Origin of the sequence: Pacificibacter marinus, assembly GCF_018860665.1 — a bacterium.
GTDB lineage: Bacteria > Pseudomonadota > Alphaproteobacteria > Rhodobacterales > Rhodobacteraceae > Celeribacter > Celeribacter marinus_A.
In genome coordinates this window covers 1-57,113 of sequence record NZ_JAHKPK010000028.1, presented here as the reverse complement: position 1 = coordinate 57,113, position 57,113 = coordinate 1, and the positions used below count along the sequence as shown (strand labels likewise).

Sequence of the window (57,113 nt, the reverse complement as noted above, 5' to 3'; positions counted from 1 at the left end):
GATCGGGGCATTCAAGCCATAGAAGTTCTATCGATCGAGCCACCTTTGGCATCCGTTGGACCGTCACTGGAAGACCTTGAACATCTGGAAGGCGCGGATCTGGACACGCCGCTTGAACCGGCACGGGTCAAGTGGTTCGATAAGGGTAAGGGATTCGGATTCGCCAATGTCTTTGGCAAATCTGATGATATTTTTGTTCACGTCGAAGTTTTACGTCGTTCTGGACTGGCCGATCTTATGCCAGGTGAAGCCGTAGCACTGCGTGTCATCGATGGGCGCAGAGGTCGCATGGCAGCACAGGTGATCGCCTGGGATGTGGCGGCGCGTGATGATTCTGGGGCAGGGTATGCCGAAGACGTCGCTTTGGAGCTACACGCGAATGCAGAGTAATTCTTTTAAATCTTTTAGGGCTGCACAATGTGTGGCCCTTTTTTCTGCGTGCTCGGTTCTGTCTGTGCGTGAGTGGTTTTATCGCCTGCCTGTGACGCAACGGTCTGCATCCAAGCCACAGAAAGCCAGCCTGTGCCTTGCTGCGGCTTTGGCGGTGTTCGCAGCCAGCACGGGGCGGGCCGAGGCTCTGTCATGCGATGCGGACCATGTTGTCATCGAAACTCAAAGCGGGTCTCATACCTTTTCCGTTGATGTGGCCGATGATGCAGCAGAACGCGCCCGTGGATTGATGTTTGTTGAGGCGATGGATGAGGATGCAGGGATGTTATTCGTCTATCCCAAACCGCGGCCTGTAAACTTTTGGATGAAGAACACATTGATTCCCCTCGATATGATTTTCACAGATCAGAGCGGCACCATCGTCTCGATCCATGAAAATGCCATTCCTCATGACGAAACTGCAATTTTTGGTGGAGAGGCTGTTTTTTCTGTTTTGGAGATAAATGCCGGTGTTTCTAAGGCCAAAAGCATCGCAATTGGCGACGTGCTTTTGCATCCGGCTTACGATTTTTACACTTCTTTGCCCTGTGATGCAAAATAGGGGTTTTCATCCCCAATCACTGCCCTTATAGAACCCTCAGTCGGGGCGTAGCGCAGCCTGGTAGCGCGACGGTTTTGGGTACCGTAGGCCGCAAGTTCGAATCTTGCCGTCCCGACCATTTACTAAATATACGATATGCAAAGCGCATTGGACCTCTAGAGGCTCAAGGCGCTTTTTGCGTTTCGGGCATCGGTTCCCACTAGATGCTGTGGTCATTGCCTGCGTTCGCACCTTTTTGGCCTTAGCAGAATCGTTACATTTCAATTCTTTGATTCGTCAAAATGAACGCAATTTAAGGTTGTGCTTGTCTGGTTTTGAAAATCTTAAGAATAGGTCTAATTTTTGATGGAGAATGTGTAGTTTTCCCTTAATTTTAAGAAATTCAGAGCCTTACAACGGCGACCTCACCATATATGGCTACTATATGTTGTGTGCTTATTGATTGTGCAGCATAGGGTTGTTTTGACCCCAATCATCCTTTTTTATCCCATGTACTTATCCACAAGCTTTCAGCCAATTGGTTAAACTGTGTCGGCAAAGCCCTAGAAATAAAAGAGATTTGTATTAACGCTGACGGATGCGAATCGATGTGCCCTGTGGGTGAAATCCGTCAATAAGAAAGAGGTTGCCTAAGTGCTAATTTTGGCGTTGACCGAACGGGGTATAACGCTGCACATTGTGCTGGTCGGTTGGCGAGATACTATATTTAGTGGCTCAATGGCGGTCAGGGACAAGAGGCGATCAACAAGAGACGATCAGATCAAAAAGAGACGATCAAATGTATCTTTGAAACAATAACTCTAGGCGGTGCCAAACACGATATGGCGTTACCGGAATTAGAGACTGTCAAAGATTTAGACCTGTTGGACGACACTCGCACATACTACCCAAGGGCTTGGCCTTTGACTGGATTTGTAATTCTCACAGGTCCAGCGTGGAATCGGTTTGCCGATTTTTGCGATGTTTCCCTGACGCTTTTGACCTGAGTGATCGCGATTGATGGCAAGGCGAGCTGCTTCATTCAGCTCAAAGGTATGAAATTCAGGGTCAAAAGGCCCGCCGCACCAGCGTCACAAGGCTCTGGTGACGCGTAAAACAGTAAGTTGAATACGGGGCAGTTATCCATGAAGATCGAACGCAAATTCACTAAGTCTGGGTCAGATGCATATGCCGATATGGCGTTTCAAAAGACGTCTTCGGAAATCCGAAATCCAGATGGCACTGTTGTGTTCAAACTTGATGAATGTGAAATCCCCGCCAATTGGAGCCAAGTGGCCTCAGATGTGATTGCGCAAAAATACTTTCGCAAAGCGGGTGTGCCCACCGCGTTGAAGCGGATCAAAGAAAAGGGCGTTCCGTCGTTCTTGTGGAAATCCGCGCCTGATGAAGCGGCTCTCGCGAAATTGCCCGAAGCTGAGCGCTTTGGAGGGGAGACCTCTGCCAAGCAGGTGTTCGACCGTTTGGCGGGTGCTTGGACGTATTGGGGCTGGAAGGGTGGCTATTTCACCTCTGAAGATGACGCACGCGCTTACTTTGACGAAATGCGTTTCATGTTGGCGGGCCAAATGGCTGCGCCGAATTCACCGCAGTGGTTTAACACGGGTCTGCATTGGGCTTATGGCATTGATGGACCGGGCCAAGGTCACCATTATGTGGACCATGAGACTGGCGTTTTGACGCGGTCCACGTCAGCCTATGAGCACCCACAACCACACGCCTGTTTCATCCAATCGGTATCCGACGATTTGGTTGGTGATGGCGGCATCATGGATCTTTGGGTGCGTGAAGCGCGCTTGTTTAAATACGGTTCTGGCACAGGCACCAACTTTTCGTCCCTGCGCGGCTCTGACGAGGCGCTCTCAGGCGGTGGCAAATCCTCTGGCCTTATGGGGTTCCTGAAAATCGGTGACCGTGCGGCTGGTGCGATCAAATCAGGCGGCACAACGCGCCGTGCGGCCAAGATGGTGATCTGTGATATGGATCACCCTGATGTGGAAGAGTTCATCAACTGGAAAGTCATCGAAGAGCAAAAAGTGGCCTCAATCGTCGCTGGCTCAAAAATGCATGAGCGCCAGTTGAACGAGATTTTCGACGCGATTGGCACATGGGATGGCGCCGAAGAAGATGCCTTTACCCCAGCGAAAAACCCGGCACTGAAAGCAGCGATCAAAGAAGCGAAAAAAGTTTGTATCCCAGAGACTTATGTCAAACGCGTTTTGGATTACGCCAAGCAGGGCTACGCCAAAATCGAATTCCCAACATATGATACTGATTGGGATTCCGAAGCCTACGCCTCTGTATCGGGTCAAAATTCGAACAACTCTGTGCGGGTCACGGACGCCTTCTTGAAAGCGGTGAAAGATGACGCGGATTGGGAATTGATCCGCCGTACTGATGGCTCGGTCGCCAAAACCGTGCGCGCCCGTGATTTATGGCAAGACGTCGGCCACGCCGCTTGGGCCTGTGCCGATCCTGGCATCCAGTTCCACGATACAGTCAACGCATGGCATACCTGCCCAGAAGACGGCGCGATCCGTGGATCAAACCCCTGTTCTGAGTACATGTTCTTGGATGACACGGCCTGTAACTTGGCCTCGATGAATTTGCTGACGTTCTTGAAAAGCGATGGGTTCGACGCCGAAAGCTACATGCATGCCACACGCCTTTGGACGCTGACGCTTGAGATTTCGGTGATGATGGCGCAGTTCCCGTCCAAAGAGATCGCGCAGCGGTCCTATGATTTCCGCACCTTGGGTCTTGGCTATGCCAATATCGGCGGGTTGTTGATGAACATGGGCCATGGTTACGATTCCGATGAGGGCCGTGCGCTGACGGGCGCTTTGACCGCGATCATGACGGGTGTGTCCTATGCGACCTCTGCTGAGATTGCGGGCGAACTGGGTGCCTTTTCCAAATTCGAGAAAAACCGCGCGCACATGCTGCGGGTCATTCGCAATCACCGTACGGCGGCTTACGGCAAATCCACTGGCTATGAGGGGTTGGATATCAAACCTGTGCCTCTGGATCACGCCAATTGCCCTGATGCGTCTTTGATTGAACTGTCCAAAACAGCTTGGGACGAGGCGCTGGAGTTGGGTGAGAAACACGGCTTCCGCAATGCGCAGGTGTCAGTGATTGCCCCAACAGGCACCATCGGCTTGGTGATGGACTGTGACACCACAGGCATCGAGCCAGATTTCGCCTTGGTGAAATTCAAAAAGCTTGCTGGGGGTGGCTACTTTAAAATCATCAACCGGTCTGTGCCTGCCGCGCTGGCCAAACAGGGCTATGCCTCCAGTCAAATCGAAGAAATCGTATCCTATGCTGTGGGGCATGGGTCTATCGGCAATGCGCCGGGCATCAATCACACGTCATTGATTGGTCACGGGTTTGGCAAAGAGCAGATCAAAAAGATCGAAGCTGCATTGCCGTCCGCTTTTGATATTCGTTTTGTGTTCAACCAATGGACTTTGGGTGAAGATTTCTGCACGGGCACGCTGGGCATCCCCGCAGAAAAACTTAATGATCCATCATTTGATTTGCTGCGCTCGCTCGGTTTCAGCAAGGCTGAGATTGAGGCGGCCAATGACCATGTCTGTGGGACGATGACCCTAGAGGGCGCGCCACATCTGAAAAAAGAACATTACAGCATCTTTGATTGTGCCAATGCCTGCGGAAAAAAAGGTCAGCGTTATCTGTCTGTTGAAAGCCACATCACAATGATGGCGGCAGCGCAGTCCTTTATCTCTGGCGCAATTTCCAAAACCATCAACATGGCCAATGACGGCACGATCGAAGATTGTCTGGCCGCATATGAGTTGTCATGGTCTTTGGGCATCAAAGCCAATGCGCTTTACCGTGACGGATCAAAGCTGTCGCAACCATTGGCCGCCGCTTTGATCGAAGACGACGAGGAAGCCGAAGAAATTCTGGCCTCAGGATCAACTCAAGAAAAAGCGCAGGTGCTGGCCGAAAAGATCATCGAAAAAGTGATCATCAAAGAGGTTGCTCGTGGCCGTGAAAAACTGCCATCGCGCCGCAAAGGCTACACACAGAAATCTATCGTTGGCGGGCATAAAGTGTACCTGCGCACCGGTGAATACCAAGACGGCAACTTGGGCGAAATCTTTATCGATATGCACAAAGAGGGCGCTGGATTCCGTGCGATGATGAACAACTTCGCTATCGCGGTCTCTGTTGGCCTGCAATATGGCGTGCCGCTCGAAGAGTTCGTTGATGCCTTTACTTTTACCAAATTCGAACCCGCTGGCATGGTGCAGGGCAACGACAGCATCAAAAATGCGACATCGATTTTGGATTACATCTTCCGTGAATTGGCTGTGTCCTACTTGGACCGCACCGATTTGGCCCATGTGAAACCCGAAGGTCATGCTTTCGACGATCTGGGCCGTGGCGAAGAAGAAGGCGTGTCCAATGTACGCTCTCCGTCTGAAAACGCTTCTGCCAAATCGATTGAGGTGCTCAAGCAGATTTCCTCAACGGGTTACTTGCGCAAGCGGATGCCACAAGAATTGGTCGTGCTGCAAGGCGGGGTAGGGGCCGCGGCGTTTGATGGCTCTATCGATCCGCAAGTGGCATTGAACACATTGGTGCCGGAAACGGCAATGTCGCCGGCAAGCACCACAGCAGTGTCGTCTGGCACAGTGGCCAGCAGCGCGACATCGCTTGATCTGCGCTCCAAAGCGAAAATGCAGGGCTATGAAGGCGATCCATGTGGCGAATGTGGCAACTACACGCTCGTGCGCAACGGAACCTGTATGAAATGTAATACGTGCGGCGGCACTTCGGGCTGTAGCTAAGGAATATGATGATGGAATTGGTTTTTGATATCGCTGGACAGCATTGTGTTGCAGATCATGTGCAAATGCGTGGCAACACCATCGAGGCAAATTTTGCCGCTGGTGTCGAGGCGACATTGGCGGATGCTTTTGCGGGCAGTCACACTGTGTCGATCATGGGCATCCCTGCGCTGTCAGTGACCTATTCCGTCCAAGACTTTCAGTCAGATGGCATTGATGGCTGTACGGCGGTTTTTTCTGTGAACAGCAGCGCAGGGCGCGTGCTGCACTGATTTGAAATTTGCGGTGCCCCTTAATCGGGGCGCAGCAAGGATGGGGGTGCAGTCTTTTTAAAGGACCGCCCTCGTTAAAGGGTCACATGACCCCAGTTTCCGGAGCGGATGCGTTCGCTCCCGGCGTTGATCAGGCCACAGGCAAAAACACTAGTGGGCAGTAATCAATGATGAGCCTGATCAGCGAACCTCAGGGGGGCCGAAAGGTCCCCCGCTTTTTTGATTTTATGTAAAAAAACGCTGGCTAGGCTGTGATAGCCTGTATTCGCGGTGATGCGCTGGCCTGCAACAAAGATCTAGAAATCTCAGGTGCGTTTTGGGCCTCGACAAGTCGAAGATTTGTACACCCGCGAAATTCGCCGAATGTCACCAGGCTAAAGGTGACCAAATCACCAACTTCAAGCGTTTCTGAATCATTTAGATTTATGTCTGCCGAAGACGCATATCCCAGTTTGTCGCTGTCGTCGCACCAGACTATGGCATTTTTCTTATCAGAATCGTACCACAGTATTAATCCGTACATAAATTTTGTTCCAATACGTTACTCTAAATCGGCCACCAATTAGTCTGCCAATTTTTGCACGCGCCACATCTATGCTAAATCCCTAAATATGTGTCTTGCCGCCACGACACTTGACGCTGATTAGCGTCAATTTTTGTCTCCTGTAAACGTCATTCTTGATTTTCACTTGGGTTGCCGTAAGGTGAACTTGTAGGGATAAGCGCTTTTATTAAAAAGACTCTGACCTGCATCAGCTTTACGGTTTGGTAAGTGTTTGAGCAGTGGGGGGCAAGTTTTGCCTGATAAGACAGATGGCAATCTAACGCAGCGCGCCGATCGAGTGCAGTTACGCGCGATCTTTGGTGCCAATCTGCGCACCTTAAGCGCCAGCGCTTTGTCCATCGCAGAGCTGTGTCGCGATCTCGGGATAAATCGCACCCAATTCAATAGGTATTTGTCGGGGGAAGCCTTCCCGCGTCCCGATGTTTTGGACCAAATTTGTCGATATTTTGGTGTTGATGCGCGCATATTGCTTGAACCTTTGGAGACACAATCCAACAAGGCAGGACAGGGCTATGCTCCGTTGATGCTTGATCGAAGTGGTCGAGATGACATGGATCGTGTCATGGCTGCGCCTGATATAGATTTCGCGCGGATGCCCCTTGGACCGTGCTTGCTGTATTGGCGTTCTTTTCTCAAGAAAGACTATCTGTCCGTCAATATGGGCTTAAGCGTGGTGCGACCCGATGGCAAAGTAGGTATGATATCGATCATGCCGCGTAAGATTGCGCATGCTATAGGTCTTTCAGTGCGTCTCAAAGACCGCCGTCGCATCGGCGAAATGTATCAACATCCTACGGGTGTTTCTTTTGCACTCAGGACGCAAGGTACGGGGCTTCGGCAATTCGCCTTCATGGAATACAGCTATATGGGCAATGCGGACATATATGCTGGCGAATGTATGAATACATTGCGATTTGGACACCTTGGGCGGATTTCAGATCTCATTTTGATGGAACGGCTCAAGCCAACACGTGCTGCGATGATCGCAGCGCGACGTCAAATTGGCTATAAATCCATCATGGATATGAAGCCCGTCATACAGGGGTATTTTACGCAAGCTGATACTTAAAGTTTACGCTTGAAGATCGGACAAAGGGCGCAACACCTGTGCGATGTGCGCCCTTTTTGTCTGCTTCTATGCCTTTAGAGGGGGCGTGACTTTATGCGTTGCTGCCGCGCCCGAGGGCTGCGACACCCGTGCGCGCGATCTCGATCAAGCCCAAAGGTCGCATCAAATCAGCGAAAGCATCGATTTTCTCAGAGGTGCCCGTCATTTCAAACACAAAGCTCGACAAAGTGCTATCGACCACATTGGCACGGAAAATCTCCGCCAAGCGCAGCGCTTCGATCCGCTTGTCGCCAGTGCCGCTAACTTTGAACAAAGCCAGTTCACGCTCGACAGATGCGCCTTCGACGGTCAAATCATGCACGTCATGCACGGGCACGATGCGGCCCAGCTGTGCTTTGATTTGCACGATCACGTTGGGCGTGCCTGTGGTGACGATGGTGATGCGCGACCGATGACCCGCTTGGTCCACTTCGGCCACAGTAAGGCTTTCGATATTGTATCCACGGCCCGAAAACAGACCGATCACACGCGCTAAAACACCCGGTTCGTTTTCGACCAAAACGGCCAGAGTGTGTTTCTCGATGATCTCGCCGTTGGGATCACGTAGGTCATAGGCGGAATGGCTTGTAGAGCCTTTTTTGATATGAAGTGCAGACATGTTGCGTCTCCCTTACCCAGCACAATTCAGTGTGGCGTCAAATGTGTTGATCTCACCGCGTTTGGTGAGGGTGCGGACGGCGCAGCCAGACGCGGATTCTATTGCCGCGCGCGCGCTCTCTTCGAGCACTGCAAAGTTGAGCCGTCCAGTGTGGTAATTGCGGGCAACGGCTGTTGTGCCGTCATGCGTGACCTGAAATGTAAATCCGCCACGCGTCACTTCGACGGCTTCCCCAGATGACATGCAGCCTGTTAGGGCGAGTGTCGCGAGGGCCGCTGCCAAAGTGATGCGAAGCTGGGCCATCATCAAACCAAAACCGCGCCGTCGGATTTGATCGCATCCGCAGTGGATGCATCGCCGAGCAGCATTTCATTGTGAGGCTTGCCTGATGGGATCATCGGGAAACAGTTTTCATGTTTCTCGACCAAACAATCCATAATCACCGGACCATCATATTTGATCATTTCCATCAACGCGTCGTCCAAATCTTTAACGTCAGACACTTGAATACCTTTCGCGCCAAAAGCTTCGGCCAATTTTACGAAATCAGGCAGGCTTTCAGACCAAGAGTTGGAATAACGCTCGCCGTGCAGCAGCTCTTGCCATTGGCGCACCATGCCCAGACGTTCATTGTTCATGATGAACTGTTTCACGGGCAGATTGTATTGCATCGCCGTGCCCATTTCTTGCATGTTCATCAACCATGACGCTTCGCCGGCGACGTTGATCACAAGGCTGTCAGGATGCGCCATTTGAACGCCGATGGAGGCAGGGAAGCCATAGCCCATCGTGCCCAAACCACCGGATGTCATCCAGCGATTGGGGTCTTCAAAGTTCAAATACTGCGCCGCCCACATTTGGTGTTGGCCCACTTCTGTGGTGATGTAGCGATCCATGCCTTTGGTCAGCTCTTCAAGACGTTGCAACGCATATTGCGGCTTAATGATGGAACCGGTTTGCGTGTAAGACAGGCAACGCACTTCGCGCCACTCATTAATCTGTTTGGTCCATTTGCCGATGTTTTGCGTTTTGCGTCCGCGTGATTTCCACACTTTAAGCACGTCTTCCAAAACATGGGCCACGTCGCCAACGATTGGCAGATCAACTTGGATCACCTTGTTCAAAGACGAAGGATCGATATCAACATGGATCTTTTTCGAATTCGGCGAAAAGGCATCTAGACGACCGGTGATGCGGTCATCAAAGCGCGCGCCGATGTTGATCATCAGATCGCAGTCGTGCATCGCCATGTTGGCTTCATACAATCCGTGCATGCCCAGCATACCCAGCCAATGCTTGCCAGAGGCAGGATAGCAGCCAAGTCCCATCAAGGTGGATGTGATCGGAAAGCCCGTCGCGTCAACCAGTTCGCGCAGCAATTGCGAGGCCGCGGGGCCAGAGTTGATAACGCCGCCACCGGTATAAAATACAGGGCGCTCGGCTTTTTCGATCATCGCAACCAGATCATTGATATCTTCGATGGGGGCCTTTTTCTTAGGCTGGTAATGGCTGACGCGGGCTTTGGTGGGGCTGACGTAAGCGCCATCCGCGAATTGCACGTCTTTTGGCAGGTCGATCAAAACCGGACCAGGGCGGCCGGACGTGGCCACATGAAACGCTTGGTGAATGGTGTCGGCCAAGGCGTCCGTGTCTTTCACCAACCAGTTGTGTTTGGTGCAAGGACGCGTGATGCCCACGGTGTCGGCCTCTTGGAAACCGTCGGTGCCGATCATAAAAGTAGGCACCTGACCTGAGAACACCACCAAAGGAATAGAGTCGAGCAAAGCATCCGTCAAACCGGTCACAGCATTTGTCGCACCGGGACCAGATGTCACCAGCGCAACGCCAACTTTACCAGTGGAGCGAGCATAGCCTTCGGCGGCATGAATCGCCGCTTGTTCGTGGCGTACAAGCACGTGTTTGATGTCGTTTTGCTGAAAAATAGCATCGTAAACCGGAAGCACAGCGCCCCCGGGGTAGCCAAAGATTGTGTCCACACCCTGATCTCTCAGGGCTTGAACTACCATTTCCGCTCCGGTCATTTGCCGTGTCATCGTATTCTCCGTATTCCGCGTCTTAACGTTGCTTGCGTCATTCTTAGTGTTTGTCGTCGTCAATGAAGTGTCTGGTCTGTGGGGCAGGGATCGCGCCCTTATATGCATGGGTTGAAAGCGGGTCTAAGGCATCAAGCGCCCAGAATAAACCCAGATAAACCCCAATGGCATCCCATAAAAAAACCCCCGAAATTCGGGGGCGCATGGGAACCATTATGGTCAACCGTTACCGGCCCATGCGCATACTTCCCACGACGACTAGAAGAAGATTATTCATCTTGCTCACTCCAAATTCACTTTAGCAGACATTAGGAGGCCTTTTCTAAGGCGTCAACCGCGAAATGCGCAGAAAAGGTGTATTTTGGGGTTAATTTTTGAAACAATATTGCGCAAATGGGTGGCTTTTAGGTTTTTTCGCAATTTTAAGCGCGGAAAGGTCAATGAGTGTTTGGTACGCCGCAGTGAATCTGCGGTCACTTGGGCGGATTTTCGCGCTCATCCCCTTCGTCTGGGTATTTCATACGTCTGTTTCACGGACGTCACAGGCGCGTCACGCAGGACAGGCAAGTGAACCGTGATGTTTGCGCGGGTGCGCAGACCTGTCTTGGATAGCAAAAGAGAATAAGCCATGAAAAAGACCGATATCACCGACCTGTCTTGGGATGAATTTGACGAGTTGCGCGATCCTCGTGCTGACAACAATGGATTTGACGCCGTCGTCGCGCGCGCCGTGTCGCGCCGCGGTTTCTTGGGCGGCGCTTTGGCGTTCGGTTCCGGCGCAGCTGTTTTCGGCTCTGGGCTTTTCTCAAGCACGACCTCCGCATCGGCGCATAACCACGCGAAATTCGCCTTCAAACCGATCGACATCGCAACTGACGACTTGGTGCATGTTCCGAGCGGGTATGAGACAAAGGTTCTTGTGCGATGGGGGGATGCCTTGTGGTCCGAGGCCAAAGGGGCATATTCCGCTCAAACGGGCGTTTCTGTTGAAATGTCCGATAAAGTGTTCGGCGAAAACACAGACGGTATGGAACTTTACGAGGTGGATGGCGCAACGCTGATCACTGTGAATTCTGAATACGTGAACCCGAAAATCAATTTGCCAGCTGAATCAGAAGGCACGCCGCGCAACGCCGAGGAAGTGACGCTGTTGAAAAACCTCCAAGGCGTGACCGTCATGGAAGTGGCTGACACTGGCAATGGTTTCGAAGTTGTTCTTGATTCCAAATATAACCGCCGCATCACCCATGAGACAGAAATGAAACTCGCGGGTCCGTTGGCGGGATCTGACTTGGTGAAAACCAATGCTGATCCTGAGGGCATGACAGTCAAAGGCACCATGAACAACTGTGGATCCGGCAAAACGCTTTGGAACACCTATTTGACCTGCGAAGAAAACTTTAACGGGTACTTTGGCGCGACTGGCGAACACGCCACGACCATGGGGGAATCGCGTTACGGTCTCGGTGGCAAAGGTCGTTATGCCTATGAGACATTCGATCCACGTTTCGATCTGACACAGGAGCCCAATGAGCCAAACCGCCACGGGTTTGTCACCGAAATCAATCCAGCCGACCCAACATCCATGCCGGTCAAACGCACCGCTTTGGGCCGTTTCAAGCATGAGAATGCTGCAATGGTTCACGCATCCGACGGTCGTGTGGTTGTCTATATGGGCGACGATGAGCGCGGCGAATTCCTATACAAATATGTGTCCACAAACACATGGATCGAGGGTACCTCACCAGAGGGTATCTTGGACGATGGTATGCTGTTTGCGGCCCGCTTTAACGATGACCAAACCGGCGAATGGGTGGCTTTGACACCTGAAGCCACAGGCATGTCAGCGGATGAAATCTTGTGTTTCACCCGTATGGCTGCTTCTGCTGCTCAGGCGACCACTATGGATCGCCCTGAATGGGTTGCCGTCAACCCGTTGAAAGTTGAAGCCTATTGCGCTTTGACCAACAACAAAGATCGCGGCGCAAAGCCAAACGCAGGTGGCGACGATATGTCTGCCAACGCAGCCAACCCACGCGACACCAACAACTACGGTCAAATCGTGCGCTGGACGCCAAGCGATGAAAACCACGCCTCAGACACGTTCACATGGGACCTTTATGTGATGGCGGGCAATCCTGACGTTTACGATAACGTCTACGCTGGGTCTGAGAACGTCACCTCTGGCAATATGTTCAACTCGCCAGATGGTATGGTGTTTTCGTCTGATGGGATGCTGTGGATCCAAACAGACGGCGATTACAGCAACGAAGGCGAATTTGAAGGCATGGGCAACAATCAGATGTTGGTTGGCGATCCTGAAACCGGCGACATCGCACGCTTTATGACGGTGCCTTATGGTGCAGAAGTCACGGGGCTTTGCTGGTCAGCTGACAAAAAGACCGGCTTTGTTGGCGTGCAGCATCCGGGTGGCACTTGGCCTGACATGGGCGAGGGCGATAAGCCACGCTCATCTGTTGTGGCCTTCTGGCGCACAGATGGTGCCACAATCGGTTAAAAGCAACGATCGTTTAAGACCAAAGACCTTTTTAGCATGATCAGGGTGCGGCTTTGGCTGCACCCTTTTTATCGAGTAACTTGTGCAGGCATGAAAAAGCCGCCCCTCTTTCGAGGTGACGGCGTTCATTTATGGGCGCTGCGGTATCGGCGCAGTGGGGTGATTATTTTGCTGTGCGGAAAAAACGCACCAAGATCACTGTGAAGACAATCAAGACGAGGGCAGGGACGCCTTCCGCTATAGGTGTATAGGCAACGTGGTAAGCGAAAGCCCCTACAGATGTGGCCAACAAGCCAAGTGCGGCCAGAAAGCGTACAGGTTTCACGAAAATTCCGATCGCTCCTGCAATTTCCAATGCCCCCACGATGTAGCCGGTGATGGCGGGTAGACCCATGGTCTTAAAGGACAGGTGTACCATTTCGACGCCCGCCAATTTGGCCAAGCCTGCACCTAAAAACATTAGGGCTGTGAGAATTGTAACAGCCCAAATCCAGATGGGTGATTTTGATATCGTGTTCATTTTTAATCTCCGTAAGGCACCCCATGCCTAGAAACCAAGGCTAGGCATGTGTGCAATTATGTATGTGCTTTAGATATTTTTGTGAGGTTGTGTTTGTCACAGCACACAGGATCATCCAAATGATTTTGTGTTCGAATTTAATGAGGGCTTTGTGCGAAATTATAACGGCGTTGTGAAAACCGCGTCAGAAGCGTCCAGAACCTTGCAGCACACCATGCTCCATCGCGTAGCGCGTGAGGCCTGCGGTCGATGAAATGCCAAGTTTGCGTTTGATATTCTTGCGATGGGTTTCAACCGTTCTGACCGAAATATCCAACGCGCAGGCCACGTCTTTGTTGGACTTGCCTTGTGCCAGTTCCAGTAGCACGGTTTGTTCGCGCTCTGTCAGCGGTTCGCGCCCGTCTTGGATTTTGGGATCAATCGCCCGCCGCGCGCCGCTGCACAGATAGGTTTTGCCTGCCATCACCGCGTCAATCGCGTCTTTTAAATCTTCTGTCGGCACGTCTTTAAGCACATAGCCAACAGCCCCATGATTGAGAGCTGCCGAGATATATTCAGGGCTGTCATGCATCGTGAGAATCAAAATGCGCGTGTCGGGGCGTTGTTCCAGCAAAATTTCTGTCGCCGTTAGCCCGCCCATTTTCGGCATGTTGAGGTCAAGTAAAATCACATCCGGCGACAGACTTTGGGCGCGTTCCACAGCCTCGACCCCATTGGTCAAAGTGCCAACAACCTCAATATCATCAAAGGTTTCCAGCAAGGCGCAGATGCCTTCGGCCACCATAGGATGATCGTCTACGATCAACACGCGGGTGGGGGTGCTACTTGTCATTTTAGTCCCCTTTTAGCTGGCTTTTGGACTGTGTTTCACTGGTTTTGCAGGGGGTAAGATATGCTTGAGTGGCACGGTGGCGTCAATCAATGTTCCGGGGGACAGTTGGGTGATGGTCAAAGTGCCGTCCAGATGTTCCATGCGTTCTTGCATATTGCGCAATCCGATACCAAGGCCCTTTTTGCCATTTCCAATGTCAATCCCGCTTCCGTTGTCGCGCACAATCATCGTCGCTCCCGTCCTGTGTCCGCGCACACTGATATGCACTTCGGTCGCTCCTGAATGACGTTCGATATTGGTAAGAGCTTCTTGGGCGATGCGAAAGAGAGCAGTTTTGGCCTCTTCATCCAGACGATTGCGAAACACCACGGTTTCCAATGAGGTCGCGATTCCTGTGCGGCTCTCGAATTCTTCGGCAACGGATTTGAGCGCCGAGCCAAGCCCCAGATCGTCCAGCACCCCAGGGCGTAAATCGCGCGAGATGCGACGCACCTCAGAAATAGCGCCGCCCAGCATATTGACGCTTTTTTCCAAACTTTCTTTGGCGCGCGTATCGCCTTTTTGCAGCCTGCGCCAAGCCAAATCCATAGCAAATCGCGCCCCGATCAAAATCTGCGAAATCCCGTCATGCAGCTCGCGTGCCACGCGAATGCGCTCTTCTTCTTGCGTGTCAAAAATACGCTGAGTCAGCTCTTTGAGCTTGGCATCAGCCAATCTGCGTTCGCGCACGGTGATGAAAATACCCGATAAAAACACCAACAAAACGGCCGTCAAAGCAATGGCGCCGATATATAAGAACGTCTTTTGCACGCGCTGTTCAACTTCGGCCCGCGCAGCCGCCACAGAATCAAGCACGTCATCGACAAAAACCCCCGTGCCAATCGCCCACTGCCAATCTTGCAAGCCGATCACATAAGCCATCATTTGCGCCTCTTCGCCCGTCGAGGGCTTGGTGAACATATAGGAATGATGGCCGCCGCCATTGCGCGCCAAATTGATCAGTTCATCGACGATTGGTGTGCCTTGGCTGTCGGTCAGCCCCGCCCAGTTGCGTGTGATCAGGTCCGTTCGCCGAGGGGCAACAAGATTAGTGCCATCATACTCAAAGACAAAGAAATATCCCTCGCGCCCAAAGGTCATCGCTGACAGGATCTGCGTCACCTTCAGTTTGGCCTCTGCGTCATTGGGACCAGCTGGGTTGTATTCGGCGGTAATCGAGGCGCGCGCCAGTTGCAGATAGTTTTGCAATTCTTCTTGTTTTGCCGAAACCAGTTGATTTTCTAACTCTGATATTTCGCGCTCGGCCATTTCACGCGCTTGATGTGCGACCAGTACAGAAATGGCCCCGACCGCGAGCAAAAGCGGTATCGTGGCCAGCAAAAACAGCTTTTGCGCATAGCTCAAAGGTAACAGGGACGTCAGTCTTTTTAACATCAGTGGGGCCTTATCTGGTCGAATCGCAGGATAGGCGCAAGCGCTTTGCCGTCAATGCATGCGAAGACGACGTTTGTCTATGACACAAAATATATGCGATTTGTCCGAAAAAGTCGCCAAAACCAGCAGGTCTACGTAGACTTGGGTATTTATCCATTTGGTAAGGAAAGGTATCGTTTTTGTGAGTTTGGCCTTTTATTGCGTGAGGTCGGTTTCAAATATCGGCGTCAATGGGCGCCGTGTTTGCAATTGTAGCGCCGTAAACAAGGCTATGAACTTGTCATAGATTTAACGGGAGGAAACTATTCTATGGATCGTCGTTCTTTTTTGAAAACATCCGCACTTGGTGGTGCATCCGCAGCCGCAGCAGCCACATTGGCAGCACCTGCTTACGCTCAAGGTAAACGTACTTTGACGATGGTCACAACTTGGCCTCGTGGCCTTGCTGGTGTTTGGGATTCTGTTGAGCGTTTTGCATCATCCGTCACAGAGATGACAGATGGCCAGTTGACCATCGAGCCAAAAGCCGCAGGCGAACTTGTTGGCGGTCTTGAAGTATTTGACGCTGTGACATCCGGCCAAGCCGATATGTATCACGGCGCTGATTACTACTTTACAGGTCAGCACCCTGCTTGGGCGTATTTCACAACCGTTCCTTTCGGCATGACTGCGCCTGAAATGATGGTGTGGTACTACGGTATGGGCGGCATGCAAATGCACCACGAACTTGGCGAAATTTTTGGCCTGAAATCTTTCATCGCCGGTCAAACTGGTGGTCAAGGTGGCGGTTGGTTCCGCAAAGAAATGAAATCAGCGGCTGATTTTCAGGGTCTGAAATTCCGTATGCCGGGTCTTGGCGGCGAAGCTTTGGCGAAACTCGGTGCATCTGTTGTGACCATGGCGGGTGGCGAAATCTACCAAGCATTGTCCACTGGCGCGCTTGACGGCACTGAGTGGATCGGTCCTTGGTCTGATGAAAAACTCGGCCTGCAAGAAGTCTGTGACTTCTACTACCCAGCGGGCTTCCACGAGCCAGGTGCAGCTTTGTCTGTTGCTACCAACTTGGAGCTTTTCAACGAGCTGACGCCAGCGCAGCAAAAAGCGATCGAGGTGGCGTCTGGTGATGCGCATCAGCACAACTACTCTTTGTTTATGGCGAATAACGGACCAGCGCTTGAGCGTTTGATCTCTGGCGGCACCCAAATCATGTCTTTCTCTGATGATGTTTGGGATGCTTACGGTGCAGGCTCTAAAGAGGTGCTTGACGGTTATATGGACGACACAATGTTTGCGGATATCCGTAATTCTGCCGAAGCTGCTATGGCGGCAACATCTGGTTGGGCTGGCCGGTCTGACGGTGTGTACACAGCGCAACGTGACCGCGTTTTGTCTAACCTTAAGTAAGCTAAATAACAGCTTGATATGATTGGAATGTGCGCTATTTTGCGCGCATTCCTTTTGACTGGCCCTTGTGGCTGGCTTTTTTTACTGGGATGACCTTTTTTGCACTGCGCTTGTTCTGCGCGTGATGCCAAAAAGGTCTGGGGATTCAGGAGACATCCAAACATGCAAGAAGACGCCGCAACATCGGCCCTAGGGGCTGTCATTGGCGGGATTTGGTGGTTGATCAGCAGTATTGGCATGGGCTTTTGGCACATGGCCTATGCGATCTCGCATCCAAGCCTTTGGCTGGATTGGTCGAACAAAGAAAGCCTTTTGCGCTTTGTCTATTACGGCGGTTCCACCGAACTGTTTTTCGTATTTTTTGATCTGTTCCTCATCGTCACAATCATCGGATTTTTCAAACGCGATTTTTTGTGGGGCGTGGTGCGCCTGTTCGAAGGCTTTACCAACGGCGTCGGGCGACTTGCTGCTTGGGCGGGTCTTCTGATGGTGCTGCAACAGATTATGATCGTGTTCTTGCAATCGATTTTCCGTATCGGTGAAATTTCGGTAGCGCCCTTCGGGACAGGCTTTACCCAATCAGTGACATGGTGGTCTGAAAGCATCAAATTCGAGAACGCCATCGTTGTGGCGCTCTGTGTGTCCTACGCTTTCGTGCAGGGCAGCCATGTGCGCGTGGATTTGATTTATGCGGGCGTATCTCACCGTGTGAAACGCGCGATCGATATGTTCGGGTCGCTGATGTTCATGATCCCTGTTGCGGTGCTGACATGGATGTACGCATGGTATTTCTTGTGGCGTCACTTGATCACGCCAAAGGTCTCGGCCTCAGACAAGTTGGAACTGATGCTGCGCAAAGCGCGGATTGTGAAATGGAATGTGGAAACCGTGTCCTTTACCGGCGATGGGTTCAATGCGTATTTCATGTTTAAAATCCTGATCTTATCCTTCCTTGTTCTGATATTTATTCAAGCAATAGCCTTTTTCTATCGCTCGTTCCTTGAGTTCGTAGAGGGCGAAGAAAGCGCTGGGAAATACTTGGACAAAGATACGCTTGGTGCAGGCGAAGAAGCCTTTGAGGGGACGCATTGATCATGACCTACTCCACATATATCAACCTTTGCACTAAGGGGCTCGGCTCATGATTTTCGGACTTGATGGCGTAGAAATTGGCCTCATTATCGTTTTCCTCAGTCTGTTTGCTGGGATTTTAACAGGCTTTCCGGTGGCCTTTGCCATCGGCGGCGCAGGGCTTTTGTCCTTTGGTATTATCGCTGCGCTCGACAGCGCCGGTATTTTGGTCCACGAGGCGATCGACACGGGGTCGCAGGCCTATAAAGATTTGACCGCATCGGGTATAAACCCCGTCAACATATCGCATTTCAGGTATCCTGATCTGCCCACCTACGCGCAGCCCTTGTTTGAAGGCGGTTGGGAACGGGCGATGGATCGCAATCTGTCGTTTATCGTCAATCGAATGAACGAACGCGTGTTTGCGGGGGCATCTATCGAGACGCTTTTGGCTGTTTTGATGTTCGTGATGATGGGTATCGTTTTGGAACGTTCCAAGATTGCCAACGATCTGCTGACCACAATGGCGCGTGTTTTTGGCCCGCTGCCTGGTGGTTTGGCTGTGTCCGTTGTGATCGTGGGCGCATTCTTGGCGGCCTCTACCGGTATCGTGGGCGCGACGGTTGTGACCATGGGTCTATTGTCTTTGCCGACGATGTTAAAACACAATTATTCGCCTGAATTGGCAACCGGTGTGATTGCAGCGTCAGGCACTTTGGGGCAGATCATTCCGCCCTCCATCGTAATCGTATTGCTCGGCACGCTTGCGGGCGATTTGTATTCTGCCGCGCAAGAGGCGCGTGCGCAGTCCTTTGGCTGTACCGACGCTTTGACGTATTTGGGCAAACCTGCGGTTGTTTCTGTTGGGACATTGTTCCAAGCGGCGATTTTGCCGGGTGTTATGCTGGCAGGCTTCTATGCGCTTTACGCCTTTGGCTACGCGCTTTTTAACCCGTCCAAAGCGCCACCCGTTCACTTTGAATCAGCCTCATCTGAGCCAATCACACGCCGCGAAGGTATTTTGTGGTTTGTTGCTATGCCTGTGTTTGTCATCGGTATGGCGATCATGTCCGGTCAGTTTGGTCTTGCAGGATCGCAAGCCATCCAAGTGAACCAGTTCACAGATACAGGCGACCGTGCCAGCCTGCGCACAAATGTCAACGAGACTTGCCAAGCGGCGATGATCACTTTGCATGGTCAAGAGGCTTGGGACGTGGCGGTTGCAGAGCAACTGGCGATCAACAACAGCGGCAACTCGCAAGAAAGCGTGCGCCGTACAGATGCTGAAATGCTCGATTTGACCGCACAGGCCGTTGCTGATGCGCCATTGATCGGCAAAGGCATCTTGGTTGTGATGGTGATGTTATCCATCGCTTTGGGCTTTGGCCGTGGCGTGTCCCTGTCATCTGACGCACGTCCTTTGGTTATCGGCGCTGTTGGCGTGGTTGCGGTCTTGGCGCTGGACATGTTGTTTGTCAGCCCTCTGACCTCACCAGGCACGGCGTTTATGATCTATCTTATTCCCTTCGCGTTGATCGCGTTTGGTATGAAAACGGCTGTGATCAACTTGGCGCGCAATGAATTGTTCCGCGTTGTTTTCCCACCGCTGATTTTGATCGTGGCCGTGCTTGGTTCGATCTTGGGTGGGGTGACCAATCCGACACCGGCTGCAGGTCTTGGGGCAGGGGGCGCGCTATTGCTGGCCGCCTACCGCAAGCTGCGCGATCAGCAACAAGTGTCTAAGATTATCATCGGCGGAGCCTTCGCTGTGGTTGTGATGATCTTGGTTGGCGCAAACTTTGATCTGCGGATCACGCGGGATGATGTGCCGTTTGAGGACTGGGTCGCTTATCTCGTGGCGCTTGGCTGTTACTACTTTGCTTTCTTTGGCATCTTGTACTCTTGCTATGTTTTGCTTGGGGACGGCACGCTGAAAGTCGTGGTGCGCGAAACGGCCAAGGTGACCTCGATGGTGTTCACCATTTTGATCGGGTCGCAACTGTTGAACCTTGTGGTGATTTCCTTTGGAGGCGAGCATTACATTCAGCAATTCCTGCGCAGTTTTGACAATGAATTCACTGTCTTCTTGCTGGTCATGGCTGTGTTGTTTGTTCTGGGGTTCGTTCTCGATTTCCTTGAAATCATCTACATCGTTGTGCCCATCGTCGGACCCGTCATCTACGGCGGTACGATGGACCCGAAATGGGTGACAATCATGATCGCTGTAAACTTGCAGACCTCGTTCTTGACGCCGCCCTTTGGCTTTGCGCTGTTCTACCTGCGCGGTGTGGCGCCGCCCTCTGTCACCACAGGGCATATCTATCGCGGGATCATTCCGTTCGTTTTGATCCAAGTCGCCGGGCTTGCCGCTTTGTGGTTGTTCCCTGATGTGGTCACGATCATTCCGAACCTTTTGGCGCGGTAAAGTTTAAACAGATGTATTGAGAAAGGCCTCGCAACTTGCGGGGCCTTTTTTATGGGGTGCGGCCTTATATGTGACTAAAATAATCAGGTATTGATTTTTGGTGTGCACTCTGCAATCTTACTTAAATAGTAAAGTATTAACTCAAGGAGTCGCCCGTGACCCAATTCGACCCGCGTCTTGCTGGCGCTGCCCCTGTCTCTCGTGTGGAGGCGGTGGATGCGCAGACCTTGTTCTTGATCACCGCGCTCAGAACCTTTGGGACTGCGGGGGAAAAAGACCTATGGGAAAACTATGCCGCGCTGACGGATATTGAACGTGCTGATACCGCGCGGTCGGCTTTCGACACTCTTATGGGCTTCGTAACACGCAATGCGCGGCGCCCTTTAATGACACATGGCGGGGCCTGTAACTGTATTGGCGCAGATGAGGCGAGTTTTGCGCAATTTGTGCGTTTGGCGGCAGAGGGCGACGCAGAAGACGCAATGCTCATGGGCATGTTGTTATTGCGTGCCGATGTGGTGCCAATGGCCGTTGGGCTTGCGCAACAGCTGGGCTTATTGATCGGGGGGAATGTTGGTCAGGCGATTTTCAACCGACCCAAACGGGCTGCATATCATTGACGATCAAAGGGGTTTTTACAGCTCAGTGATCGTTGATGGCATATCCAATTCATCAGTTTCGCGGTTAGGTAAGCTGATGTTGGCGACCTGTTCTGCGATGGGTTGGGTGTCCTCATCTGCTGCCGGGGCTTCAAAAGTGTCGGGATCATCAACATTGATCCAAGCGCCATCTCGATAGACTTCAAGCGCTGAAAAGCGCGCTTTATAGCCCATCTTTTTCGACCCCGGTACCCAATACCCCAGATAAACGTAAGGCAGGCCAGCATCGCGGGCGATCTCGATATGGTCCAAAATGACGAAAGTGCCAAGGCTGTCTTTGGTCAATTCCGGTTTGTAAAACGAATAGACCATGGATAGGCCGTCATCCAACAAATCGGTCAAACAAGTTGCCGCCAAAGTGCGGGTGTTTGTGTCTGTTTCTGGGGAATAATATTCGATCAAGCGTGTGCGGATCGGTGTTTCTTCGATCATTGCAGCGAATTCGAATACGTCCATATCGGCCATGCCGCCATCGGCGTGACGGGCCTCCAAATATTCGCGGAACATTTCGTATTGCGCCTCAGTTGCCCAAGGGGACGTGGCTGTGCGTTTAAGATAGGCATTTTTCTTGGCAGCGCGCTTTTGACTTTTGGTTGGTACGAAATCCTTGACGCGAATACGCGCAGACATGCAGGCATTGCAGTCCACACAGGTGGGTCGGTAGAGTACATTTTGCGAACGACGGAACCCTTGTTTGGACAGGCTGTCATTGAGTTGAACAGAGCCTTCACCCTGCAAGGCCGTGAACAGTTTGCGTTCCATCTGACCATCAAGATAGGGGCAAGCCTGCGGCGTGGTCACGTAAAACTGCGGAGCATGTGGAAGCGAATGACGCATAACTGGGAAACGGACCGTTCTTTTGGGATGGGTTTATTGTAGCAAACCCCTGTGCCCCCGCAAGAGCGCAAGAGTTCAAATGCAATGCAAACTGCGCAAAAGGGCGCATAATTGCGCCCTTTGGTTAACATTCGACAGGTTTCGGTTTGGTTAAAACTGTGACGGCCGGTTGATCGCGGCCGTGCCTAAGATCACATCCGACAGACCTTGTTTGCGGGCCGTGGTTAACATCAAAACCACTGAAACCACTTGCGGCAGTCCCATTGAGGACCAAACCGTGAAAAGGCCGGTATGTAAAACGGCCATGCCAAGATCAAAACGTTCGCCCTTTGCTGTGCGAAATTCGATCCCCATCATCCGCATCCCGACGGTGGCAGAGGCACGGGCCAGGGTTACGACGCGATAGGCAAAGCTGACCACCGCCACCAAAAACGGAAAGAAAAAGATCCCCGTAAAGGCCGTCAATGGCACGATCAACGCGGCCAAAACCACAACCACCACAAGGTCTATCACAAAGGCAATCAAGCGCTTTGTCGGCAGGTTTTCATAAAAACCGCTCTGACTGTGGGGGTCGGGAAGGCCCCAAAGGGCGGTGTCGTCGTGGTACATCGTTTCTGCCTCGTGCAAAATAAGGGTCATGGGAGTGTGTCACTAAATCGGTTTTCTGAAAAGCAATGCGGGTAGGGCGATATCGGGTGTGCCGTGGGAGAGGGTGGCACACCCGTACCGATTGCCGCTGAGCTTATGACTTATGCGTCTCGGGTGGCGCTTTTGTCGGTTTCAGTCAGCTCGCTTGCTTTTTTGCTTTGATCATTCATGAACTGGTCAAATTCGGATTTGTCTTTTGCGGCGCGCAGGCGTTCAAGAAAGGCTTCAAAGCTGCCTTGCTCGTCTTCCAAACGGCGCAGCGTTTCGGCTTTGTAGGCGTCAAACGCTGAGTTGCCAGAAGATTTAAAAGCGGCGTGGCGGGCACGGCGATGGCTGCCTGTGCCACAACAGGATTTGTTAAACATACGTTTGCTCCAGATCATATAAAAAAGAAGGGCGAGGCCAAGCGGCCACAAGAAAATAAAGCCGAGCACCATGGCTGCGATCCAGGCGCCTTTGCCTTTGTCGTCGAGCCAGTTTTCTGCGCGTGCAAACCAACCGAGAGGGCGGGCAGGGACAGTTTCAAAATCAGCGGCATGTGTCATTGGGTGTCTTTCCTGGTTATGTTTGTGTGTTTGAAAGTATGTAAATTCCTTTCACATTACCAAGATTGGGTTTGAGTGATCATTTTGCAAGGGGGTATGTGAATGTTTATTACATTAATTTTAATTTTGTTTTATTTCAGTTTCTTATTTGTGGTTCGATAGGAGATTATTGCAGTAAATGTAGCGCGACAGACATTTTTGCAGTGAATGACACGCAAAGTTGCAGCAAACGTGTTTTTGAGTTGCCGCTGTGAATTGGGTGAATGTAGCGCGACACGGATTCTTGCAGTGAATGACACCAATAGTTGCAGCAAACACGTTTTATGGTTGTCGCGGTGATGGGTGTGAAAAGAGCGACCGTTTAAGGCCGCTCTTGTTGGTCTGGATTTAAACGGTTGTAAACGTCTATTTAACGGCGAGGTGGCGGTGTTTGATTGACGGCCAGCCCGCCGTCCGTCGCTGCAAATATTGGTGTCACGGCGCACTCACTGCATGACCCTCGCTGATACCTTCGCCACCTCTAGATCGTCCCCATCCGAACTCAGGGCAAATGTGAATGTCCCAACCTCCCCCGCTGGGATGTGTATTTTAACTGCATGAGGCGTCCAGACGGTCGTGGCCATGCGCTTGTAAATGACGCCGCCTGTGGCAGGTATGTTGGATCCATCGGCCACCTCAATATTAACCCAGATCCAGTCTAGGCTATCGTCGGTGATTGAGGCGTCATTGGGGAAGGTGCTGGTGGTCAGATCTGTGTACTGATCTGCGGCTAGGCCATGCGCAGTATTATCGAGAAACAATGGCGGATTGTACCGAGACCAAACCTCAAGCTCCACCACGCGATCCACCTCACTTGCCGCAATGGTGACAGTCTGAGACACGGTGTCTGTGTCAGTTATGACCGCCACATGCGTCATACGGGATAGAGTATTGGGGTTCAGCGGCAAGAACGCCACATCAGCGGGAGCGTCCGCGACAGGTGATCCGCTTGTCATCCAGTCCGTAAGTGATGCGTCAAATGCTGGCGTTGCAACGAGCTGGACATCACTACGGACGACGGGTAACGCCGTGCGCAGCTCTTTATCGGACGTAATTATGTCACCCACGACGCGGAAAGATGGCGGCGTCATAGAAAAGGGACCAGACAGAGCAATAACCACCTGAACCTTGCGATCAAGTAGCCATCCTTTTGGTTCGGCAAAGACAAACTCATCCCCGTCCTCTGCAGCAATCTCGACCCATGCGCCTTGCGCCCTCCCTAAATGGGATAAGTAGTTTGCGTCCAAGGTCTTCTCCATCAGACCGTCATCGTAATCCCAGTCACGAGCGTAGACAGTAGCCCCTGACGGTACATTCAGCGTCATTGCGAGCGTATGAGCACAGCGCACCGGCAGCGTGGCTTCGATCAGCACATAGTCCTCAAAGTCGAGAGATCCGCCTGCACGGGCGATTGCGTACTCGTCCGCCTCAGTCACAATTCCAGCAGTGGTGAAGCCAGCATTTGACGTATCGTCCAGATATTGCTTCACGGTCTCCGCAACATGTTGGTGCGCGACGGTGATCTCGCGCCAATGCTCTGACCGCTGCTCTGGGCTGTCATATAACCTGTCGTCCAAAGTTCCCGACGCAAGAGGGTGTGGGCGGAACATCTTCACCGATTGCAAAGGTGCGCCAAGCTCATCTCTAATATAATCAAGCATCGGCATGACGTAAGACCAGTTTGATCGTGGATTGAGGTGCCCTGATCTGTTTTGCCACGAAGGCCATCCGCCCATTTGCCCACGCACTCGTCCGGTATCAATAAACGGAACTCCGAGGCTTTGGGCTGCGCCATAGATCGCGGACATATAGGTACGATTGCGAGAAACTTGAGCCCCAAAAATCGGCAAAATCCCAGCGGCTTGGAGAGCCAGCCCCAAGCGCCGCCAGTTTTCTTGCAAATACCAAAGCGCCTCTGCTGCAAAAATTCCATCATTCGCACCCGAAAGAGCTATCATGTGCGTCACGTTCATCTCTTCCAGATTTACATCTGAGAAGGTCGGCGTCGTGCTGCCATCCATGATGTCTTCGTATGTTCCAAGAACATCTCGCCCCGGCTTAGATACATTGGCCACCTGCCAATCAAGCAAATTTGACAGGCGAGACGGTATTGATTTTGACTTCAAGCAATCATGGCCCGCCTGAATACTGTCGACGCCGATTGCAATGACTTTGCTGTTCGCAACTGTGACAGTTTGGGAGCCCGCCTCAAGATCAGACACGGACGCCTCTATCGCCGATAAGCGTTTATCTGTCACACCAATCCGCGTTAGGCTGTACCCCAGCTCAAGCCTGTCTCCAGTGACCAACGTGCCAACACCAGAGCTGGGCAGTGTTTCTGGCTGATTGTCTCCAGTTTGAAGCCACTTCCCTCCCGGCACGCCAGATGTCCGTCTGATACGGTTGAACCCAAAGCCAAGGACTTCGCCATCAAGTAAAACAATGTCTTCACCACTTATTTCAGAAGCATAAGTTGTGTGCGCAGTTGCGATCTTTGATGTGTAAGTGCCGATGGTTTCTATAAGGTTGAAAGCACCTGTCGCTAGGTCAATTTGTGCTCGGAACACGTAAACCGTTCCGACACTTGAGTATGTCCCTGTAATTTCTGTAAGTTTTCTCTCACCGTCACTTGTTGCCGATGCAGGAATGAACACCTGATCATAACCGTTTTCGTTACCGACTTGAGGCGCAGTTTCACCTATAATTTGATGATTTGTTAAGTTGTCAATGACGACGTCTTGCATGTCCTCTAAACTATTTAGAATACTATCACCAATGCGGGTCCATTCACCTGCATTGAGGCCGTATGCTAAATACCGACCCGTGCTTGATACAACCTTTGCTGTATTTGGGTCTAAGTGCGTTCCATTGTCGGTGCCGATGATCTCCGCGCCTTGGTTGAGCATTGTGGGCGTGATGTCTTCAAGGCCATCCGTCCAGCTCGTGGCGACAATGCCGTTTGAGGTTTGCGAAGCTTCGATAGCCGTGATGCGGCCTTCTTTTTCCGTCAAATCACCCGCGATACTCGTTAATCTATCAGCAACCGCACCAGACCCTGCAAGCTGCGCTGCAAAGTCTATTGTCGCCTGCTGTCCCGTACCATCTGGCCCGTTGACAACAATGCTTGTTGAGATCGGGATCGTTGGAAGGTTGTTCGTATCGACACCATTTGCCATGTCATGCTCTCCTAAATGATATTGATTTCAAAAGGGCCTGATACGGCCCCGTTGAGACCGTCCGCGTTTTGCGGCTCGATCCAGATGTAATGCGTGCCTTGATCGAGACAGCCAGAGGTTTCCAAGTAGGCGGTGACCTCATCGAGCGCGCCGTCAAAGCCAGCGTCGGCAAGGAATTCCAGCGTGTCGTTGTCAGTGACAGCCTGAATGCGGTCGCTGTAAGTGCCTCCCGCTGTGATGGCTGTGCCCGCGCGGATCGACCCGCCCGTGAGGCGCGGCGTTAGACTGCCTGCGGTGGTGTCTGCGACCGTAAATCCAAGGCGATAATACTTGCCAGCGGTGGCCGCAAAGCTTTGCGCAATCGCGTCTGCCGTGCCAGCCGTATGGCTGGCCACACCGCCCGCAATGGCCCAGCCCGCATCCAAATCCCACGCGGCGGCATCGGTCATCGCACCGCCTGAGACAAGGTTTTCGCGGGTGGTATCGCCAAGCGCTGTGGAGTAACTCGATTGCGGTTCAACCTGTATTGGCTGGCCAACGGCATCGGTCTCGCGGTCCAGCGTGGCAGATGTCGAGCGGTAGAGTTGCAAGGCTGTCGTGGCCGCATCATCGCCGGTCGCGATCTGGACAAGTGCCCCGCCCAAAAGCGTGGTGACTGTGATGCTGTCGTCATCCAATGCGGCTGGAATGTCGGCGTCATCCGCGCCAACAACCAAGGAAACGATGCCAGTAAATGGCCCTTCAATGCCCGTTAAACTAACGCCGCGCGCCTGCAATTCCACCGCGTCACCAGTGGCATAACCCTCAATCGTCCCGCCGCCATTGGCCGCTGAGATTGTGGTCGTGATCCAAACGGTCTCGCCTGCCAGCCTGTGGTCGATCTCAAAGGATGTCGTCGAGATGGCACCAGAACCAGGCGCGATCAAATAGGTGATCAAATCCGCTGTATCCGTGCCAGAAATCCCGGACGTGATCGATGTAAAACGCGGCGCAGAGGGCTGCAACAGATTGGCGTCAATCTCGGCACCCACACGGCTGGACCATGCGGGGATCTCAGTTGCGGCTAGCTCGATGTCGATCTCAGGGGCGGCGGAGACCATCTTGAAGATCGAGCAATCATCCACCGTGCCCTCAACCGTGCGCACGATCTGGTGAAACGCGGTGGCGTCTGATGTGCCGAACTGCACAAGGCTGTCAGGCGAGGGCACAGGCCCCATGCCCACAAGGGTCAAAACGCGGCTCTCGCCCGGCACGGTCTGCACCATCCTGACAATAGACTGCCCGATCACATCGTCTGCGGTCTCGAACCAGCGAAACCGGATCGCATAGGTCTCAGATTCAATCATCTCCACAAGATCATCCAGCTCAATCAATGCGCCAAACACACGTTTGACCCGCGCAGGCTGTTGATCGCGCGAGATCGAATAGTGGCTGACCATCACATCATCACCGCGCGTCGCAGTTCGAATGCGCCCGTCTTGCGTGACCTCAAACGTGTCGGGGCGATAGCTGGCTTCCAACTGGCGACGACGGCCCTCACGCCACACTTCAGAGGCGTAGACCTTGCCGGACATGGGCAGCTCTTCGGTGATTTCAATGTCGCCCTCATAGTCGGGCCAGCGGATTTGGCGTTGGGTCTCTTTATAGTCATTGTCGGCATCCAAGAAGGTCACGACAGAGGCATGCGGTGGCTCGAAATAAGACCGCGTGGTTTTGAAGCTCCAAGCATTGCGGGGGGAGATTTCGTCCACGATCAAGGCCTCATCAGCGGGCACAGGCCGATCAATCACCACGCCGTAAGTCAGCCCGTCATGGCGCGGTGTGGCGCGTCCAGCTGCTGTGATCTCTGCCATAACATCGCGCAGGGTTGTGCTGGTCTCAGACAGGGCTTTGTTAAATGTCAGACCGTTCAAATCACAGAACTCATGCCAGTCTTGCAACAGCGCCAGATCAAGCTGGGCGTCTGTGCGCGGTGTGGGCAGGGCCGTGTCTTGCAAAATATGACGATACAGACTTGCGGGGTTTTCTGTGGCGCGGGTGATCCATGTGGCAGAGGCGGCGTCCCAATCTGGGCAAATGCGGCTGACAAGGCAGTTGAACGTGTCCAGCGCGCCAGACAGTTGGTGCGTGGCTTTGATGCGCAGGGCGACCAGCGCCAAGGGGCGCGGATAGTTCAGCGGATATTCGGGGCGCAGGGTTTGAAGCGCGGCCCAATTGGTGCGCTGCGTTTCTTTCGAGCTGGTGCTTTCGTCTGTGAGCATGGTGCAACGCACTTGCCAGCGCGCACGGCTTGGGAACTGCCATGTATGTTGACGGTAAAAGCTCTCGGCCTTCTTGGCCGTAACGTTGAGTTCTGTCACAAGCTGCCATTCACTGGCCTCAACCAAGCGCTGCTCGATGCGCAGATTGACACTGTGACTGCGCTTATCCCCGTCGTCGTTGAACTTCACCAATCCTGACGGCCATGCAAAAATGACCGATGCCCCAGAGGCATCCGCGCCCGTGGTGCGCACGATAGGCGTTTCAATGGCATCCTCGCCGTCGATCACGTCGCCCAGATCATCGCGCGGCAAGGGGCGCGTCAGCTCAACGCCGATCTGTTCCTCAACCACTTGGCTTGGATATAGGCTGACCGGCAGATCGCCATCGATGCCGCTGCGGACTTCGATTTCCACCTCGTCAAATTCGGACAGGCTGGTCTCGCCGATGCGCATGTCGTCGACGGAGACTTCGCCTTGGCCGATCACAAACAGCGTGCGAATGTATTGATCATCGCCGACGATTTCCGTGTAGGGTAGGGCTGCGAAAGGCGGGGCCACGCGCATTTTGCCAAGCACAACCGGCACCGCGCCATTGGGCACCGCACGGTTCTTGAGACCTGAGATCGAATAGGTGTTTTTGACCTCGTCCTCTTGGGTTGGCGGGATCAGCGCGTTGATCAACAGGTTGCCCAATAAGGTGACGCCGACGGTCACAAGCGCGGTGCCCACGGCGGTGGATGTGCCAAGCAAAGACCCCAGACCTGCGCCCCATAGACCGCCCAAAGCCGCCGCCCCAACAGCCACTACTATTGATAGAACTGAGCGCAGCGCGTCTTTGGCGGGCACGATGCGGATCACCACTTGCACACCCGCATTGGGGCGCACGCGCTGCCATAGGTCATGTGGCATAAAGTCGATGCCAAGGGGCGTGAACAATGCCACGCGGACCTGCATCAGCTCGTCTTCTGTTATGCCCGCCAACGCCAGTCGCACGATCTGATCAACCGTAAACCCATGCGGCGCTTGCAAGCGAATGCGCTCGGCGTCCCAGTTCCAATGCGGCGCGGCAACGACAGGAATATGTCCAGCATTTTGGGTCATTTTGCGGCCTCAGTGATGATTTGAACAGGGCGTTGAACAGGGTATTTATCGGCCATTAAACGATGTCGCCAATGGCCCTCAAAGCGGTGTTGCCAACGCCCTTGGTCATAACGCTCAAGCTTGCTTTGATCTGTGCCCACGACATGCACCATCAAGCCATGGCGCACGACGATGCCGACATGAGAGGAAAACTTGCCACGTCTGAACAGCGCGATGTCAAAGGCCATAGCGGGTCCGGACACAGGCACCCAAAGCGGCGAGTGTTTCGCGCCATCGATCAAAGTGGAAATCTCTTCCAATTCATCAGGCGATCCATAGTCCAGATAGTCGGGCAGGGAGATGTGCAGCTCTTCGCGAAACACCACATCCAAAAGCCCCCAACAATCCACGCCCTCGCGGGTGCGGCCCAAGTCTGCTTGTGGAATGCCGATGTATTTGTTTGACCAGCTCATAAGTGTAGCCCCGGAAACTTTGTGCGGGTCATGCGGCCCGCTGGGTAAAATTCAAGTTCGATGTCTTGGCGCGACAAGGTCAGACTGATTTCTGTGTCTGCGATCTCGGCAACGGTGAGGCTCAGGTCCAATTCTTCCAGCTCAACCACGTTTGGGGATAACGCCATCACGGAGGCCATGTGGAAGGTGGCCAGATCGGTGAAACTCAACAACAGCTCGGCATATTCGGCGTCGAGCACATCCAAAACGATCTGCGCTTCGCCCGCGTCATCTTGGCTGTCGGATGGTAAAATGGCCGAGGCGACCACCCACATGAAGGGTTCGGTGGCAGGGTCAGCGCCGCGCCAAGTGGACCGCGTGCCGTAAATCAAAGGCTCGGTTGATAGGCGCTCTGTATTGTCTGTGGACAGCCGAATAGGCGCGTCCAAACTGGGGTGGTTGATCTCGAACAAGATCACTTCGATCTCAGCTGAAGCCAACGCATCTTGGGCGGCGCGCGCGTTTAGCGATAGGCGTCTCATGGCATCACCTGCACGTTGAAATTTTTGCGAAACTTGACCTGACCGGAGATCGTCTCAACCGGCACTTGATCGCCAAAGGAGCACAGCCACTTGGCCGACATGAGCAGTGGGGCACCGTCACTGGTCAAAAGCGGGCGACCGTCAGAGGTAAGCAACGGCCAGCCGTCTGTTGTTGGGTCTGGCATCCAAAACAAGCGCGTGCCCTCGGCGCAGTCGTCGTGGTAGAAATTGTCGAAAATCGCCTTTTGATTGCGATCTAAATCGACAGACAAGCTGACGATTTTCGCCACAGAGGAGAACTTGCGGCGATAGCTCACAGGGCCTTGGTCGGGCTGGCGCTTGTGGCGCGCATCCTGAGGCGATAGCTGCCATGTGTTGCGCTCAGGTTTGGGGAGAGTGTCTGGCCAAGAAAGGATCATCCGCGTCCAGTCCCCCGTTGACGTAACCCATATTGAGCCGACATTTGTCTCTTGGCCGCACCACCAGATAGGCCCGTCGCGACGGTGTCGGAAATGACCAGCTTTTGTTGCTTTTGACCACGCGGGCCGGTGTCTTCTTGGACTTCCATATTGAGCGGTACTGAGCTGTTGTTCATCGGCAAGATGTTGATTTGAGGGGCCATAGATGATGCACTGCCGCCGCCGATTGCGCCGCCATTGGCAAAGCCCGGTAAGCTGCCGCCAGAATTGAGCGCTTCCAAAAGGTGGCGGTGCTTGGCTGTGGCTTTGGCGTTCATCATGAACTCGCCGTTTGAGCCCCACATGAGGATTTTATCATCCTTGGGGCCGCCCGCGCCGTGGATCATCCCGCCCTCTGCTTTTGCTGGAATGGCAGCCGTGGTTGACGATGCAAGGCTGGGAAAAACAGCGCCCAAGACCGTATCGAGCAAACCACCGCCAGTGCCGCCGCCAATAATACCCGCCAGAGGCCCTTCGCCCAAAAGTGCCGCTTGAAACACCATGTCGGCGATGCGGTCTGCGAGATTGGCAAAGACCTGTTCCAGATCGCCACCGCTTGAGCGCAGGTCTTCAAAGAAACTGTAAGCGGTGCCGCGCAGCTCGCCCCAAACTTCTTTTTGGGTCTCTAGGGTTGTTGTCTCTTGGTTGCGCTGTGCGATAAGATCGCCAATGGTTTGGCGCTCGGCATCCGTCGCACCAATCATGGCCTCGCGGTTGCGCAGCAGTTCTTTTTGCACAGGATCGGTGACTTGCAGAATGGCGATTTCATCTTGCAGGCCTGTGATCAGATCGGTGACGGCTTTGCGCTGTTGATCTGTGGCCTTGGCCGCACCTGAGCCGGAACGCGCTGCTTCATTTTGAGCCTTTTGCCATTGGCGCAATTGTTCTGTGTAACCAGCGGCCTCAACGCGCGCGGAGACAAATTCGCGGCGTTCGCGTTCGACGGTATTTACAAGCGTGCTGTCGGCCCCATCTGGCAGCTCAGTGCGGGCGTCAAATTCAGCACGCGCCAAGGCAGCTGCTTTGCCCATCGGATCTTCGCGAAATTCGTAATTGATCCGTGCGCGGTCGGCAGCACCGACGCCTTGGTTGGCCAGTGAAATTGCATTGTCGACAGCACGGGCCAGTTCATTGGCGATGCGGCTGGCTTGGTTCGCGGCCAGTTCAAGTTGCGCCGATGTGTTGACGCCAGACAGACCATTGGCGGCATCCCAAGACGCCATAAGTTCGTCTTTTACGCTTTGACTGACGTCTCGCGTGTTGACCGTTGCTGCATAGGCCAAGCGCTCTTGCATGGTGCGCAGAACCGTCGCCTCATGGCTGTCTGCGCCAAACTGGGCGATGATGTTTTGCAAGGATGCCTGATCGCGCAGGGTGTTGATTTGAGCCTGCGCCGAGCTGGCAGCGCCATCGCTTTCAACCCGCGTTCGCGCATAGAGGCCGTAAATGCTGGCTTGCTCTTGCACCTCTGCGGTACGCAATGAGGCGAGGTGTTCTTCAGAGGCAATGCGGCTTTGATAATATTGCTCGTAGCCCGCTTTGATCTTATCGGCGCCGGGGTCTTGGGCTTGAACGCGGCGTAGATTTGCAAGCTGCTCCATGAGCGTTTTTAAGGTTGCATCTTCGGAGGCTGTGATCCCGCCCACGCCATCCGCCGCGCGCCTGAACACGGTGAGAAGCTGCTCAAAAGCTGTGATCTGCTCAGAGATTGATCTTTGGGCCGCGTCATCCAAGTCTGCGTAGGCTTGAATGACGGGGCCGACCAATGCGCGGCCCAATTCGCGCCCTGTGCCATCAAGGCTGAGATCGAATTGATCGGCGATTTTGACCTGTTGATGGCCTTGGGTATATGTGCCATGCCCGCCGGTGATCGATGAGGCCACCTGTGCGGCATTGCGCTGAATTTGACGGCGCTCAATCTCTGCCAGTTCCACAAGGTTTTGCCGTGCCTCTTCGGCCATGTCGCCATATTCCGCGCGCAGATCAGCGAGAGGCGATTGGGCTTTTTCCAGCAGGGCAATATAGCGCTCAACGCTGTCGCCCATATCGCTCAAGGCATCGTCCAGCGTCACCGCATCTGGCCCGGAGTCGCGCAGCCAATTGACCATGGCAGCGCCAGCCGCGATGCTGCCGATTGTGACCAAGCTGATCGGGTTGAGCATGCCCAAGACAGCGCTGCCCAAGGATTTGAACGCGCCTGCAGCCCCCATCGGTCCGATGACTTGCGAGATTTGCGTACCTTGTTGCATCGCCAATTGCAGTGGGTTTTGACCTGCCATCATCATGACCATGACGTCATTGCCTTGGGCCACAAGGTTGGCGGTTTGACCTGCCGCCACGCGGTTGGCGTTGCCCAAGGCCGTCGCTGCCGCTGCACTTTGACGCTCGGCGGCCGTCAGACCTTTGATGCGCGCCTCGGCTTGATCCGCGCTTGTTCCTAGACCTTTGGTTTGGGTTGAGGTGGTCTTTGAGGCATTGCCCATGCCTTTGACAGCGCCAGTGGTTTTCTTGGCTTCATTGCCCACAGCTGTAATCTCAGCGCGCGCATCGCTGCCTTCAGCCTGCATGAGAATGGCAATGTTAAACGTCATTTTAAACTCTCGTTCAGCGCTTCAATCGCGCCTGTTTCAATCACTAAAAGATCGTCCCAAAGCTCTGGCGTGATCTCTATGCCTGCGCAGTCCAGTCCGATTTTGACGCCTGCGTAGTTCAGGCCCACCGTGACCATCCCCGCCATGCCAACACCGACCACAGTCCACTGGGTTCTGACCCGCAGGAACGCCTGCACGGCATTCAAGTTTTCTTGCCAAACGGCGTGATCTTCATCAGTGCTTTGGGGCAGGGCAGCCGGCTCAATGCCCCAAAGTTCGGCGTCATCTGCCAGCTCGGTGTTCGGGGTGTCATGGTCGAGCGTGCCTGTGGCCCAAGCCCGCCCAACCCATTTTAGTTTCCCAAACGGGCTTTGGTGACGGCCTTGAAATAGGTGTTCACCATGGCGATGCGGACGTTGTAGGCGGCGATCAATTGCTCCAGAAGCTCTGAGGAATGGGCCACGGGCTTGTCGTCTTCGCCCATCACATCCTCTGTGCTCAGAACTGCGGCGCGCAAAAAGTCTTTGGTGCCCTGATCTGTGCTCATATCAAAGGCGTCGAGCGCATCGCTGGGCAGCATTTTGAACCGCGCCTGAAAGCTGTCCTCGCGATGCTGATCGCCATCAATGGGTGTTTGAACGTTCACGGTGTGGGTGAAGGCGTGGGATTTTGTGATCTTAAACATGGATTTATCCTGTCGTGTTTAGAGCGTTATTCTTTTGGAAAGTGGTGGCGGATTAAGTCAGCGTAAGCGTCCACTGATCATTGCCAGTAGTCGGCAAGGCCTGCGCGCGCAGCGGCCATTCGACCTTGCCACTCACGTCTTCCAAACTTTGCGGGCGCTGGATTTCGATCTTTGGCAGGGCCAGTGTGGCGATCCGTCCGGCGGTTTTGCCATGTACCAAGCTGAGCGGCAGATCATCATCCGACAGGGCAGCGGCGTAGGGATTGAATGAGGTCAGCGGCACGGCTTTGACCGTGAACTCGACCGCGTCTTCTTTTCCGGTGATGTCGACCATTTCTTCGCCGACCAAAAAGCTGGTCTCGACCGAGTTGCCAAGGTTGAGGGCCAGTTTGCGCAAGATCAACGCGGTGCCATCAAGGTCAAATGTGGTGTTGGTGTCGCTGACGACCTGCGGCTTTTTGAACGCGGTCAAAACAGGCGCATCCATCGCCAGCTCAACAGGCACAGAAAACAGCCCGGTGAACTCAAAGCGCAGGTAAGGAATGCCCTGAGCGGTGAAATCCAAAGTGCAGGTACCACGCGCACCGTGGCTGACGTATTTGGTGCCATCCAAGCCAAAATACAGCGTGGAGCTTTCATGGCCATCACTGACGGGATTATAGGTGACGGAAGTATCCACAACGATGGTTTCTGCCACGCCGCAGGCGCGCAACAGAGGCCCCCAAGCTGGGGCGGTGCCTGCCACACCTGATGGTGACAACTCGACATTAAAGGTGATTTTGGCGTGCAGCTCGGTCGGGATCGTGCCCTGTGCGCCCATGTGGGGCTGCTCAAGGTCGCGGCTCACATCATTGCCTTCCATCGGCATCCATTTGAATTCTGTGGTGAGGATGGCATTGGCAGCACCTGTTGGTGTCGGATCAACGCCATAGGTGTCTTCCAGTTTGAACAGGACGATTTTCTTGCGGTAATATTTGGTCATCTAGGCGTCCTTTACGGGCGATGTTGCATCTGGTTTTGAGGCAGGTTGCGGCGCGGATTTCACGCTTGCGGTTGGTGTCAGCGCCCCTTTTTCCAGTGTGAAACTGCCACCTGTTTGCGGAAGCGGTTGCGGCGTGGTTTTGGCCTTTGATGCCTTGGCCTTGGATGTTTGGGTCATGATGTGATCCTCAGTTGGTCTGCGATGGAGAAATCGATCTGGTAGATCAGCGTGCCAGCCGACATTGACAGGACGTGGCCGCGTTCAAGTTGGAACAGGCCCAGCTCGTCATCGGGGCACCACCCTGCGATGGCGGCAATGGTGCTCTCGATGAGCGCATCAACGGCCTCAAGAGCGCGTTCGCCCGCTTGGTCGTTGGAGCGCACAGTCAAAATGACGGCGACGGCCTCAGATGTGGGTTGGGTAAAAACGCCTGTCGCTGTCTCAGGCTTGCCGCCGCGAATGCCGGTGGGCACCACATGGGCCGCAGGCGTTTGTTGGGGCAGGGCGTTTTGCTTCAGCAAGGTTGTGAAATCGGCCACGCCTTCAACGCTGCGTAGGTCTGCGACCTGATCTTCGAGCCGCGCAATCACGTCTGCAATCACGATGCCCATCAGATAAAGCCCGTCATGTTTGCGGCGGTCATGGGGCGTTTGCGGTCTGTCAGACGTGCTCCAGAGCTTTGACCGGCTGCGGCGGGCGCGCCTTCAATCGACAGTTTGATCGTGCCTTTGGCGATGCTTTCCAAAGAGCGCAAAGCCTGTTTGTAATCGTCACCGATTTTCTCATCAGGGGTGTAGATGTGCAGTTTGTAGATCGCGATGGTCGCGGCCAATTCGGCAATCAAGGGCGGCACATCTGTGATCGGCAAAGCGTATTTGCCCACGAGATGCCCGTCGATCACGGCCTGCGTGTCAGCAAGGGCGCGATCCACGATATCGGTGTCCACCGCGTGGCCGCGTGGATCACTGCGATCCGTCAGATTGACAAGCATTTGGCTGCCAAAGCGGTCTGTGAGCTGATCTAGGTCGGTATAAGACACGGGGGGAAACCTGTTTTAGGGGGTGTTAAACGAGGGCGAATTACGCTGTTGGCACGACAGTGACAGCGAGTTCTGGATCAGCTTCGAGCGCATCCAACTGACCGTTCTTGAGGTCCGCCAATGCAATCCGTTGGGTTTGCCGAGTGAAGTGCTTGCCAATGCGCCAGCGGCCTTTGGCGGGGCCGGTGACATCGACATAGCCGCCTGATTTGGAGTGTTCCTGGTCTTCGCTAGATTGGCCTGTTGCGCTACTGTCGGCTGAGCTGGTCACACCAGTAGAGCTGGTCACATCAGTTGAGCCGATCACATCGCCCGTCGCGGCATTTTCGTTAGCCTCTGCGTTGGCCTTCTCTTGAGCGGCAATGCGGTTCTCAATCGTCTCATCCTTCCAGCCGTCGGTGAATTTAATGCCCAGCTCGGTGGCGTGGGTTTCGAGTGTCTTGCGATCTGTCATGGGGGTCTCCTGTGGGATCAATTGAACAAAGCGGTCCGGTCTTGCTGTCGTCGGCGATGTGCTGCCGGACCGCTCAATCACGTGATGTGGCACGTAATCTTGGTTATGCGAGCCAAGGCACGACCAGCACTTCGGCTGTGCCTTTCCATTGGTTGGTCTCGCCACCGGTACCCAATTCGGAATTGATCAGCTTGAGTGCGGCAGACTCGTTGCTTGGTCCAACGACCAACAAGTTTGGCGACATGCCCAATGGGCGGCCGTAGTCTGCTTTCATCGACTGCAAGGCTGTCCGAGCAGTCTCGTAATTGGCGGCGTTAAACGCTTGCTTTGACCCCCAAGCCTGTTGCCAGAACCCATAGCCCGCACCACAGCGCGACTCTGAGCCGTAGATGTAGGTTTTGTTCATGAAGACGTTTTCGTCGGTCGGCTTATCAAGTGAGACGAACTGAGCTTTTTGGCGCTCTTGGAAGATGATCGGTTTGATCACCTCGTTGGTACACATCAAGAACCACGGCGCGCCGGAGCCACCATCGGTATTGGCAACGGTGATGATCTCACCGTCTTCATCGATCACCGGATGGTCGGTGTCAAAGAAGGGCTGGCCGTCATAACAAGGCGATGTAAATCCTGCGAGCAGCGTTTCCCAAACCAGTTGTTCCGGGTGACGCCCTGTGGCGCGGCCCATGGCAGCAAAGCGCGTGCCGTAGGTGCCCAGTTTGTCGTCAAGGATATGATTGCGCGGGATGGAGATTGTCAGCTCAAAGTCTTTGTTGACGATGCGGTAGTCGTGGTCTTTGAGACCATGAATGACGCGCGCCCCAAGCCATTCGCGCATGCCGGGCAATTCGCCGAGCCAGCCATAAAGGTTCTCGCCATCGGTGGAGGGAATGGTCTCGGCCACACGGTCGCGCAGGGATGTGACCTCGCCAAAAGCAGCGTTGAATTTGAGAGAAAACCCGGTGCGCAAAGCGGCCAATGAGGTTGTTGTGATAAGCATATCTGAAATCCTTAGTTAAAGCGCAGCGCGTGTCAGGGCTTCGTTGAATTCAACCCAAACGCCTAAGTCGTCGACGTCTTCAACAATGCCAGCGGCTGAGCGCGCGCCGGTGTCATCGGTCTTGGCGACGGTCTGATCATCGACGGCAAAACAGGGCTGGCCGATGTCGGCGATGGTGATCTCGTCAGCACCTGCGGAATTGGCGTAGCGGAACCGGCCTTTTGTGAAGGTGGCGGTCGCGTCGCCTGCAGCCCCATCCGAATTGTCCACGGCAACCTCGGCGCGGCCCACGCCGATCAGGTTTGCGCCGGTGACAGCGGGCAGGATGTGGCCAGAGGCATTGCGCACGAGCATGGCCCCCGCGAAGATATTTACAGCGGCGGCAACCAGCCCCACTTGCACATCACCAGCTTTGGCCGGAGTGTTACGGCCTGCGATCAAAGCAGTCATTATAAGGCCTCCTGATTAGGGTCGGACGCCAGTGATTTGGCGAAGTCTTCATGCGACAGGCCAAGCACGTCAGCGACGTCGCGTTGTTGCGCGTTGAGAGCGATTTTGCCGTCTTTCTCTGCAGCGGGTGGCAAATCAGACATGCCAGATGGATCAAGGGCGGGCAGGGCGTTGATCAAGGCCTCTGTGCGTTCGGGGTTCTCGGCATGCATGGCGATGAACACATCGCGTTGCGGCTTTACGCCCACGCGCTTGGCTTTGATGGCCTCATCAACAAAGGCGGTGGCTTTGTCGGTGGTGTTCGAGCTTTGCAGTGCGGTGACCGTTTTGCCGAGTTCTGTGATGGTCGCCTGCAGCGCCACGAGTTCGGCTGAGCCTGTGGATTTCACTGCTTTGGCTGCAGCCAAGATGGCCGTGCTGTCGCCGCCATCCACACCAAGGGCTGTGCCAATCTCGGACATCTGCGATTGCAGGGCGGTGCTGGTGTCATCCGATTTGAGACCGTCAGCTGCGGCGAAAATATCGCCCTCGGACGCATCCGCACCGAGGCCAAGTTTCTGGGCCATCTGTTGCATGAAATTCATGTCTGTTTCCTGTTGCTGTGAGTTGAGAGAGGCCAGACCTTTAAGGTTTGGCTGATTGACCAGACTGGCGCGCAAAATGCTGAGCACGGCCTTTGTCTTTGTGTGGGTGATGACAGGGGAGATGCCGCGATAGGCATGGGTGGCAACAAGCTCGCGGCCTGCGTCGGTCCATTCAACTTTGCCCCAAATGCCATCGTCGCGCGCTTGCATCTCGGTGATCCAGCCACGCGCAGGTGAGGCCCCACCTTGGGGCGCTGCTAAGTCGATGGCATGGTTTTCGTCAACGGCGAGACGGCTGTCATTGGCGAATGAGGCGTCGATAATCGCCTGCGCATCAGTGATGTGATACGGCCCGCGCTTGTCGCCGGTTTCAACCTGTTCGCCACCGGGCAAAAGATGGATCCACTCAGGCGCAGCGCCAGCCTGTGCAGGCGCGATGGTCTGGGCTGCCATAAGGGCGGTTATGTGATTTGGTGTGTTCATGATGGGCTTAAATTGCCCGATAAAAACCCATAAAAAATCCCGCCAAGGGGGGCGGGGTATTGGGTTAGATCACGATGTTAGGGTGGCGTATTTTGGGCGGTTGGTTAGCCCATATGTGAATAAGCTGCATCTTTGATAAAAATACTCGCTTGGTGTTCAAGCTCTAAAGGCAACAAATGGTAATTTATTTTATCGCAAACGTTGATTTTGAAACTACATCAGGCGCTAAAATTCGTCGATTGGATCAAAAAAGTCTAGGTATGCTCTTATTTTCCATCCTTTGGATGTAACTTGAATTGTCTTGCGCCGTTTGTCGGTGTCATCGATTGCTGAGCGTAGCAATCCCGTCGCTTCCAATGATTTGATATGCGGTCTCATCGCGCTAGGGGTCTCAAAGCCAAAACTCATACAATCGCTTGGAGAAAATACTTCGAATTGACAGGCTGTTTCGAAAACTTCCATAGCTCTAGGTCGTATTTCCGTTTGTACGGCAGTATATGTATTTGTTAGTTCTTCTTCCAACCACTGTTCAAAGTGTGTTTCATCTTTGAAATCTTCGATGTCTTCGCTGTTATCGGCAAACCAAATACAAAACTCGTCGGCCTCATTTAAGACGCTACGAATATTTCCTCTCATGATATCGAATAATTCTATGAAATTTGATTGGGTCAACGGCAACTTTGCTGTCAAACGGGTTCGAAAGTTTTTGACTCTATTTTGGTATATCTCTGCAGCAAAATCGTCACTGAGATCTTCAACTGAAATAGGCTTGTGTAAGCGTCCTTCCAGTCGTGGTGAGCCTAGAATACCATGCACGATACCTAATGAACCACATAGCACCCATCGTATTCCTTGGATGGCAAATACGGTATCACGAAGTTCTTCTACAACTTTTCGAGCATGATCTGAGGTTTGAAGTAACTCCAAATTGTCTAAGGTGCAAACTACACCACCCGATGTTGAGGTTGGGAAAAGTTCTAATAACCAACTACGAACAGTTTTTTCAAACCCACTATGCTCATATCCAAAGCCAGTATTCGTTTCTTGTCCAAACCCAGCAGATAGTGCCGCGATTCCAGCTGAAATCTGGGATATTTGTGGGCTGTTTAAGAAGCGTTTCAACGCAGTCTGTTCCATGGGTTTGGTCATCCCTGGAGCTGCCCTAAGCGATCCATGGCAATTCAAAAGAGATTGGGCGACTGCAAGTAGAACCTTTTGTTTGAAATCTTCAGGGTCAGTTGCTCCAGTTATTTGAAATTGGGTGTCGCATGGAATATAAAGTGGTCCAATGTTAGTGTTCGCCGTTTCAGAAAAACGCTTATATAATAGGACATTAACTAAGCTTGTCTTACCAACTCCATTCAGACCTTCAACGGTGGCAATTTTGGTAGAGCTATCCAGTCTTTGAGAAAGCTTCTTTAATTCCTTTTCACGACCAACTAAGAGGCGGACACCAGTTTTGTTGGCCGGAAGCGCTAAGGTCTCAAAAGGGTTTTGCTTAAATCCCCATTCTTGATATACATTCATGTTTTCAACCCATTTACCAATTTCTGAATAACACATGTAAGGATTGTGGTATGCAAGCTATAATTGATTTAGGCATAAAGCCTCCTTTAGCGTACCATTTCAGCGCATCATCGAACAATTATTTTTGCCAACCACTCTTCAATCGTCTCATGTATCTTTGTGCGGTCTTCATCCGACACGCCCAGGAACGCGCGGGCGGGGATGTTGCCCCATGGTGCGCCGCTGCCGAGCGAGCCTTTGGCGGCCCCGAACTGCATAACGGCGGCTTGGATGGCGTTTGATCCGACTTCCATCCAGTCCGGTCCCGAATTATGCGCGATGCCTTTGCGCATGCGGCGCGATTGATTGAGCGGCGCGCCGTATTTCAGGCCAAGCTTGCCGTAGCGTGCAATCGTGGTGGCAGAACGCGCGGCAAAGGGTTTGTCGTCAACATCAACGCCTGCCTCAATTCGATCCTGCGTCGAGGCGACCATCAACTGCCCAATTTCGTCCATCGGCTCAGACATGTCGCCCAAAGCGGCGGCAACGCGGGCCAGCCCTGTTGTGATGGTGTCTTCGGTGATCTCAACGCGCATCAATCGACTCCCTTGCCCTTGGCCGCATTTACAAGCGCTGCGCGTTGATCCTCAGGCAAGGACTTCAAAAACGCCTCGGCCAACTCAGGCGGCCAGTTGCCAACTTTACCCGACAGCGCGTTGATCAAATCCGAAACACTTGCACCGGGGGCATAGTCCCAACCCTTGCCAACGCCTGCTGGAGCGCCGGTCTTGGGGAGGGGCGCGGCCCAGTTTGTGCCAAGCTGGACTTCGGGCTTACCGCCAACGCGACGCGCACCGGCCTCAGAGCGCGCGCCAAAGACGCGACACGAACAGCCCCAATCATTTGGCGGGAAATGCGAGCGCCAAAACGGATGATCGGACGGCAGGATCAAACCATCCCAAGCCAAGTGCTGCGGGCGTGGATCATAGGAACCGCCGTGACGATAGACCCAGAACGGATAATTGCCCGTAATGAGCTGCGCGTGGCGACCGGCCATATAAGTGGTCTGCAGATTGGTGTCGTAGATCACCCGCATGCGCCATTCTTCGCCGCGCTTGGTGCCTTCGCCGGTCCAGCCATGCCAACCATGGCGCTGCACTGTGTTGCGGAAATCTTGCTTGAAGGTCTCGAACGTGGTGCCCTCGGCGATGGCCTTTTCGACGGCAGCGGCCAAATCAGCCAAAAGATCGGCTTTCGTTGCGCCAGCCACCATAAATGCGCGATCATGCTGTGCCGCTATAAGGTCATCCCAAGCAAACGTTGGCACGAGCTGCAACAAGCGCAGACGAAACGCCGTCAACTGCGCCGAGAACGGCTGGCGAAACACATTGGCGAGGGTGTCAGGCATCGCGGCTTTCCTCTTCAACGGCCAAATGGCCCCCGGCAAAGCTTGAGGTCAGCGCTTGCGCCATCATCGCCTCAAACCCGCTGGTGTCGATCTCGCCAAATCCAGCCAGCATCATGGCGCGGAACTCTTCGAGCGAATTTGCCTCGACCATCATCGCTTCAATCTGACCCATCATGGCCGTGATTTGAGGCCGCGCTGTGTTTTGCAATTGATCAGCGAGAACGCCTAAATCGTCCACTGCAGAAAAATCGCCCTGTGAGGCCTGCAAAGCCTGTTGGGCGGTCTGTGTACCCTGTTCGGGCTTAGGGTATTTAATGGGTTCTAAAAACCGTTTAATTTTTGAAGTCTGTTTGCCACCATCGCCCGCATTTGCAGGTGCATCGCCATTTGGGGAGATTTGCCCCAAGATCTCGTCTGTGGCTTTGGGTTTTTCATATCCGAACTTGGCATAGAGCTGTTCTGTTTTCAAAGGCAGGCCGATCTTGAACAGATTGCCGACGATTTCGGATTCAGTTTTGAGATCTTCTTGCTCAGGGCGTGCAATCACCAGCGTTGGGTAGGCCTCTTGTGGGCCAAATTCCAAATCCATCCACGGGCGGATCAAATCGCGGTTGAGAATGGCCGCCAAAGTGCCCGCATCGGCGCGCTCGATGTCTTCTTGCACCTGACGATGTTCTTTGCCGGACCCAAGCCCGCCGACAACGGCATCGGTCGTGCCGGTCTGGCCAAGCACAGCTTTCGAGATTTGCTGATCAAGATGCTCAACGCGGTTGAGATAGAGATCACTCGACGCATTGGCGCTTTTAGCTTCGACAAAATCGATGGTCATGCTGTCAGGAATGATGGCGGCGCAATCGCCTGCAATATTTGCAACAGCATCAAACAGGGTGTTCTTGTCCGCTTCAGATGCGCCTTCACCCCATTTGCCAACCCGCAAAGGCTGGCCATAGGTCTGCGTAAAGATCGCCCAATCACGTTCGGTGTATTTCTTGAACAAGTAGCCCCATGTTGCGGCGCGGGCCAAACCAGAGCGAATGGGCAGGCCGGATTTGGCTTTCACCTGTGCAAAGATGAACTTGAACGCATCAAGGGGCTTTTCTTGGCCATAATCATCCAATTGCATCGGTGTTTTGAAATCATGACGGTTGAACCGGAACCAGCGCGGGTCGCGGTATTCCAATTTGTCAGGCCGCCATTGCCCCATCGAGCTGTCCCACAAGATTTCTGTGAAGCTGTATCCCTTGCCGACAGCGTCCAGAATATCGAACAGCTCTTCGATCAATTCCCCGCGTTCCAGCCATTCTTGCACCATTTCCGCTTTTTTGACGTCCTCAGGCTTATCTGAGGCCGCTTTGACGGTGATCGGGATTTGGCTGACAGAGCGTTTGCGGGTGCCGATGACGCCAAGATAATGCATGTCGCGCTCCTCGATGATCTCAGCCAGCTCCAAGAACTGCACGGGATCACCTTGATCGGCGGCGCGCAAAATACTGGCCAGCCGCACGGGGTCCAACCCATCGGCGGGATAGCCCGACACAGGACTGCGCACCCCGCCGATGGTTGCGGCTGAGACCTCTTTGGTCAGCACATTGCGCTGAATAGGGCGACCAAAGCGATCTAGGAGTTGTGGTCGTTTCATGTTCGCATCCTGTTCGGTGTTAAATGGCCATTAATCATCAAATTCCGCCCCGAATGCGCGCCCCAAGCGGGCCGTCGAATTGGCCACGCTGTCGGCGGTCGTCATCGTGGTTCGGGCGCATGTTCAAGCGACCATCGGAGTGGTTGGTGGAGTGATTGTTGGATTGGTGCGGCGCGGTTCTGTGCGGCACAGGGCGATATCCGTATTCAGACCAGCGCATCCGCGTGGCAAAATGCGCCAAGGCAAGCCCGATGGCGAAGTCACCATGGCGCTTTTTGCCAGTCTCGCCTTCGCGCACAGTGGGAACGCGCGGAATGCCACGCAGCAGTTTGACCACGCGCAGGTCAGACGTGTGGTCATCGCTTTTGATCAATTGCAGCGATCCGTCCTCGAAAGCGGATTTCAGCGGCGGCATATTGATCCGGTACCAGTCCTCTGTGAACTTGATCGCCCAAACCAAACCTGAACCGTCTTCGGTCTCGCGCAGGCCAAACTTGCGGCCCATGTCTTCGGCCACGGTCCAGCCCATGCCGGTGGCATCAAAGGCAGCACCGACCAAACGGGTCCGCAGGTGTTCCATGACCATGCCAACGGCCTTTTTCTGCTCGTCGCCGGGCACGCCGCGCATTTCCAAACACAGCATCTCGGAGCGGTTCATGTTCGGCTCAATAGCCAAGACAGGCAGCACGGACAGATCGGCGACGCGGGCAAAGTCAAACCCAAGTGCATAGCGCAGGTCCATGTCGAGCTTGCCCAGCTCTTCTTCGATCTGCTCATAAAACGGAGCCATCAAGATGTTTTGGTCCAGCTTTGAGCGCTGCAGATAGTCTTTGGGCAAGTCGAGCGTGATGACAGGCTTATCAATCGTCATCCGCGCTTCGATCAGTGGTGCGGCCAGCCACGATCCGGTGGACAGGCTGGGCACACAAAACAGCTCTTGATCGGCACTGTCGCCATAGAAATTGATGATGTCTTGTCGCCAAGAGGCTTCGGCCTCAACCGACCACTCAAGGCCTTTGATCAGGCAGATGCGCTCATAGAGCCCATCGGTGATGGCTTGATCCAGATCGATGCGCACATGGTGACCGGGCTTTCGCTCGGCCAATATGTCTTGGATGTTGGTGTTAAAGGTGTTGTCGACACCAAAATGGGTGGAACAGACAACAACCTGACCGCCCCACATCAAGAAGGCCATGGCCGCCTCGATGAGCGTGTCGAGATTGTCCACGAACGCGGCCTCGTCGATGATCACGACGCCTTGCTTACCGCGCAAGCCGCGCGGGGCAGAGCTGAGCGCCATGATTTCAAAACCGGAGGCAAAGCGAATGCGGAAGGCTTGAATGGCTTTGTCGCCCTCATGGTCGCCTTCTTCAAACAGGCATTCTTCTTCAGCCATCGCCGCAGATGAGAAGGCGCGCGCCCACATGGCGCAGGCATCGACAAACTCACGCGTCATCTCTTTGCTGTAGGAGATGTACATCACATCCATGCCGCCTGCGCCTTTTTGGCGACCGGCGCGGTGGACGGCATAGGCCGCAAGACCCCACGTGAGACCAATACGGCGTGACTTTTCAACAAATAGCACTTGCGTGCCAACTGAGTTGAGCAAGCCAACGACGCCTTGCTGATAGGGCAGCAAGGCTTTGGTTTGACCGACTTGGGCAATGACATCTGGAATGGCGTCCATCGCCTCAAGACGCATGGCCTCCCATTCGGCTTGGGTCATGACAGTACCGTCAGGCATCACGCGTCTCCAAGCTTATGGATGGCGGCGCTCATAGTTTGACGCCCAAGAATTCTTCTAGGATCGCGTCGCTGGTTTCCTTTGTCAGGCCGCGCGCTTTTGCGACGGCTTCAACAGCCTTGCCCGCTTTGGCTTCAAATTCCTCGACCTGCTGGCGGCGCGCTGTGGACATGGATTGTGCTTGCACGGACTGACGAAAGGCAGATGCCATATGCATCACATCTTTGGCGTCTGCGTCGTCGGCATCTGTATCGGCGAGCATGTGGAAGATCAGAGACTTTAGCGTCTCGGCAGCCATGATCGTCAGGTCATCACTGTCTTTGGCATCAAAACCATCTGACAGGGCCGACACAATCTGGCGGGTTTCATCCATACGGCGGGTCATTTTGGCTTGGCGCATGGAATAGCGATTGAATGAGGAAAAGCTGGGAATATCAAACTCCAGCTCGCCGCGATGCGCGGCCATCAACTCTTCGCAGCGCTGAACAAATTCAGCGTAGATGTCGGTTTGGGTCTTTTCGCGATCCGACAACTCAGATGCGGCCCATGTGATGATGGGATCGCACTCATCTGGCATTTGATCGATCAACGACAGACGACCGCGACCTTTGGAGCCTTTGGGTTTGCTTGCTTTGGCCATATCAGGCACCGGGCCGTGTGGGGCGCTGAACGCCTTCAATGGTGATCTGGCGCGTCAAATGGCGATGACCTGTTTGGGCCAGTTCTGCCACTTTGACCGAGCCAATGCTTTTGACAACGATTGCCCCCATGTCTTCGAGATAATCCAGCTCGCCATGGACCCAAGCGCGGTCTTTGCTGATGCCAAAACGTGCCAGTTCATGGACCATGAGATCACTGTTGAGACGTTCATCGTTTTGGCTGAGCAGAGCCTTTAGAATGATCAAGCGCGCTTGTTCGCGCATCAATTGTGCCATGCTGGTGGTCATTTTTGCGCTCCGTTTTCCAGTTGAAATTCTTGCAGGCGTGTGGCGATGGCACCGATGGGCTTTAAACGCTCGTCGAGTTTGCCGATGTCGCCCTCGATCCGCGTCATGGCCAAAGCCAATTGATGGATGTCTTTGCTGGTTGGCAGGGCGCTGATGGTGGTTTCTGCGGTCTGCATGCGAGCACCGAGATTGGCCACCGCGCGCTCAACCGTTTCGAGTTTCTTGGTTTGATCTGTACTGGCGGCCTCAACCACATCGATGCGAACATCCATGGCGGCCATGCTGGCCAAAACCGCTTTGCTGACTTCGGTTGCCACGGCCTTCATGCTTTTGCGTATCCAAATCACCAAACCTGCGGCGGTGGTCACCAAAAGGACGGCAAACCCAAAAATGGAATTCGCTTGGGATATGAGGTCGACCAATGTCATGCGTACGTCTTTCTATGGATTTTGTAGTGAAGCGATGCCCATGAATGTGAGCCTCGCTGTCTGTGTTTAGGCGGCGTTTAACCTTGGGTGCGCGAGGACGTGAATGTCTCACCAGCCAGTGATGTGGCTTGCGCCGCCACCTCGCGCAGCTTGGCCTCGGCAATAGATTGCAGAACCCCCGTTGATGGATTGAGCGCTGAAATCGCGTCCGGCACACTTTGGGTTGCGTGGTGAATGGCGGATGTGATGGCTGCGGTTCGATCATCGCCCCGTTCAAGGGCAGCGCGAATGCCTGACATCAAAGCAGAATGCAGCGCGTCGCGATGCGTGGCTTCGATCTCAATGCCCCAGCGCGCTTTGGCGATGCCCGCACCTTGGATCAAAAGCACTCCAAGTAAAGCGGAAATGCCCTGCAAAATGAGGGGCAGAAACTGTGCGAAGACTTGGTCGAGTAGAGCGTTCATGGTGAACCTTTCTAATGAGTTGAGATGATGGTGGGGGCGGCGTAGCTGGCGACAATCCAGCCCTCGGTGCCGTCATAGAAAACGCAGTGCCAATCGCGGCCTGCGAATGCGCCTGTGCGCAAGACAGGCACCACGGTGCCGTCAGGAATGGCGGTCAAAATGTTGTTCTCAAAAGAAGGCCAGCGGCGCATGTTGAGCGCACCGCCACGTGTATCGATTTCGACCATGTCATTGGTGTTTGGCTGTGAGGCCTCATCGGCAACTGTGTCTGCCGGATCAATCGGGCCAAGGATGCGCGCGCGCACATCTTCAAGCGGAAACAGCGGATTGGTGTCGATTTTGCGACCGGGGCTGACATACCAATGTGTGGTGATGTCTTTGAGGGTTTTGATGTCGCGAAATAGCACTTCTAACAGTGAGATCAGCGCGTCCATTTGCGCTTGGGCATATGGCATCCAAACGCCATCGCCATGCGCGTCTGTGGTCATTTCCACCAGATTGAACAGGCTAAAGTCGAATTTCTTGCCAAACCAAGTGACGCCGTATTTGCCAGCCTTGGTCATGCGCCCCGGATTGACCAACTCAATGCCAATGGAAAAGCCGTTGCACCACTCGCGCCCTTGAAAGCTGGACTTTCCAGCATGGTTGGCTTTGCGATTTGTAGCCACGCTTTGCGTGATGGTGCCGTCAACCTCGATCACGAAATGCACGCTGGCGCGTGCGACATTCTCAGAGGCGAGATAGGTGGCGGAGTTGCCTTTGTCTAAACGTCCAGCGGTGTCGTGCAAGATCACAATCTCAGGGGTGATTTCCCCGCCGGTGAAATATGCTGGCAAGAACGCCGCATTGGTCAGTAGGTGGTTTTGAATGTTCATGGATAGCCCCAAATGATGTGGGGCGCTGCCCCATGTTTGAGGCTAAAATGAACGTGAACAGCGCATAAAAAATCCCGCCAAGGGGGGCGGGGTATTGGGTGGCATGTTACAATTGAGTTAGATCAATCGTGGCTGACGATCATCGAACGGTCTTTGGCGCTCTTCAGATGTCGGCGCGTATTCACCTTTGAGATACCGCCGCACTGTTTTGTCCTGCACACGCATTCTGCGAGCAATATCTGCACGAGACAAGCCCTGCGCGTCAAGCACTTGTGCAATCCAACGCTTTTGCAACGGAATGCGGGTTGGCAAGCGCGCTGCTGCCACGCCAAGCTGTTTCGCTTTGTCGTGGCCAACATGTTGCGAGAGCTTAGACGTTTCTCTTGGGGATTTGGAGAACGCCAATTCAGCACCACCAAAGGCCAGCAAAAAGTCAACGGTCCCGTCCACGCCCAACACCTCAACAAAAGGCGCAATCTGCACAGGTGTTTTGATGATAGGCATTTGGCTCATTGCGTTTGCACCCCATGGCGCTTGCACATGGATTTGAGCGCGCGGATCACGGCATTGATCTGGCTTGCATCAGTGAGCGCATCGATATCGATGGGCACGGATTGCCATTTGTCGCCAAATTGAGCGCGCACAAAGGCATTCAAACCGCCGCGATCAGGGCGGTCCAACACGCCCGCGTCGCCGAGTAATTTCCACAGCACATGGACCAGGCGCAAATCAGCGCGCGGGGCGGGTTTAAATTTGCCTTTTTTGCTGCCTTTAAACCCCGTTTTAAACCCGCGCTCTTTGAGGGCATCCACGACCTTTTGCAGATCCGCGTCTGTCATGTCAGACATCGATGCCTTGCCGGTTGCCACAAGTTGCAGATCACGGCGCGTGTCGCTGTCGATGCCAAGTTCTCGGCAGCCGACATGGATGGTTTGCTGGAGTTTACGGTTTGCCATTATTGGTTTCCTTCACGGCTTTAGGTCTCAGATCAAAGCCAATAGGTCGGTTTGCATATGGGAGCGGCTTTCCATCAGCTCCCAAAAGTGACGAATGGGAGCGTCGGCCTGCTTCGTGGACCTGATCTGCAAAAATACCGCCACCTTCACCCCAAGGGTCGTGGATCGTAATAGCCATGGAGTGCTTGAGTTTGCAGTCCGCCATTGGATTACGCTTTCGCCAGATCAATAGTGATGGCGCGCCATGGCCCGTCGAATGCGTCACGCTCATAGCAGCGCACATAAGTGGTCGAGCCAACCACCCGCATCGCATCACGAATAGCTTGCATGGCCTGTTCCCAACGCGCATCGGTGATGTCCAAACGCAAGAGCATGAACACCTCAGAGCGGTTGATCTGCCCCGCTTTGTCGGTGTTGAAGGCCCGCGTCACCAGCGCTTGGATTTCTGGACGGCTGTCAGCGGACCATTCATTAAGGCATTCATCGACCAGCTCTTTTGCAATCTGCAATTGCGGGCCGAAGTCGATGTGATCGGCGACTTGGATTTGCACCTTGAACAAGCCGTCATGGGACATGAAGGTTTTGTTGCCTTTGGAGCCACCTTTTGTGCGGCCATACTTTTCTGCCAAGAGGCCTTCGAGAGTTGAAAGGTCTTCGAATGTGTGGCCTTTGAACCGCGCCACCTGACCACTCAAGGCACTGGCGAAGTCGATGATCTTGCGCACGGTTTGATCTTCTAGTTTGGTCTCAGGTTTGATCAGCGCAACAGGGACCAGCTTGCCCTTTGCATCGGCCATATAATCTTGACCATTTACGACAGTGATGCCGTCTGAAACGCTTTGATGGTCGATTGGGTTCGGTGTCATTTTGTCTCTCCGGCATAGGGAATGGGGGTCATGCCAAGGCACACAAGTGTCAGCGCCATGGCTTCGATTTCGTCATAGGTGAGCTGCTCGGATCCACGGCGACCGCGCGAGTCGATCTTGCCGACGGCTTTCGCTGCGAGGTCCAGCATTTCGTCTTCGGTAAATCGGTTTGGGCTGTGCAGGCTCATTTGCTGACACCTTCTGGCCCGTGTTTTTGACTGCGCGGACATATGCGACAGGCGCGAAACATGCGTGATTTATGCGGCGATGATGGGTTGGGTTCTTTGCCTGCGTTGCGCCATGCAAGGCATTGGTCTGCCGTGATCTTGCCAAGGGCAGGGCAGTTCACACCGGACATGAAAAAATCACGCACGTTCTTTTCAATCTTGTCCATGTCGCCGGTGTAGGTGTTGTTCAACACAAGGCTGATCACAGCGCTGCTGTACCCCATTTGCTTGGCGACCTTGTTTTGAGACGTGGCATCACAGGCCGCCACCAAGGCCGCCATCCAATCTGGCAGCTCACCGCACCATGCGTCTTCGGATTTTCTAAAGCGCGTGCTCATAGTTGCGCCCCGTCGACATGCGCAACCGTGCCGTTGTTGCCGTCAATGATGACTTGTTTGTGCTTCACCTGAGGCGGCAGTGGACCAGTGTCATTGATCAGCTTGTAGCGCGCAGGTCTCACGCCGATTTTGGCTGTTTGAACCACACGCAAGTATTCTGCTTTCAACAGTTTCTGGCAGTAAAGTGTCACGACCTTCTCTGTGATGTCTGGATGGCGCTGCAGGATGGCTCGGTGAACCTCAATGGGGGTGAAATCTCTAAGGACACGCATGCTGGCCCACATACCGCCCTGTGGGGATTGGCGCTTTTCGGTGTCATTTCTGCGCAGGGCCTCAGTGTCATGCACTGTGAAAAGATCATGAATGCCCTGCTTGCCGCATTTGTGCAGAACCTTGAGGCGTTTGAGTTTCGCGACAAAGTTCGTGCGCCTGTAATCCGTCACATCGACCGCGCCTTTGATGTCTGCGTGTGTCACGGACGTCTTTGAGACAATGTAATCCCACATCAATTTTTCGATGTCGTCTTTGGGTGTGAAATTTGGCTGTGACATGGTTATGCGACCCTCCGAGACCGTGGTGCTTCATTGCGTAAAAACGGCGCGCCGCCCCATTGATCGAGTGACATGGTGGCAAGGCTCATCAGCTGGCTTTGCTGTGCGACATAGGCGAAATCCATCGCCATTTTGCGCACGACACCGTCATTGCGGGTGCGAATATGATCGAGCAAATCTGCGCTGATCTCGACGCTGGGGGCATAGTGATCGGCCAGCATCTGGGCGTCTTGCATGTCAGCGCGCTCAGCGCCGACCCAGCGATAAATGCGGTTGTCGACCTGTTCCCATTGGCGCAGTTTTTGCGGCAGCTCTTCCATGCCGACCAAGATGATCGGAATGCCCGCCTTGTCATGGATGTCGCGCACCCGTTCAATCATTGGCGAGGCGCGTTTTTTGATCAGGTAATCGGCCTCATCCAAGATCAGCAGGCGGTTGGCGCGCATCAGCTCCTGTTTACACTGATAGGATTTCTCGGCGACGGTACCTTTGGCGCGCACGCCCAGCTCGGCCAAGATTGCAAAATACAGCATGCTGGCGGTCCAGTCGGATTCAACTGAGATGTGGATGGCATCCAAGCTGGCGCAGACAGAGGCGCTGGCAAAACTCTTGCCCAAGCCTGATGGCCCGTGAAACACACCCAAGCCGGGCAAACCAAAGGTGCGGTCAATCAACTCTGTGGCCAGCAGGGTCAAAGCCGCGACATTGCGCAGGGGCTTGATGCTGTTTCCGGTGGTCAATGCATGTGTCATGTTATGTTCCTTGTGGTCTCAAATCGTTATCTCAGTGCGGCTACCTGATGCCGCTGGCTCCATGTGTTTTGAACATCAGCAACTGGCCTTTGTATTCTGAGCTTTGCCTGTATCCGTTGAGCCATTTCGCCTCCTCCTCGCCGATGGGCTTGCCTGCCTCGGAGCGTTCCAAAATCTCTTGCGCGCGACGAAAGCGATCACCGGGTGTTGAGCCGATTGGGGCATCTTTTGCGGCAGTGCGCGCGGGCATGTTTAAAATCATGGCCTCGCGAGCCGCCTCGACCTCTGGGTTTTTCGTCACATCAATCTTGCGGGGCGGGCGCTGTAGTTTGGCGGGCTGTTTACCAAACATGGGGCTGACCACTTTGGCGCTGACAGTTTTCATCGGCGCTGGGGCGGCTTGATCCAGTGCATCGCCCATGTCGTCCGTTGAAATAGGGGCATGTGCCTTGATCAGTGCTTTCTCAGCTTTCTTGATGCGTGAGTTGCGTTTCGCTGTTTTGCGCGCACCTGAAAGATCAAAGAAACCAACCTTTTGGCGGCATTCAGCAAAGCCAAGATATTCGCCTTCAGGGCTGTAAATGTAGACGCCACTGTGCAGATCATCTGCATCAAAGCGTGCAACGATCTGACGACTGGGGTGCTCTGACATCCAATCGCTGTGATAGTGGTTGCCTTGGAATTTCAGCTCGCCATTGGCTTTGTTGAGCTTGCCGTTGTGCTGGTACATCAGCCAAAGGCGGCGCTGCTCTTCGGTTGCCTTTTGAATGGGGGCGCGGGCATAGCTCTCGGCAAACGTGTCATCAAAGGACCGTCCCAAAGCTGTGGCCGACAAGCGCCCTTCGCGGGCATTATGTTCTTCAACCCGTTCAGCCAAAACCTGCAAGAATGTCTCAGCCGGAATGGCGCGATCCCCATAGTTTTCTGGCTTGGCTGTTGGTTTGTTGCCAACATATGCCCCTGCAAACCGCACGTCTTTTGCGATAGAGCTGGCAAAGTCGCGAAACCCACGCTCAATTGGTTTGGCTTGGCCGTGGGCGGGCGTCGCGAAAGTGACATCAATGCCAAGCAGAGGCAAAACACCAAGCGGGTCGTCTTCGCGAATTTTGCCGCGAAAGCGGTGTTTCGCGCCGCCTGTCATCCATTTGTTGGCAAATTCACGCCCGTTATCAAACAGGCAGCGGCGTGGAATGCCCCAGTTTTCTATCAGCTCACCAAAGGCGGCCATGACCATGACTTTGTTGGGATCGTGATCGACGCGCCAAGACAGCATTTTGTTTGAATAGAGGTCTTGAAAGGCAATGATTTGCGGGCGATTTATCGTCCCGTCCGGCCATTCCACAAAGACGTCGATCTTGTGACAATCGGCGTTGACCGCTTCCAGCGCGTGCATGCTGCTACGGTCCCGAATTTGCGCGGGAAAGCAACGCATCAGCCCTGTCAGGCCTTCGCGTGCAAAGACGGTAGTGACGCGAGGCACGTCTTTTTCAATCCGGCGGATCGCTGTGCGTTCATGGACCGTGGTCCAGCCTTTGGATTTGGCCACACGCACAGCATCACGGTAGCAATCTTTAAATGTTGGTGCCTCTAAGCGCAGATAAAGACTGGTTAAAAACTCCATGAAAGGACGGGTTTCTGTGCTTGATGTTGCCTTGCGCGCAACCAACCGATGACGCGGTGCCAGATAGGCTAAGCGGTCTTCATCTGCGACACCTTCAATCATTTTGAACCAATTGTAGATCGAGCGCGGCGAGGCCTTAGCCGTCTGCGCAGCTATCGCATCAACGGCGGCGACCTGCGTGGTGCCGATGGATACCAATTCTTCGACCTGCTGAATGATCTGCAACCGACGCTTGGCCTCGTCTTTGGTTTTTTGGGGCAAGCCGTCAAAGGCAGCCCATGCGGCACCGCGCTCTGGTTTGGCATCTGGTGCGGTCTCTGTGCGCGCCAAAAGCGCCTTGCGGGCCTCAAGTGGCAGCACCGACCAGTGATATTGCCAACCGCCACCGCGTCCTGCTTTGCGTTGCGCGCAACCCGGCTGTTCCCGCCAAGCGGCGGCCAGCAAATTGATGCCTTGGCGCGTGCCGGGCAAGGTCGGCAGTTTGGAGGCTGCCAACTCGTCTGCAGACCACCAAATTTTGGATGGCTCAACGCGGCTCATGCGGATGTCCCCGCTCTCATAAATGGTACGATTTCTGCGGCGGGTGCGGCTTCATCACCAAGCGCGTCCAGCAGATCGCGCAGCACTTCGGCGTTATCCGCCACAAAGGCGCGGCGGGCAGCCATCGGCGCGCGGGCAAAGGCGTCTTGCAAGGCGCGCAGTTTTTTGTCCGCATCGCTGATCAGCGCATCGCCGGGCTTGGCGTTGATCTGTTTGCGCGCATCCGTGGCGGATTTGGCGGTGCCAGCAGCCAACCGTGTGACAACATCGCTGCGCTCTGTAGTCTCGCCGATCTTGGAAATCTCGGTCAGGTCTTTGAGCGTCACTTGCTTGGGTGCAGCGCGCAGTTGGGTGATGTCATCAGAGGTAAGTATCGATCCAGCTGCGATCACGCGGCGGATATGGCGTTCTGTGAGATTGAATTTTTCTGCTGTCGATGTGGCGAAGGACATGATGTCCGCCGCCAGTTTTCCGGTGTGTTGGTTGCCCTTGAAAGCATCCGCTTTCGTCTCAGGATGTAACCGTTCATAGACTGCCTTGCGGGTCGCCAAAAACACCGCCGTGTCCAGCGCATTCATTTCAGCGCCCGCAAGGTTGTCGTCGATCTCCATCAACAGCGCCCAGTCGTCCGTCACATTGGTCCAGACTTTGGCTTCTATGTCATCCCAGCCCAGACGTTTTGCAGCTTCTATCCGGTGGCAGCCAGCAATCAAATGCAATGTGCCATCGTGCTTTTTGCGCACATGAATGGCGTCTTTCATCACACCCGTCTCATTGATCGATGCGATCAGGCTGTCCACGCCAGCCTCAACAATAGGGCGCAAGCGGTTGTCGGTTTTGACGTCACTGATCACAACGCGGTCCATCTGCATTAGGGTTGCTTTGCTCATGGTCAGACCCTCCGTGCGCTGCGGGTTGCATGTGGGGTTGCGAAATCGCCCAGATAGTCACGTTGGCCGCGACAGTTCGGGCAAAGGCGGTTGTGGATGCCTTCCGATTCAAAAACCTCAGAGCATGACATGCAGGGACGCGGGCCGCGTTTGGCGACTTTGTCGTCCTCACGTTGCAGCTTGTTGCGCAATTGATCTGCCTCGGCGCGAAACCGGATCAACCGGCTGGCATGGCCACCGTCGGGATCAACGACAACATAGCCACCGAGAATTTGTTTCACCGTGTAGCGATGTGAAAATTTGCTGTTTTGAAGGGTCATTTAAACACCTCGTTAATCAGGGGGAAAAGCCACGTTGCGGCACCCATAAGTCCAAACAGGCACAGGCAGCCGAGTAGGTCGCCGACAAAGCTGTTTTCAATGCGGGCATTGAGCGCTTTGAGCCTATTCCAAGTTGAGCGGAGGTTGGTTTTGGGGAGTGAGGACCGTGCAAAATACATCACGCAGCCTCTTCTTTGGATGTTTTGGGGCGGGGGATGTCAGCGGGCCATTCGAGATCGGCGGGCCAGTTGGTGTGAAAAAATGCCAGCACCTTGGCGGCAGTTGCCGTCCTGCAATCGCCGCCATCCATTAATTTTTTGAAAAAATCGCCCTTACCGAGGGCGCGCATCGAAACTGCGAAGTGGGTCACACTTTGGTGGACAGCCAGTGTTTCGGCGAGGGTTATGAGTGTTGTTTTCTGATCCATGACTTAAGTTAGCCTGTACTAGCTTATGCAGTCAAGCCTGTACAGGCTAGCTATTGTCGAATTAGCCAATACAGGCTAATTGAAGTAATGGACCCGATTCTAGAAACCATTGATAAAGCTCTTGCAGTCAAGGGACTTTCTGATGCCGCAGCTTCAAAGCTTGCGGTGGGACATCCGTCTTTGATTAAGAACTTGCGAATGCCTAGGCAGGGTGAAAAAAGGTACAATTTGCCTGCATTGATGAAGCTTGCAGGCGTATTGGATTTAGAATTTTACTTTGGACCGCCACGTGAAACGGGTGATGTCTCTCAACCGCCCGCCGCTGACCCTGAAGAATTCGCAAACATTCCACTACACGAGGCGAGCCTTGCCGCTGGGGCAGGGGCCGCGAATGGTGCAGAGCCTGTCGTGGATTACCTATCGTTCCGTCGCGACTGGCTGCGCCGCATCGGCACAGCCCCCGCAAGCGCCGTCTTGGCGCGGGTCTCAGGTGACAGCATGGAGCCAACGATTTGGGCGGGTGACATGGTGCTCGTCGACAGATCGAAAACAGTCGTGCCGGTGCGAACCAGCAGCTCCAAAAAAGGCCGCAGCGCGATCTACGCCGTGCTGGATGACGGCCACGCCCGCGTCAAACGGATCGAACGCCCAAGCGAAGACCAAATCCTGCTGCTCTCCGACAACCCCGACTACACACCCGAATTCGCCAACCCCAAAACGCTTTCCATCATCGGTAAAGTGATGTGGTGGGGGCATACGAATAGGGATTAGTTCGAGGCTAAATTGGTATCTATAATGTGTCGCGAACGGCCCAGAGCTGCCGTTGACGCACAGCGCAGAAAATGGCAACTTTGAGCCCAAAGTGTCTCTAGGTAACTTCCGTAGCAATCGCTATCGCCAACCAAATTGGATACGCAATAAATGCTGCCAAGCATAGTTTCTTTGAACCCACATAGTACTCAGCAGAAATGACAATAAGGGAGCAAAGCGCCCAGATGACTGTGATGACAAAAGGAAAC

The 57,113-nt window shown here is 53.9% G+C and carries 57 protein-coding genes and 1 tRNA gene (1 of these 58 running past the window's edge); 12 read left to right on the top strand and 46 right to left on the bottom strand.

All coding sequences use genetic code 11. The features are described 5' to 3' along the window. The 6 genes from KO497_RS09270 to KO497_RS09245 form a co-directional block, all read left to right on the top strand. Window positions 1-390, top strand: partial view of a cold-shock protein gene (locus KO497_RS09270; protein WP_215943687.1) — the 3' portion only. It extends 189 nt beyond the left edge of the window; only the last 390 of its 579 coding nucleotides appear in the window; the start codon falls outside the window, past its left edge; it ends in the stop codon at window positions 388-390. 31 nt (window positions 391-421) lie between these two features. Further along, window positions 422-991, top strand: coding sequence for a DUF192 domain-containing protein (locus tag KO497_RS09265; RefSeq protein ID WP_354668104.1), 570 nt, complete (start codon window positions 422-424; stop codon window positions 989-991). Between the two features lie 41 nt (window positions 992-1,032). Continuing rightward, window positions 1,033-1,109 (top strand) — tRNA-Pro (locus KO497_RS09260). A 1,006-nt stretch (window positions 1,110-2,115) separates the two neighbouring features. Next, the gene (locus tag KO497_RS09255) at window positions 2,116-5,811 is read left to right on the top strand and encodes a vitamin B12-dependent ribonucleotide reductase (RefSeq protein WP_215943685.1); all 3,696 of its coding nucleotides are present in this window, start codon (window positions 2,116-2,118) and stop codon (window positions 5,809-5,811) included. An 11-nt stretch (window positions 5,812-5,822) separates the two neighbouring features. Beyond that, complete coding sequence (locus tag KO497_RS09250) at window positions 5,823-6,083, top strand: hypothetical protein (protein WP_215943684.1); 261 nt, start codon at window positions 5,823-5,825, stop codon at window positions 6,081-6,083. 797 nt (window positions 6,084-6,880) lie between these two features. Continuing rightward, the gene (locus KO497_RS09245; RefSeq protein WP_252729595.1) at window positions 6,881-7,717 is read left to right on the top strand and encodes a helix-turn-helix domain-containing protein; all 837 of its coding nucleotides are present in this window, start codon (window positions 6,881-6,883) and stop codon (window positions 7,715-7,717) included. A 91-nt stretch (window positions 7,718-7,808) separates the two neighbouring features. On the opposite strand, the gene ilvN is transcribed toward KO497_RS09245, so the two are convergent. Genes ilvN through KO497_RS09230 form a run of 3 tightly spaced genes read right to left on the bottom strand, consistent with a single transcriptional unit; the run spans window position 7,809 to window position 10,429 of the window. After that, window positions 7,809-8,375 carry an acetolactate synthase small subunit gene (gene ilvN, locus KO497_RS09240; RefSeq protein WP_215943683.1) on the bottom strand — a complete coding sequence of 189 codons (567 nt, stop codon included), beginning with the start codon at window positions 8,373-8,375 and terminating at the stop codon, window positions 7,809-7,811. 12 nt (window positions 8,376-8,387) lie between these two features. After that, window positions 8,388-8,681, bottom strand: coding sequence for a hypothetical protein (locus tag KO497_RS09235; protein ID WP_215943682.1), 294 nt, complete (start codon window positions 8,679-8,681; stop codon window positions 8,388-8,390). Further along, on the bottom strand, window positions 8,681-10,429 hold the full coding sequence (locus KO497_RS09230; RefSeq protein WP_215943681.1) for an acetolactate synthase 3 large subunit: 1,749 nt from the start codon (window positions 10,427-10,429) through the stop codon (window positions 8,681-8,683). The genes KO497_RS09235 and KO497_RS09230 overlap by 1 nt, the downstream gene beginning before the upstream one ends. 628 nt (window positions 10,430-11,057) lie before the next feature. Here KO497_RS09230 and KO497_RS09225 point away from each other — a divergent pair. Then, entirely contained in the window at window positions 11,058-12,947 is a 1,890-nt protein-coding gene (locus tag KO497_RS09225) for a PhoX family protein (protein WP_215943680.1), read from the top strand. A gap of 163 nt (window positions 12,948-13,110) precedes the next feature. On the opposite strand, the gene KO497_RS09220 is transcribed toward KO497_RS09225, so the two are convergent. The 3 genes from KO497_RS09220 to KO497_RS09210 form a co-directional block, all read right to left on the bottom strand. Beyond that, on the bottom strand, window positions 13,111-13,467 hold the full coding sequence (locus KO497_RS09220) for a DoxX family protein (RefSeq protein ID WP_215943679.1): 357 nt from the start codon (window positions 13,465-13,467) through the stop codon (window positions 13,111-13,113). Window positions 13,468-13,651: 184 nt separating this feature from the next. Further along, complete coding sequence (locus KO497_RS09215; RefSeq protein WP_215943678.1) at window positions 13,652-14,299, bottom strand: response regulator transcription factor; 648 nt, start codon at window positions 14,297-14,299, stop codon at window positions 13,652-13,654. Window positions 14,300-14,311: 12 nt separating this feature from the next. Then, entirely contained in the window at window positions 14,312-15,733 is a 1,422-nt protein-coding gene (locus tag KO497_RS09210) for a cache domain-containing protein (protein WP_215943677.1), read from the bottom strand. 309 nt (window positions 15,734-16,042) lie between these two features. On the opposite strand from KO497_RS09210, the gene KO497_RS09205 reads away from it, so the two are divergent. The 4 genes from KO497_RS09205 to KO497_RS09190 all read left to right on the top strand — a co-directional run bounded on the left by KO497_RS09205 (window position 16,043) and on the right by KO497_RS09190 (window position 21,253). Further along, entirely contained in the window at window positions 16,043-17,137 is a 1,095-nt protein-coding gene (locus tag KO497_RS09205) for a TRAP transporter substrate-binding protein (RefSeq protein WP_215943676.1), read from the top strand. 162 nt (window positions 17,138-17,299) lie between these two features. Next, complete coding sequence (locus KO497_RS09200) at window positions 17,300-18,229, top strand: TRAP transporter small permease subunit (RefSeq protein WP_215943675.1); 930 nt, start codon at window positions 17,300-17,302, stop codon at window positions 18,227-18,229. Between the two features lie 49 nt (window positions 18,230-18,278). Beyond that, window positions 18,279-20,633 carry a TRAP transporter large permease gene (locus KO497_RS09195; RefSeq protein ID WP_215943674.1) on the top strand — a complete coding sequence of 785 codons (2,355 nt, stop codon included), beginning with the start codon at window positions 18,279-18,281 and terminating at the stop codon, window positions 20,631-20,633. A 155-nt stretch (window positions 20,634-20,788) separates the two neighbouring features. After that, on the top strand, window positions 20,789-21,253 hold the full coding sequence (locus KO497_RS09190; RefSeq protein ID WP_215943673.1) for a hypothetical protein: 465 nt from the start codon (window positions 20,789-20,791) through the stop codon (window positions 21,251-21,253). Window positions 21,254-21,268: 15 nt separating this feature from the next. On the opposite strand, the gene KO497_RS09185 is transcribed toward KO497_RS09190, so the two are convergent. From KO497_RS09185 to KO497_RS08990, 40 genes are all read right to left on the bottom strand, one after another. Further along, on the bottom strand, window positions 21,269-22,129 hold the full coding sequence (locus KO497_RS09185; RefSeq protein WP_215943672.1) for an arginyltransferase: 861 nt from the start codon (window positions 22,127-22,129) through the stop codon (window positions 21,269-21,271). A gap of 150 nt (window positions 22,130-22,279) precedes the next feature. Continuing rightward, window positions 22,280-22,768: an RDD family protein gene (locus KO497_RS09180; protein ID WP_252729594.1), complete on the bottom strand. Its 489-nt coding sequence runs from the start codon at window positions 22,766-22,768 to the stop codon at window positions 22,280-22,282. A 110-nt stretch (window positions 22,769-22,878) separates the two neighbouring features. Further along, the gene (locus KO497_RS09175; RefSeq protein WP_215943671.1) at window positions 22,879-23,322 is read right to left on the bottom strand and encodes a DUF2852 domain-containing protein; all 444 of its coding nucleotides are present in this window, start codon (window positions 23,320-23,322) and stop codon (window positions 22,879-22,881) included. A gap of 485 nt (window positions 23,323-23,807) precedes the next feature. Beyond that, window positions 23,808-26,537: a hypothetical protein gene (locus KO497_RS09170; protein WP_215943670.1), complete on the bottom strand. Its 2,730-nt coding sequence runs from the start codon at window positions 26,535-26,537 to the stop codon at window positions 23,808-23,810. An 11-nt stretch (window positions 26,538-26,548) separates the two neighbouring features. Next, the gene (gene gpJ / locus KO497_RS09165) at window positions 26,549-29,899 is read right to left on the bottom strand and encodes a TipJ family phage tail tip protein (protein ID WP_215943669.1); all 3,351 of its coding nucleotides are present in this window, start codon (window positions 29,897-29,899) and stop codon (window positions 26,549-26,551) included. Next, window positions 29,896-30,351, bottom strand: coding sequence for an NlpC/P60 family protein (locus KO497_RS09160; protein WP_215943668.1), 456 nt, complete (start codon window positions 30,349-30,351; stop codon window positions 29,896-29,898). Before KO497_RS09160 ends, gpJ begins: the two co-directional genes overlap by 4 nt. Next, entirely contained in the window at window positions 30,348-30,872 is a 525-nt protein-coding gene (locus KO497_RS09155) for a hypothetical protein (protein ID WP_215943667.1), read from the bottom strand. The genes KO497_RS09160 and KO497_RS09155 overlap by 4 nt, the downstream gene beginning before the upstream one ends. Continuing rightward, window positions 30,869-31,291 (bottom strand): hypothetical protein, encoded by a 423-nt coding sequence (locus KO497_RS09150; RefSeq protein ID WP_215943666.1) that lies wholly within the window; start codon window positions 31,289-31,291, stop codon window positions 30,869-30,871. The genes KO497_RS09155 and KO497_RS09150 overlap by 4 nt, the downstream gene beginning before the upstream one ends. Then, window positions 31,288-33,921 (bottom strand): phage tail length tape measure family protein, encoded by a 2,634-nt coding sequence (locus tag KO497_RS09145; RefSeq protein WP_215943665.1) that lies wholly within the window; start codon window positions 33,919-33,921, stop codon window positions 31,288-31,290. Before KO497_RS09145 ends, KO497_RS09150 begins: the two co-directional genes overlap by 4 nt. Continuing rightward, window positions 33,918-34,172: a DUF1799 domain-containing protein gene (locus tag KO497_RS09140; protein WP_289846669.1), complete on the bottom strand. Its 255-nt coding sequence runs from the start codon at window positions 34,170-34,172 to the stop codon at window positions 33,918-33,920. Before KO497_RS09140 ends, KO497_RS09145 begins: the two co-directional genes overlap by 4 nt. 101 nt (window positions 34,173-34,273) lie before the next feature. Next, window positions 34,274-34,606, bottom strand: a complete 333-nt coding sequence (locus tag KO497_RS09135; protein WP_215943663.1) for a hypothetical protein — start codon at window positions 34,604-34,606, stop codon at window positions 34,274-34,276. Window positions 34,607-34,658: 52 nt separating this feature from the next. Then, window positions 34,659-35,588: a phage tail tube protein gene (locus tag KO497_RS09130; RefSeq protein WP_215943662.1), complete on the bottom strand. Its 930-nt coding sequence runs from the start codon at window positions 35,586-35,588 to the stop codon at window positions 34,659-34,661. Continuing rightward, on the bottom strand, window positions 35,589-35,765 hold the full coding sequence (locus tag KO497_RS09125) for a hypothetical protein (protein WP_215943661.1): 177 nt from the start codon (window positions 35,763-35,765) through the stop codon (window positions 35,589-35,591). Next, window positions 35,762-36,199, bottom strand: coding sequence for a phage tail terminator protein (locus tag KO497_RS09120; RefSeq protein WP_215943660.1), 438 nt, complete (start codon window positions 36,197-36,199; stop codon window positions 35,762-35,764). Before KO497_RS09120 ends, KO497_RS09125 begins: the two co-directional genes overlap by 4 nt. Beyond that, window positions 36,199-36,627 carry a gp436 family protein gene (locus KO497_RS09115; RefSeq protein ID WP_215943659.1) on the bottom strand — a complete coding sequence of 143 codons (429 nt, stop codon included), beginning with the start codon at window positions 36,625-36,627 and terminating at the stop codon, window positions 36,199-36,201. The genes KO497_RS09120 and KO497_RS09115 overlap by 1 nt, the downstream gene beginning before the upstream one ends. Window positions 36,628-36,667: 40 nt before the next feature. Next, on the bottom strand, window positions 36,668-37,081 hold the full coding sequence (locus KO497_RS09110) for a hypothetical protein (RefSeq protein WP_215943658.1): 414 nt from the start codon (window positions 37,079-37,081) through the stop codon (window positions 36,668-36,670). 103 nt (window positions 37,082-37,184) lie between these two features. Continuing rightward, entirely contained in the window at window positions 37,185-38,078 is an 894-nt protein-coding gene (locus KO497_RS09105; RefSeq protein WP_215943657.1) for a Mu-like prophage major head subunit gpT family protein, read from the bottom strand. A 15-nt stretch (window positions 38,079-38,093) separates the two neighbouring features. Next, window positions 38,094-38,528 (bottom strand): hypothetical protein, encoded by a 435-nt coding sequence (locus KO497_RS09100; RefSeq protein WP_215943656.1) that lies wholly within the window; start codon window positions 38,526-38,528, stop codon window positions 38,094-38,096. After that, window positions 38,528-39,595: a phage protease gene (locus KO497_RS09095; protein WP_215943655.1), complete on the bottom strand. Its 1,068-nt coding sequence runs from the start codon at window positions 39,593-39,595 to the stop codon at window positions 38,528-38,530. The genes KO497_RS09100 and KO497_RS09095 overlap by 1 nt, the downstream gene beginning before the upstream one ends. A gap of 225 nt (window positions 39,596-39,820) precedes the next feature. After that, the gene (locus tag KO497_RS09090; protein WP_215943654.1) at window positions 39,821-41,122 is read right to left on the bottom strand and encodes a hypothetical protein; all 1,302 of its coding nucleotides are present in this window, start codon (window positions 41,120-41,122) and stop codon (window positions 39,821-39,823) included. Between the two features lie 107 nt (window positions 41,123-41,229). After that, a complete protein-coding gene (locus KO497_RS09085; protein WP_215943653.1) occupies window positions 41,230-41,697 on the bottom strand; it encodes a phage virion morphogenesis protein in 468 nt (155 codons plus the stop codon). Next, the gene (locus KO497_RS09080) at window positions 41,697-42,509 is read right to left on the bottom strand and encodes a phage head morphogenesis protein (protein ID WP_215943652.1); all 813 of its coding nucleotides are present in this window, start codon (window positions 42,507-42,509) and stop codon (window positions 41,697-41,699) included. Before KO497_RS09080 ends, KO497_RS09085 begins: the two co-directional genes overlap by 1 nt. Further along, window positions 42,502-44,148, bottom strand: a complete 1,647-nt coding sequence (locus KO497_RS09075) for a DUF935 domain-containing protein (protein ID WP_215943651.1) — start codon at window positions 44,146-44,148, stop codon at window positions 42,502-42,504. Before KO497_RS09075 ends, KO497_RS09080 begins: the two co-directional genes overlap by 8 nt. Before the next feature lie 37 nt (window positions 44,149-44,185). Continuing rightward, a complete protein-coding gene (locus KO497_RS09070) occupies window positions 44,186-45,892 on the bottom strand; it encodes a hypothetical protein (RefSeq protein ID WP_252729593.1) in 1,707 nt (568 codons plus the stop codon). Between the two features lie 31 nt (window positions 45,893-45,923). Beyond that, the gene (locus KO497_RS09065; RefSeq protein WP_215943650.1) at window positions 45,924-46,532 is read right to left on the bottom strand and encodes a DUF3486 family protein; all 609 of its coding nucleotides are present in this window, start codon (window positions 46,530-46,532) and stop codon (window positions 45,924-45,926) included. 1 nt (window position 46,533) lies between these two features. After that, window positions 46,534-46,839, bottom strand: a complete 306-nt coding sequence (locus tag KO497_RS09060; protein ID WP_252729592.1) for a VpaChn25_0724 family phage protein — start codon at window positions 46,837-46,839, stop codon at window positions 46,534-46,536. Then, entirely contained in the window at window positions 46,836-47,267 is a 432-nt protein-coding gene (locus tag KO497_RS09055; protein WP_215943649.1) for a DUF2730 family protein, read from the bottom strand. Before KO497_RS09055 ends, KO497_RS09060 begins: the two co-directional genes overlap by 4 nt. Window positions 47,268-47,344: 77 nt before the next feature. Further along, on the bottom strand, window positions 47,345-47,731 hold the full coding sequence (locus KO497_RS09050; RefSeq protein ID WP_215943648.1) for a hypothetical protein: 387 nt from the start codon (window positions 47,729-47,731) through the stop codon (window positions 47,345-47,347). Between the two features lie 11 nt (window positions 47,732-47,742). Next, a complete protein-coding gene (locus tag KO497_RS09045) occupies window positions 47,743-48,606 on the bottom strand; it encodes an N-acetylmuramoyl-L-alanine amidase (RefSeq protein WP_215943647.1) in 864 nt (287 codons plus the stop codon). Between the two features lie 117 nt (window positions 48,607-48,723). Further along, entirely contained in the window at window positions 48,724-49,119 is a 396-nt protein-coding gene (locus tag KO497_RS09040) for a helix-turn-helix domain-containing protein (protein ID WP_252729591.1), read from the bottom strand. Further along, window positions 49,116-49,562 (bottom strand): regulatory protein GemA, encoded by a 447-nt coding sequence (locus tag KO497_RS09035; protein WP_215943646.1) that lies wholly within the window; start codon window positions 49,560-49,562, stop codon window positions 49,116-49,118. The genes KO497_RS09040 and KO497_RS09035 overlap by 4 nt, the downstream gene beginning before the upstream one ends. 209 nt (window positions 49,563-49,771) lie before the next feature. After that, entirely contained in the window at window positions 49,772-50,428 is a 657-nt protein-coding gene (locus KO497_RS09030; RefSeq protein WP_215943645.1) for a DUF3164 family protein, read from the bottom strand. Beyond that, window positions 50,425-50,616 carry a hypothetical protein gene (locus KO497_RS09025; RefSeq protein WP_215943644.1) on the bottom strand — a complete coding sequence of 64 codons (192 nt, stop codon included), beginning with the start codon at window positions 50,614-50,616 and terminating at the stop codon, window positions 50,425-50,427. Before KO497_RS09025 ends, KO497_RS09030 begins: the two co-directional genes overlap by 4 nt. Then, on the bottom strand, window positions 50,613-50,993 hold the full coding sequence (locus KO497_RS09020; protein WP_215943643.1) for a hypothetical protein: 381 nt from the start codon (window positions 50,991-50,993) through the stop codon (window positions 50,613-50,615). The genes KO497_RS09025 and KO497_RS09020 overlap by 4 nt, the downstream gene beginning before the upstream one ends. Further along, a complete protein-coding gene (locus KO497_RS09015) occupies window positions 50,990-51,544 on the bottom strand; it encodes a hypothetical protein (protein ID WP_215943642.1) in 555 nt (184 codons plus the stop codon). Before KO497_RS09015 ends, KO497_RS09020 begins: the two co-directional genes overlap by 4 nt. A 2-nt stretch (window positions 51,545-51,546) precedes the next feature. Then, window positions 51,547-52,296, bottom strand: a complete 750-nt coding sequence (locus tag KO497_RS09010; RefSeq protein WP_215943641.1) for an AAA family ATPase — start codon at window positions 52,294-52,296, stop codon at window positions 51,547-51,549. Window positions 52,297-52,336: 40 nt separating this feature from the next. Beyond that, window positions 52,337-54,457 carry a transposase domain-containing protein gene (locus KO497_RS09005; RefSeq protein ID WP_215943640.1) on the bottom strand — a complete coding sequence of 707 codons (2,121 nt, stop codon included), beginning with the start codon at window positions 54,455-54,457 and terminating at the stop codon, window positions 52,337-52,339. Next, window positions 54,454-55,347, bottom strand: coding sequence for a ParB/RepB/Spo0J family partition protein (locus KO497_RS09000; RefSeq protein ID WP_215943639.1), 894 nt, complete (start codon window positions 55,345-55,347; stop codon window positions 54,454-54,456). Before KO497_RS09000 ends, KO497_RS09005 begins: the two co-directional genes overlap by 4 nt. 2 nt (window positions 55,348-55,349) lie before the next feature. Then, window positions 55,350-55,667 carry a hypothetical protein gene (locus tag KO497_RS08995; RefSeq protein ID WP_215943638.1) on the bottom strand — a complete coding sequence of 106 codons (318 nt, stop codon included), beginning with the start codon at window positions 55,665-55,667 and terminating at the stop codon, window positions 55,350-55,352. 178 nt (window positions 55,668-55,845) lie between these two features. Further along, window positions 55,846-56,094: a hypothetical protein gene (locus KO497_RS08990; protein WP_215943637.1), complete on the bottom strand. Its 249-nt coding sequence runs from the start codon at window positions 56,092-56,094 to the stop codon at window positions 55,846-55,848. An 87-nt stretch (window positions 56,095-56,181) separates the two neighbouring features. Between KO497_RS08990 and KO497_RS08985 the strand changes: the two genes are divergently transcribed. Then, entirely contained in the window at window positions 56,182-56,865 is a 684-nt protein-coding gene (locus tag KO497_RS08985; protein WP_215943636.1) for a S24 family peptidase, read from the top strand. Window positions 56,866-57,113: the final 248 nt, after the last annotated feature.

Excerpts from the sequence above, each read along its gene's own strand:
- KO497_RS09135 (WP_215943663.1), bottom strand. The coding sequence starts at position 34,606 with ATGTTTAAGATCACAAAATCCCACGCCTTCACCCACACCGTGAACGTT.
- ilvN (WP_215943683.1), bottom strand. The coding sequence starts at position 8,375 with ATGTCTGCACTTCATATCAAAAAAGGCTCTACAAGCCATTCCGCCTAT.
- KO497_RS09010 (WP_215943641.1), bottom strand. The coding sequence starts at position 52,296 with ATGACACATGCATTGACCACCGGAAACAGCATCAAGCCCCTGCGCAAT.
- KO497_RS09160 (WP_215943668.1), bottom strand. The coding sequence starts at position 30,351 with ATGAGCTGGTCAAACAAATACATCGGCATTCCACAAGCAGACTTGGGC.
- KO497_RS09090 (WP_215943654.1), bottom strand. The coding sequence starts at position 41,122 with ATGAATGTATATCAAGAATGGGGATTTAAGCAAAACCCTTTTGAGACC.
- KO497_RS09230 (WP_215943681.1), bottom strand. The coding sequence starts at position 10,429 with ATGACACGGCAAATGACCGGAGCGGAAATGGTAGTTCAAGCCCTGAGA.
- KO497_RS09175 (WP_215943671.1), bottom strand. The coding sequence starts at position 23,322 with ATGACACATGCCGCTGATTTTGAAACTGTCCCTGCCCGCCCTCTCGGT.
- KO497_RS09015 (WP_215943642.1), bottom strand. The coding sequence starts at position 51,544 with ATGTCACAGCCAAATTTCACACCCAAAGACGACATCGAAAAATTGATG.
- KO497_RS09200 (WP_215943675.1), top strand. The coding sequence starts at position 17,300 with ATGCAAGAAGACGCCGCAACATCGGCCCTAGGGGCTGTCATTGGCGGG.
- KO497_RS08990 (WP_215943637.1), bottom strand. The coding sequence starts at position 56,094 with ATGGATCAGAAAACAACACTCATAACCCTCGCCGAAACACTGGCTGTC.
- KO497_RS09150 (WP_215943666.1), bottom strand. The coding sequence starts at position 31,291 with ATGATCCTTTCTTGGCCAGACACTCTCCCCAAACCTGAGCGCAACACA.
- KO497_RS09025 (WP_215943644.1), bottom strand. The coding sequence starts at position 50,616 with ATGAGCCTGCACAGCCCAAACCGATTTACCGAAGACGAAATGCTGGAC.
- KO497_RS09215 (WP_215943678.1), bottom strand. The coding sequence starts at position 14,299 with ATGACAAGTAGCACCCCCACCCGCGTGTTGATCGTAGACGATCATCCT.
- KO497_RS09220 (WP_215943679.1), bottom strand. The coding sequence starts at position 13,467 with ATGAACACGATATCAAAATCACCCATCTGGATTTGGGCTGTTACAATT.
- KO497_RS09100 (WP_215943656.1), bottom strand. The coding sequence starts at position 38,528 with ATGACTGCTTTGATCGCAGGCCGTAACACTCCGGCCAAAGCTGGTGAT.
- KO497_RS09125 (WP_215943661.1), bottom strand. The coding sequence starts at position 35,765 with ATGACCCAAACATCCAAGGCCAAGGCATCAAAGGCCAAAACCACGCCG.
- KO497_RS09120 (WP_215943660.1), bottom strand. The coding sequence starts at position 36,199 with ATGGGCATCGTGATTGCAGACGTGATTGCGCGGCTCGAAGATCAGGTC.
- KO497_RS09170 (WP_215943670.1), bottom strand. The coding sequence starts at position 26,537 with ATGGCAAATGGTGTCGATACGAACAACCTTCCAACGATCCCGATCTCA.
- KO497_RS09030 (WP_215943645.1), bottom strand. The coding sequence starts at position 50,428 with ATGACACCGAACCCAATCGACCATCAAAGCGTTTCAGACGGCATCACT.
- KO497_RS08985 (WP_215943636.1), top strand. The coding sequence starts at position 56,182 with ATGGACCCGATTCTAGAAACCATTGATAAAGCTCTTGCAGTCAAGGGA.
- KO497_RS09145 (WP_215943665.1), bottom strand. The coding sequence starts at position 33,921 with ATGACGTTTAACATTGCCATTCTCATGCAGGCTGAAGGCAGCGATGCG.
- KO497_RS09205 (WP_215943676.1), top strand. The coding sequence starts at position 16,043 with ATGGATCGTCGTTCTTTTTTGAAAACATCCGCACTTGGTGGTGCATCC.
- KO497_RS09195 (WP_215943674.1), top strand. The coding sequence starts at position 18,279 with ATGATTTTCGGACTTGATGGCGTAGAAATTGGCCTCATTATCGTTTTC.
- KO497_RS09060 (WP_252729592.1), bottom strand. The coding sequence starts at position 46,839 with ATGACCACCAGCATGGCACAATTGATGCGCGAACAAGCGCGCTTGATC.
- KO497_RS09250 (WP_215943684.1), top strand. The coding sequence starts at position 5,823 with ATGGAATTGGTTTTTGATATCGCTGGACAGCATTGTGTTGCAGATCAT.
- KO497_RS09055 (WP_215943649.1), bottom strand. The coding sequence starts at position 47,267 with ATGACATTGGTCGACCTCATATCCCAAGCGAATTCCATTTTTGGGTTT.
- KO497_RS09020 (WP_215943643.1), bottom strand. The coding sequence starts at position 50,993 with ATGAGCACGCGCTTTAGAAAATCCGAAGACGCATGGTGCGGTGAGCTG.
- KO497_RS09185 (WP_215943672.1), bottom strand. The coding sequence starts at position 22,129 with ATGCGTCATTCGCTTCCACATGCTCCGCAGTTTTACGTGACCACGCCG.
- KO497_RS09130 (WP_215943662.1), bottom strand. The coding sequence starts at position 35,588 with ATGACCAAATATTACCGCAAGAAAATCGTCCTGTTCAAACTGGAAGAC.
- KO497_RS09080 (WP_215943652.1), bottom strand. The coding sequence starts at position 42,509 with ATGCCTGACACCCTCGCCAATGTGTTTCGCCAGCCGTTCTCGGCGCAG.
- KO497_RS09065 (WP_215943650.1), bottom strand. The coding sequence starts at position 46,532 with ATGGCCAAAGCAAGCAAACCCAAAGGCTCCAAAGGTCGCGGTCGTCTG.
- KO497_RS09105 (WP_215943657.1), bottom strand. The coding sequence starts at position 38,078 with ATGCTTATCACAACAACCTCATTGGCCGCTTTGCGCACCGGGTTTTCT.
- KO497_RS09235 (WP_215943682.1), bottom strand. The coding sequence starts at position 8,681 with ATGATGGCCCAGCTTCGCATCACTTTGGCAGCGGCCCTCGCGACACTC.
- KO497_RS09070 (WP_252729593.1), bottom strand. The coding sequence starts at position 45,892 with ATGCCTGACGGTACTGTCATGACCCAAGCCGAATGGGAGGCCATGCGT.
- gpJ (WP_215943669.1), bottom strand. The coding sequence starts at position 29,899 with ATGACCCAAAATGCTGGACATATTCCTGTCGTTGCCGCGCCGCATTGG.
- KO497_RS09225 (WP_215943680.1), top strand. The coding sequence starts at position 11,058 with ATGAAAAAGACCGATATCACCGACCTGTCTTGGGATGAATTTGACGAG.
- KO497_RS09210 (WP_215943677.1), bottom strand. The coding sequence starts at position 15,733 with ATGTTAAAAAGACTGACGTCCCTGTTACCTTTGAGCTATGCGCAAAAG.
- KO497_RS09035 (WP_215943646.1), bottom strand. The coding sequence starts at position 49,562 with ATGGCAAACCGTAAACTCCAGCAAACCATCCATGTCGGCTGCCGAGAA.
- KO497_RS09255 (WP_215943685.1), top strand. The coding sequence starts at position 2,116 with ATGAAGATCGAACGCAAATTCACTAAGTCTGGGTCAGATGCATATGCC.
- KO497_RS09000 (WP_215943639.1), bottom strand. The coding sequence starts at position 55,347 with ATGAGCAAAGCAACCCTAATGCAGATGGACCGCGTTGTGATCAGTGAC.
- KO497_RS09050 (WP_215943648.1), bottom strand. The coding sequence starts at position 47,731 with ATGAACGCTCTACTCGACCAAGTCTTCGCACAGTTTCTGCCCCTCATT.
- KO497_RS09180 (WP_252729594.1), bottom strand. The coding sequence starts at position 22,768 with ATGACCCTTATTTTGCACGAGGCAGAAACGATGTACCACGACGACACC.
- KO497_RS08995 (WP_215943638.1), bottom strand. The coding sequence starts at position 55,667 with ATGACCCTTCAAAACAGCAAATTTTCACATCGCTACACGGTGAAACAA.
- KO497_RS09045 (WP_215943647.1), bottom strand. The coding sequence starts at position 48,606 with ATGAACATTCAAAACCACCTACTGACCAATGCGGCGTTCTTGCCAGCA.
- KO497_RS09110 (WP_215943658.1), bottom strand. The coding sequence starts at position 37,081 with ATGACAGATCGCAAGACACTCGAAACCCACGCCACCGAGCTGGGCATT.
- KO497_RS09085 (WP_215943653.1), bottom strand. The coding sequence starts at position 41,697 with ATGCGCGTTGAGATCACCGAAGACACCATCACAACAGGGCTGGCCCGC.
- KO497_RS09095 (WP_215943655.1), bottom strand. The coding sequence starts at position 39,595 with ATGAACACACCAAATCACATAACCGCCCTTATGGCAGCCCAGACCATC.
- KO497_RS09155 (WP_215943667.1), bottom strand. The coding sequence starts at position 30,872 with ATGAGACGCCTATCGCTAAACGCGCGCGCCGCCCAAGATGCGTTGGCT.
- KO497_RS09075 (WP_215943651.1), bottom strand. The coding sequence starts at position 44,148 with ATGAAACGACCACAACTCCTAGATCGCTTTGGTCGCCCTATTCAGCGC.
- KO497_RS09040 (WP_252729591.1), bottom strand. The coding sequence starts at position 49,119 with ATGAGCCAAATGCCTATCATCAAAACACCTGTGCAGATTGCGCCTTTT.
- KO497_RS09005 (WP_215943640.1), bottom strand. The coding sequence starts at position 54,457 with ATGAGCCGCGTTGAGCCATCCAAAATTTGGTGGTCTGCAGACGAGTTG.